Raw genomic sequence first — 56856 nt, 5'->3', positions numbered from 1 at the left:
CGACGTGATCCACCTGCCGGTGGACATCGTGGTGGCCGACGAGTTCGCCGCCGACGCCACTCCTGAGACCGTGCGTGCCGACCAGATCCCCGGCGGCAAAATGGGTTTGGACATCGGCCCGGGTTCGGTGGAGCGGTTCACCAACCTGTTGTCCAACGCCCAGACCGTGTTCTGGAACGGCCCGATGGGCGTGTTCGAGTTCGCGTCGTTCGCAGCGGGCACCAAGGGGGTGGCCGAGGCCATCATCGCCGCGACGGGCAAGGGCGCGTTCAGCGTCGTCGGCGGCGGCGATTCGGCGGCCGCGGTGCGTCAACTCGGGCTGCCCACCGACGGCTTTTCCCACATTTCCACCGGCGGCGGAGCATCATTGGAATACCTCGAAGGCAAAAAACTACCCGGAATCGACATCCTGGAGCAATAGAAGAAACAAATATAGGCTATCGATGTCGTCCAGACGATCTGGAGCCAAGGTCGTCGGATCGCGTAGCCAGCCAATGGCGTTCGATCCGCAAAACTCGCCGGTGTTCGATCACCAGCCAGACAATGCCCCCTGTGATCGCGAGCAGTCCGACGATTCCTGCTGTCGGTATCCATTCGTGGCGACCATACGCAGCGGCTGCTACACAGCTGATCAGCGAAATGGTACCCAGTACGATCGACACCACGCCAGGCCAGCTGTAGACGTCGATGAACTGTTCACCGGCGTACTGATTGGTAGTGCGGAAATGGTCGATCGGGTCACGGGTATTTCCCATTGCTCCGCCTCCTAGGTCTTCGATATCCCAAGAGTCGGCTGCCGACCATGCCGTCGTCATCCCCCTTCTGGGTGGCGAGCAGGGTGTCTGAACCGATAGCGCGGCTTGGGTCGCACCGGCACGTGCACGCGAAGCTCTACACACGTTGATTGAGACGAGCTACGTGCCTTCCGAATGCCACAACAACGTAGGCCCCACCGATGAGAGCTTTTCATGGACTCTAATGCGGTGACAGAACAGATCAGCCGCCCAGCCGCGGCCCTTTATACCTGCCGGCCACGTTTCCCACGTGGTCGTCCGCCTACGGTCATGCGGTCGGACAATTCAGCCGACAGCGCTCTGGCTGTCGACACCACCGTCGTCGAGGAACGTGGGCAGTGGGCTGTCGACATTATCGTGGTGTTCGCCGACGGTATCGTTCGCGAACGAGTCAATATTCACCGCACGCGGGAGCGAGCCGAGCGAGCGGCCAGCGTGATCAAGCGAGCGGCCGACCGTAGCCGCTGTACTCCAGTCCCGGGCCCTATTCGCTAAGAAACCGGCGCACCCAGCCGTACCAGGCTTCCATCCCCGCGCCGGTACGAGCACTCACCGGTAACACCTCGGCCGCCGGGTTGACCTCGCGGACAGGGGCGGTGTACGCGTCGATGTCGGTATCCAGGTACGGCAGGAGATCGATCTTGTTGAGCAGTACCACGTCCACCGACCGAAACATCACCGGATATTTCAGCGGTTTGTCCTCGCCCTCGGTCACCGAATACACCATCGCCTTGGCATGCTCGCCAACGTCGAACTCCGCTGGGCAGACCAGATTGCCGACGTTTTCGATAACCACGAGATCCAAGTCGGTGAGGTCGAGCCCCGCCAGGGCACGGTTCACCATTGGGGCGTCCAAGTGACATTCACCCCCGAAACCGTTGTTGGTATTCAACAGCGACACTTGAGCTCCGCGTCCACTGAGCTTGGCGGCGTCGAGGTCGGTGGCGATGTCACCTTCGATGACGCCGACCGCGATCTCGCCCGCGAGTTCGTCGAGCGTGGCTGCCAGCACTGTCGTTTTTCCGGATCCTGGTGAACTCATCAGGTTGAGAGCACTAACTCCGTTGCTTTCGAATGCCTTTCGGTTTATGTCGGCACGCGCATCGTTCTCGGCAAAGATCGACTCCAGCACGTCGATCCGTTGCGCACCTGTCTGATAGCCGCTGTGGTCGCCATGGTCATGCGAATGCCCATGGTCACCGTGGTCGTGGCTGTGCGCGGTACCGTCTTCGTGGCGGTGGAATCTACCCATCGTGTTGACCTTTCATGTCACGTCGAGCGAAGTGACCAGGAATTCGTTGCCGCGTACTACCTCGACGTCGGCGTTTGCGCAATGTGGGCAAAGTACCGACCAGCGTGACTCGATCTGTGAGTGTTGCTGGCAAGAGCGGCATTTCACCTCGGCGGGCACCAATTCAAGCTCCAGCTCAGCGCCGCCTAGATCTTCGTAGTCACGGACCAACGACCAGCAAAACTCCAGCGATTCAGGTACGACTTGACGAAGCGCGCCAACCTGAACACGCACAACGTCGATTCGTCGCCCGTGTGCGTGCGGTTTCACGACTCCGGCGATGGCTTGACACAATGACAGCTCATGCACACCTCTATGCTGCCCGCGCGGTCCGGATTGTGTGGCCGATTGAAAAACCCGGAATTGGCCGAGATTGTGCGTGAGATTGCGATTGTCCAAAAACGTGAAGTTCACCGTGACCACCCGAACTCCAGCTGACGTCAAGACCCTGAACCTCGAAGGCGTGGTCAGACACCAGTCGGCGGCGGTCACGTTCGGCTTCTGCCCACGCGCCGTCGACATCGAAGGTCATCACATCAAGCACGACGACCCATCGCGGCGTCGGCTACGGCGGTCGGCGTCAGCCCGAGGTGTGCGGCGACCTCGGCGCCCGGCCCGCTGGCGCCGAACCGCTGGATGCCGATGACCGTATCGCGCGGGCCCGCCAGCGCTCGCCAACCTGTGCTCACTCCGGCTTCGATCCACACGATCGGCGCATCCGGGAACGAGTAAGTTGCCTCGACCATGACGCTGTCGAGCTTCTCGCGCCACATCACCGATGCGACGGTGGCCTTCACGCCACGACCGGCAAGGATGTCGGCGGCATCGAGGGCGAGTGCGACCTCAGAACCGCTCGCCGCAAGGATGACATCGGGACGCGTGTCCGCGTACTTCACGGTACGGCTGCCGTACCGCCGGATGTCGTCCAGACCGGCGCCGCCGAGGATCGGTAAGTCCTGGCGGCTCAGGACCAGAGCTGTCGGGCCAGCCGTGTTCGCGGCGGCTAGCTGCCATGCCAACGTGGTCTCAGCCGCATCAGCCGGACGCAGCACGGTCAGGCCGGGGATCAGGCGCAGCGATTCGATCTGTTCGATGGGCTGATGGGTTGGTCCATCCTCGCCGACGTACACCGAATCATGGGTGAACACATAGATGACAGGCAGCTTCATCAGTGCCGAGAGTCGCAGCGCCGGTCGTAGATAGTCCGCAAACACCAGGAACGTGCTGCCGAAGGGGCGTAGGCCGCCATGCAGCGCGATACCGTTCATCACCGCGGCCATCGCATGTTCGCGGACACCGAAATGAATTGTCCGTCCGGCATAGTCGTCGGGACCCACGAAGCCGCCGGGGATGACGGTGTTCGTCGATCCGGCCAGATCGGCCGAACCGCCCACTAGCCCCGGGTACGTTGCCGAAAGTGCGTTCAATGCGGCGCCCGAGGCCTTACGGGTTGCTGTTTTGCCACCGGGCATCGCCTCGTCGGCCAGTGCTGTCAGGACGCCTATGTCTGCGGGTTCCGGCACAGCGTCGAGCGGGAAGTCCGCTGCCAGCGCAGGGTGGCTGGCCTGCCATCTTTCGTGTTCGGTGGACCAATCCGCGTATGCCACAGCACCGTTTGCGGCTGTGGCGGCGGCGATGGCACCGACAGCGAGGGGCACGTGGAATGGCACGTCCGGCCAGTCCAGCCGATTCCGCATGGTCGCAATCGTGTCGGCGCCCAGGGGGCTACCATGCGCCTTCGGTGTGCCCTCGATGCCGGGGGCACCGTAGCCGATCGTTGTCTTGACCCGGATGAAGGTAGGTCGGTCTTGGTCGCGCGCTGCGGTGAAGGCTTCATCGAGCGCACGCACGTCGTTACCGTCCTCGACAGCCAATACCTGCCACCCGCATGCCACGAAACGACCCTCGACGTCGTCAGCGCAGCTCTGCGTGGCCGGGCCGTCGATGGTGATGTCGTTGTCGTCGAAGATCACCGTCAGCTTGCTCAGTCTTAGCCTGCCGGCCAACGACACGGCCTCATGCGAGATACCTTCCATCAGGTCGCCGTCCCCGGCCAACACCCAGGTGCGGTGGTCGACGACCGTATGGTCGGCAGTGTTGCAGCGGGCAGCCAGCATTCGCTCGGCCAGCGCCATGCCCACCGCGTTGGCCAGTCCTTGGCCAAGCGGGCCGGTTGTGGTTTCGACGCCCGGTGTGTGGCCATACTCCGGATGCCCGGGAGTCTGTGACCCGAGCTGGCGAAACCGGCGCAGTTGGTCGATCGGTAGGTCGTATCCGAACACGTTCAACAACGCATACAGCAACATCGAGCCGTGACCCGCTGACAACACAAACCTGTCCCGGTCGGGCCAGAGAGGATTGGCCGGGTCGTGGCGGAGATGGCGTGCCCACAATGTCCACGCGATCGGAGCAGCGCCTAATGGCAGACCCGGATGCCCGCTGTTGGCGGCCTGCACACCGTCGGCGGCCAGAAAACGCAGCGTGTTGATCGCGAGCTGGTCGAGTTCTTCTGACTGCGAACGTGTTTCGTCTGGTGTGCTGGGTGCCGTGGTCACTGCATCACCAGCCGCTCGGTTGCGGCCGCACGCAGCGCCGCGGTGCGCTCCGCCATGGTTTCGGCTCCGGTGAACAATGCCGAGCCAGCACAGAACACCGTCGCTCCTGCCGCTGCGGCACCTGCGATGGTCGCTGCACCGATTCCGCCATCCACCTCGAGCTCGATATCCAGTCCGCGCCTGTCGATTTCGTCCCGCGCTTCGGCGATCTTCGTTTCCATGCTGGACAGATAACGTTGACCGCCGAAGCCCGGATTGACCGTCATCACCAACAAGAGATCGGTAACGTCGAGCACGTTGACGACCGCGTCCAGGGGAGTGGCCGGGTTCAGTGCGACGCCTGCGCGCGCGCCAAGGTTGCGGATCAGCGAAAGGGTGCGGTGCAGATGCCGGCAGGCCTCGGCGTGCACAATGACAATCTGGCAACCCGCTTCCACCCAACGTGGCAGCATCGGGTCGGGGTCCTCCACCATCAGGTGTGCCTCGAAGCCGATACCGACGCGCTTGCGGTTGGCGGCGATGACATCGGGGCCGAACGTGATGTTCGGGACGAAACGGCCATCCATGACGTCCCACTGGATCCGGTCGATTCCCGCCTCCTCGATTTCCTCGACGTCGCGGCCCAGATACGCAAAGTTTGCGGGTAGGACGGATGCGACGAGCTTGGGTTCTCCCATCACCATCGGCGGCATCGGCCACTCCTTTCCTGTTGGCGCCGATGGTAGGAATGCGAAGCGGGTCATTAATCCCCCAAAATGGGGGATAGGTGGGGTTAAACCCGGTGACCTCAGAAATTTCCGTGGACGGTTAAACAAATCGCAATTAGTGTGAGTGCATGACGGCGCCAGCATCAGCGGGCCCATTGCGGGTCGTACTTGTCGATGATCATGAGATCGTAATTGAGGGTCTCAAGGCAATGCTCGCGGCATTCAAAAATCGGGTACGTATTGTCGGTCAAGCGGTCGGCGTGGAATATGCCCTGACGGTAATTGATAGCTTGCAGCCCGATATTGTGTTGTGTGACGTGCGAATGCGCGGGGGAAGTGGACTCGATCTGTGCCGGGCGGTCCACGAACACCAGCCCGAGCGCAAGGTTGTCCTGCTGTCGGTGTACGACGACGAGCAGTACCTGTTCCAGGCGCTCCGGGCCGGGGCCTCGGGGTACCTGCTGAAGGGCGTCAGCAGTGACGAACTTGTGCAGCAGCTCGAGTACGTGCACAGCGGCTCGACGGCGATCGACGCGAGTCTCGCCGCCCGAGCGGCCGACACCGCGGCCCGCCTGCAACGTAAGGAGTTCTGGCCTGGCGCTAGCCACGGACTCACCCAACGTGAGAGTGAGATTCTCTCCCTCGTGGTGTCTGGGCTGTCCAACCGAGGCCTGGCCAGCAAACTCTTTATCGGCGACGAGACGGTTAAGAGTCACTTGCGTTCCATCTACCGCAAGCTGGACGTCAGCGACCGGACCGCTGCGGTGGCCGTCGCGCTGCGCGAGGGCATCTTCCAGTGATTGCGGCCGAGTACTGCGCTCAGGCTGACTGAAGCTCACTGCGCAATCGCACCGCGGCGGCATTGGCTGCGACGTGCATCGCGAGTGCGGCTTGCCCGTCGGTGACTCGTGCCTCCTCACCGCGCCATGCAGCCAGCGCGGGTGAGACCAGAGCCCGGCCGAAGGAGAAGGTCAGGGGCCAGGGGGTCTGCTGCGTTTGGAGCGCCTCGAGATTTGCGGTGGCCCGCTCCGGCGATTGACCGCCGGAGAGGAAGGCCACGCCGGCCAAACTGGCCGGCCAAGCCCGCAACACGCGCACGGTGGCGTCGGCCACCTGCTGCGGTGTCGCGTGCTCGGGATGATCTGCACCCTCGGTGATCATGTTGGGCTTGAGCACGATCCCACCCAGGTCGACATTGAGCACCCCGAGTTGTTGGCGCACCGCGGCATGCACGGACGCGGTGACATCGGCACAACGTTCGATGGGGTGGTCGCCTGCGGTGAGCACCTCAGGCTCCACGATGGGCACCAGGCCCGCTTCCTGACATGCAGCGGCATACCGTGCGAGCGCATTTGCATTGCTGGTGATGGCGCCCCAGCTGGGTCCGTTCTGGGTGATCGTGTACACCGCGCGCCACTTCGCGAAGGCGGCACCCATCTGGGCGTAGCGGGCCAACCGGTCGCTGAGCCCGTCGAGGCCCTCGGTGATGGTTTCGCCGGGCAGCCCCGGACATGGTTTGGCGCCGGTGTCGACCTTGATCCCGGGCAATATGTCGAGCTCGCGAACGGCCTGCGCGAAGGGGCGGCCGTCGGAGAACACCTGATTGAGCGTCTCGTCACAGAAGATGATCCCTGAAACGCCGTCGGACAGGCCGGGCGTGCTGACCAACAGTTCGCGGTAGTCGCGGCGGCTCGTTGCGCTCGGCGTGACGCCTGCATTCTCCAATCGGGACGACATGGTGGAAATACTCTCGTCGGCCGCCAGGATCCCCTTCCCGGGGCTGACCAGTTGGGCTGCGATCTGGGTGCAGGTGCTCATCGATACTCCTCGTCGTAGGAACCCCGTGAGGTTTGTGTCCGTAAGGCTATGAGCTGGCGGAACAGAATTACCTCACCCAGGAGGTGGATCCGACAGGGGATGGTGATACTTAAGTATTTGCTTCTGAATTAGCGTCGAATTACCGATGGACAGCTTTATGATCGGGTGGAAACATTCGCGTCATGACAGACAGATGGAACGCGGGAGTCATCCCCTACGCAGAGATGGGCTACTGGCAACCGGACTACGTCCCCAGGGACTCCGATGTGTTGTGCGCCTTCAGGATCACCCCTCAAGACGGGGTGCCGCCCGAGGAAGCCGGCGCGGCGGTGGCCGGTGAATCCAGTACCGCGACATGGACGGTGGTGTGGACCGACCGGCTCACGACCTTTGAGCACTATCAGGCCAAGTGTTACAGCGTCGAGGCTGTCCCCAACGCCCCCGGGCAGTGGATCGCCCTCATCGCCTACGACATCGACCTGTTCGAGGAGGCCTCGATCGCCAACCTCACCAGCTCGATCATCGGCAACGTGTTCGGGTTCAAGCCGCTCAAGGCTCTGCGCCTGGAGGATATGCGGATCCCCACGCACTACGTCAAGACGTTCCAGGGCCCCGCGCACGGGATCGTGATGGAACGCGAGTACCTGGGTAAGTTCGGCCGGCCGCTGCTTGGCGCGACCACCAAACCCAAGCTCGGCCTATCAGCGCGCAACTACGGTCGCGTCGTCTACGAGGCGCTGCGCGGGGGCCTTGACTTCACCAAGGACGACGAAAACATCAACTCGCAGCCGTTCATGCGGTGGCGGGACCGCTTCCTGTTCTGCATGGAAGCGGTCAACCGGGCACAGGCGGCGACGGGCGAGATCAAGGGGCACTACCTCAACATCACCGCAGGCACCATGGAGGAGATGTATGAGCGGGCCGATTTCGCGGCCGAACTCGGCTCGGTGGTGGTGATGATCGACCTGACGATTGGCTACACGGCCATCCAGTCGATGGCCAAATGGGCCCGCGACCACAGCGTGCTGCTGCATCTGCACCGCGCCGGCCACGGCACCTACACCCGGCAGAAGACCCACGGTGTGAGCTTCCGGGTGATCGCCAAATGGATGCGGCTGGCCGGTGTCGACCACATCCATGCGGGCACCGTCGTGGGCAAGCTTGAGGGTGACCCGAACACCACCGCAGGCTTCTACGACACCCTGCGCCTGGACAGCATCCCGGCCGACCCGGTCAAGGGTCTGTACTTCGACCAAAAGTGGGCATCGATGCCCGGTGTCATGCCGGTGGCCTCCGGCGGTATCCACGCCGGCCAGATGCACCAGCTGATCCACTACCTGGGTGAGGACGTGATCTTGCAGTTCGGTGGCGGCACCATCGGGCATCCGATGGGTATCGCCTCGGGCGCCGAGGCCAACCGTGTGGCGCTGGAAGCCATGATCAAGGCTCGAAACGAGGGCCGCGATTACTACAAGGAAGGGCCAGACATCCTCAAGAAGGCGGCGTCGCAGAACCGGGCGCTGGACACCGCGCTGGCCACCTGGGGCGACATCACTTTCAACTACGAGTCCACCGATACACCCGACGTCGTCGCGACACCGACGACGGTCTGACCCGAGGCGAGTTGACATATGCGAATCACCCAGGGCACCTTCTCTTACCTTCCCGACTTCACCGACGAGGAGATCACCGCTCAGATCGACTACGCACTGTCCAATGGCTGGCCCTTGTCGGTCGAGTTCACCGACGACCCGCATCCGCGCAACACCTACTGGGAGATGTGGGGGCTGCCAATGTTCGACCTCAAGGATCCGGCTGGGGTGCTGCTCGAGGTCAACGCGTGCCGGACGGCCAACCCGAACAGCTACATTCGGCTCAACGCCTACGATGCGGGCTTGGGCCGGCAGACGACCGCCCTGTCGTTCATCGTCAATCGGCCCGCCGAGGAACCCGGTTTCCGCCTCGACCGCGCCGAGAGGGCTAACCGCCAGATCGGCTACACCACCTATTCGTATGCGACCGAGCGTCCCGAAGGGGACAGGTACCAACCGGGGTGAATCGATGACGCTCCAATCCGCCGAGAACCCGCGCAGCCCGTTCGGGTACCGGCCGCGTCCGGCTCCCGGTCCTCAACGGGACGGGGAGTCGGACGTGCCGGAGCGGGAGACCCTGCCCGCCGATGCTGTGGTCGACCTTTCTGTCGCGCGCCGCGAGTCGGGCGTGGAGGAGGTACTGGCCAAACTCGACGGTGAGCTCGTCGGGCTGGTGCCGGTGAAGACACGCATTGCCGAAATCGCCGCGTTGCTGCTGGTGGACAGGGTGCGGGCACGTTTTGGTGTGAGTGCGCCGCAGCCCACCCTGCACATGTGTTTCACCGGGAACCCAGGCACCGGTAAGACCACCGTCGCGATACGGATGGCCGATCTCTTGCATCGGCTCGGCTACCTCCGCCGCGGGCACCTGGTCAGTGTCACCCGCGACGATCTGGTCGGTGAGTATGTCGGGCACACTGCCCCGAAGACCAAGGACGTCATCAAACGGGCGATGGGCGGTGTGCTGTTCATCGATGAGGCGTACTACCTCTACAAAGTGGAGAACGATCGCGATTACGGCTCGGAGGCAATCGAGATTCTGCTGCAGGTGATGGAGAACAACCGCGATGATCTGGTGGTGATCCTGGCCGGTTACGCCGACAAGATGGATCAGTTCTTCTCCGCAAACCCGGGCATGCAGAGCCGGATCGCCCACCACATCACCTTCCCCGACTACACCGTCGATGAATTGAAGGACATCGCAATGTTGATGACCGAGGGAATGGGCTACCGGTTCTCAGACGAGGCCCACGAGGTGTTGCACCGATACCTGAAGCTGCGGATCGATCAGCCGTGGTTCGCCAATGCGCGCAGTGTGCGCAATGCGTTGGAGCGGGCCCGGCTGCGCCATGCTCGCCGGCTACTCGGCGGCGACGACCAGATGGTGGACTTGGCGGCGCTGTCCACCATCGAACCGGCCGATTTGCTGTCCAGCCGGGTGTTTCGAGCGGCCGAGAATAACCGATGACCACCAATGCGCGGCTCCGAGCGTTGGTCGAGCTGGCCGACACCGGCTCGGTGCGCGGTGCCGCCGAACGTCTTGTGGTCACCGAATCATCGATCTCCTCGGCGTTGCGGGCGCTGAGCCACGACATCGGCATCAATCTCGTCGACCGGTACGGCCGCGGAGTACGGTTGACGCCCGCCGGACAACGTTACGTCGAATACGCGCGGCGGATTCTTGGCCTGCACGACGAGGCGATCCTTGCTGCGCGTGGCGAGGCCGATCCGGAAAATGGCTCGGTCCGACTCGCCGCGGTCACCTCGGCCGGTGAACTACTGATTCCGGTCGCCCTGGCATCGTTTCGCACGCAATACCCCGGCGTCGTTCTGCATCTCGAGGTGGCACCTCGCAGCGCCGTCTGGCCTATGCTCGCCCGGCACGAGGTCGACATGGTGGTGGCCGGCCGTCCTCCGGCTGAGTTGAGCAAGACGGTGCGGGTGCGTGCGGTCAGCCCAAACGAGCTCGTCGTGGTGGGGGCACCCGCGGTGGCCGAGCGGTTTGAACCAGCCACCGCGACGTGGCTTCTGCGCGAGCCGGGATCGGGTACGCGGTCGACTTTGACCACACTGCTCGACGACCTCGACGTCACGCCGCCTCAGCTGGTGTTGGGATCGCACGGCGCGGTGGTGGCCGCTGCGGTCGCCGGCCTGGGGGTGACGCTGGTGTCGCGGCAGGCCGTGCGACGCGAATTGGAGTTGGGCACTTTGGTCGAGCTGTCGGTGCCCGGCACTCCGGTGAATCGGCCGTGGCACGTGGTCAGCCAAGATGCACCGACGATGTCCACGGAGTTGCTGATCACCCACCTACTGTCTCAGCGGGCACTGGGCTGGCGAAAATTCAGCGCGGTTCGGCGCGACACCGCTATCGCCTGAGAGTCTCCGACGGTGTTTCACCCCAGCGTTTGCGGTATTCCACCGCGAAGCTGCCCAGGTGATGAAACCCCCAGCGCTCAGCGACAGAAGTCACGGTGACACCGTCGGTCGGCATTGCATCGGTGAGCTCCTCGTGCACCCGCTGCATTCGTCGCTCGCGCACGAACATCATCGGTGTCATCGCCAGTTCCTCCCGGAAGCCTTGCTGAATTGATCTGACGCTCATGTGGACCGCCTTGGCCAACGACCCCATCGTGATGCGTTCGGCGAGGTGGTCCTCGATGTAGTTCATCGCCTCCCGGACCACGGCGCGCCGCTGGTCGGGCTGGGGCGGCTGGACGAACTCCTCGTGGTAGCTCGATGGCTGCAGTTGCAGCAGGCTGCTCATGACCAGTTCTTCCAGGGCGCCGATGCCCTGCCCTCGCTGCACCAGCGAGCCCGGATGGAAGACCTCGCTATGGATCAGCCCCACAGCCGCGTGCCAACGCATGGCGGCCTCGGTCGCCAGGTCGAACTCGGGGTTGAACTCCAGCGGCCGCCGCAGGGTGCGGCCGAGCAGCCGGGTCAGGTGCGCGACCATGGCAGGCGCCTCGACGCGGATTATCAGGTGTGGTGAATCGTGCTCGAAAGCGACGCGCAGAGATCCCTGCGGGCTGGTCACCAGCGAGCGGATGGTGTTGGCCTCGAACACCTGCCCGCGGTGACGCACTAGTGCGGTTCCGTTGGTTGGCATGTGCACAGCAAAGTACGGACCGTGGTCCGGGATCTCCAATGTGCATGCCACGTGCAGGTCGAGGTAGAGCATGCTGACATTGCGAAGGCGTACTCCATGCATCGTCGCAGCAAATCCGTCGCCGGCATGGGTGTCAACGTCGAGGGTGAGCGGTGCGAGCGCCTTGCCGATCAGGCGCGACGCCTCAGCGACGTCCTCGGTGTAGAAGATCTCCTTGTCGGCCAGAGCCGGCGGGACGCCGCGAGATCTGACCTTGCGCCGTACCGGGTTGCTGGTGCGGCGAACATCGATATAGCCCAGACGGGTCAGTCGGGACATTTCCGGACCGCGATGTCGAGCCGAACCGATGATGAAGCGCTGGATAAAGTATTTGCGGTAAACACGCAAGTCTCCCGTCCTCTTGGCGCGCGCCACCGTGTTCAAGTCTGCGTAATTCTGACAGCCTCTGCGTGAAAGCGATAGGCAGGTGGGTCACATGCCGTTAGGTTTGTGATCGTCGGCACATCGCATCGTGGCGCTTGGGCTCGGAAAGCAGGAGGTCTTGTATGACGGCAAACGGTCAAGTGATCGCCATCTCGCCGGCTGACGCCCTGCGCCAGCGGCTGGACGATCCTGCGGTCGCGGCTTCGCTGAACGATCTACTCGACCATGCCGATCTGTTGGCAATCCTGGTAGAGGGACTCGACGGGATGGTTCGGCGCGGTGACGAGATCGGCGCGTCGGTTGTCGCCGCCGTCGATGAGCTCAGAGAATCCACGGCCCCCGGCGCGATCCCCGGTGTCGAGTCATTCAGGGCTGTCGACCTGCGAGGTCTTGCCAGCAGCCTGGCCGCTCTGTCTGGGGCGCTGGTGGATGCAACTCCGGCGCTGAACACGCTGTTGACCTCGCGCCTCACCGATCCGCAAGCCGCTGACGTGCTCGCTCAGCTCGGGCAGGCATTGGTCGAGGGCAAGGCGGCGGCCGCGGCCGATCCCGGGGGGCCGAAAGGCATCTTCGGTCTGTGGCGCGTGAGCAAGGACAAGGACATCGTTCGAGGCCTGGGCTTCATGATCCAGGTGGCGCGTGCTTTCGGCCGCCGGCTCGCCCAGGAATAGCGAAAACCAGCCCAAACAAAAGTCAGACAAAATCATCAGCCCGCACCAATCCGCAACCCAATTGCGGCCTCGCCCTGGGTCGCTGTCGAGAGGAGTTCAAATGGCGTCAGTTCTGTGGTTCCAAGGAGGTGCATGTAGTGGGAATACGATGTCCTTCCTCAATGCGGATGAACCCAATGTCGTCGATTTGATTGTTGATTTTGGTCTCGATTTATTGTGGCATCCGTCATTGGGATTGGAATTAGGTGACAATGCCCAGAAAGTATTCTGGGATTGCGCAAAAGGGGAACGCCCACTTGACATCTTTGTATTCGAGGGCACCGTCATCGAAGCGCCCAACGGAAGCGGCCGAATGGACATGTTCGCCGACCGCGCGATGAAGGACTGGGTCATCGACCTCGCGGGCGCGGCGCAGATCGTGGTCGCCATCGGGGACTGCGCGTGCTGGGGCGGCATACCGGCGATGGAACCGAACCCGTCGGGCTCGACCGGGCTGCAGTTCCACAAGCGCGACAAGGGCGGGTTTCTGGGGCCGGACTTCCGATCGAAGATGGGTCTGCCGGTCATAAACATTCCGGGCTGTCCCGCGCATCCGGACTGGATCACCCAGATCCTTGTCGCACTCGCGTCGGGGCGCGCCGGCGATATCGCGCTCGACGAACTGCATCGGCCGGAGACCTTCTTCAAAACCTTCACCCAAACCGGGTGCACGCGTGTGCAATTCTTCGAGTACAAGCAGTCGACCCTGTCGTTTGGTGAGGGCACCCGCACTGGCTGCCTGTTCTACGAGTTCGGCTGCCGCGGGCCCATGACGCATTCGCCGTGCAACCGCATCCTGTGGAACCGCCAGTCGTCGAAGACCAGGGCCGGGATGCCGTGCCTTGGCTGCACCGAGCCTGAGTTCCCGCACTTCGACCTCGCACCGGGAACGTTGTTCAAGACCCAGAAGGTCAGCGGGATGATTCCGAAGGAAGTTCCGGAAGGTTCCGATCACCTCACCTACATGGCCCATGCGGCGGCCGCGCGAATCGCTGCCCCGCAGTGGTCCAAAGAAGACATGTTCGTGGTCTAGACGGTGGCGAAACATCGCGCGGCCAAACCATCAGCCAAGGTTTATCGGAAGGACCAAACCAACATGACCGAGCTTGATCTGTTCGTCAGCCCATTGGGCCGGGTCGAGGGCGACCTCGACGTCCGCGTCACCGTTGAGGATGGAGTCGTCACCTCCGCCTGGACGGAGGCCGCGATGTTTCGCGGCTTCGAAATCATCTTGCAGGGTAAGGACCCGCAGGCCGGCCTGGTGGTCTGCCCGCGCATCTGTGGGATCTGCGGCGGCAGCCACCTTTACAAATCTGCCTACGCGCTCGACACCGCGTGGCGGACCCATCTGCCGCCGAATGCGACCCTGGTCCGCAATATCTGCCAGGCCTGCGAAACCTTGCAGTCGATACCGCGCTACTTCTATGCGTTGTTCGCAATCGACCTGACCAATAAGAACTACGCGAAGTCACCGCTGTACGCAGAATCGGTGCGCCGGTTCGCACCGTATGTGGGCACCAGCTACCAGCCGGGTGTGGTGTTGTCGGCCAAACCGGTCGAGGTGTATGCCATTTTCGGGGGGCAGTGGCCGCACTCCAGCTTCATGGTGCCTGGCGGCGTGATGTGTGCGCCGACGCTGGCCGATGTCACCCGGTCGATCGCGATCCTCGAGCACTGGAAGGACAACTGGCTGGAGAAGCAGTGGTTGGGCTGCTCGGTCGACCGATGGCTGGAGAACGAGACCTGGGAGGACGTGCTGGCCTGGGTCGACGAAAACGAAGCCCAGTACAACAGTGACTGCGGCTTTTTCATCCGGTTCTGCCTGGACGTCGGCCTGGACAAATATGGCCAGGGCGTCGGCAACTACCTCGCTACCGGCACCTATTTCGATCCGTCGCAGTATGAGAACCCGACGATCGACGGGCGAAACGATGCGCTGATCGGCCGGTCCGGCGTTTATGCGAACGGACAGTGGCACACCTTCGACCAGGCGCGCGTCACCGAAGATGTCACGCACGCTTTCTACGAGGGCGACCGTCCGCTGCATCCATTCGAGGGTGAGACCATTCCGATCGACCCCGAAGTCGGTCGTACACAAGGGAAATACAGTTGGGCCAAGTCACCTCGGTACGACATTCCCAGTCTCGGGCACATCCCGCTGGAAGCCGGACCGCTGGCGCGTCGGATTGCGGCCGGCGGCCCGAACCCGCTGCCGCACCAGGACAACGATCCGCTGTTCCTGGACATCTACAACAAGATCGGCCCCAGTGTGCTGGTGCGCCAGCTCGCCCGTATGCACGAAGCGCCCAAGTACTATAAGTGGACACGAGCCTGGCTTGATGCGATCGATCTCAAGGAGAGTTTCTACACCAAACCGGTCGAACACGCCGAAGGTAAGGGGTTCGGCGCCACCGAGGCCGCTCGTGGGGCTCTGGCAGACTGGATTGTCATCGAAGACAACAAGATCAAGAACTACCAAGTGATCACACCCACGGCGTGGAACATCGGCCCGCGCGATGCCGCACAATCGTTGGGGCCGATCGAGAAGGCTCTGGTCGGGTCGCCGATCGTCGATGTGGAGGATCCGGTCGAGCTTGGCCACGTTGCCCGCAGTTTCGACTCCTGCCTAGTCTGCACGGTGCACGCCTACGACGGGAAATCGGGTCGTGAGCTGTCTCGGTTCGTGATCAACGGAATGGTGTGATTCCGACGTCTACCGAATCCCATTCCTACCCTGCTGATTCCGGCGCTCAAGACAACGCTGTCGATATCGAAACGTCCGGCTGCGAGGTCCTGGTCGTCGGGTGCGGCAACCTGTTGCGTGGTGACGACGGGGTCGGACCGATCCTGGTCCGCCACCTGTGGGAACGCGGTGTCCCCGACGGTGCCCGTCTGGTCGATGGTGGGACGGCAGGCATGGACGTGGCGTTCCAGATGAAGGGAGCGAAGCGGGTCGTCATCGTCGACGCCGCAGCCACCGGTGCGGCGCCGGGGACCGTCTACAAGGTGCCCGGCGCCGAACTAGCCGAACTGCCACCCCTGCAAGGGCTGCACACCCACTCGTTTCGCTGGGACCACGCAATCGCCTTCGCGCGCTGGGCGCTCGGTGAAGCTTGCCCGGACGACATCACGGTGTTCCTCATCGAGGCCGGCGGAGTGGAGCTCGGTGCGGACCTGAGCGAACACGTTGCGGCCGGGATGGAGAAGGTGATCGGCATCGTCGAGGCCGAATACCTTTCCGTGCTACGCCCGGTGGGAGACACCAGGCTGCAAGTCGAGTTCACCGCCGACGGCTATGTGCGGCTGGATGCCAGGCTGGCGGCCAGCCGGTTTCCATCGGATGCCGTCGCCGCGGTGCGGCGGGATGCCGACCTGTGGCTGATCCCGCTGCGCGGCCCCCGCAGTGGGGGTCTACTGCTCAAGCAGCGCAACCCGGCAGGCGACCGCAGCACGCTGGTGCGTGAAGTGTTGGATGACGATGTCCCGGTCGGCATTCGTGATGCATTCTGGGATGATGACCAGGGAGCACTGCGCGTTCCGATGGGGCCAGAAACGTGACCGCGATGTGTGAGGAACGTCCGGTCCGTCCCAAGGCCGCACACCCGAAGACTGTTGTCCGAGCCGGTGATTCCAGTGATGATGCGCGCGATGTCGAGGCTGTCGTGGTGGAGGAGCATGGCCGATGGGCGGTCGAGCTTGTCGTGGTATTCACCGACGGCGTGGTGCGGACCCGAATCTGTACTTACGCCACCAAGGCCAGGGCCGAGCTGGCGGCCAGTTTGATCAAGCGTGTTGCCGAGCGGGATTTGCGAGGACCTCTCAATGGCTGAGGCGATGACAACATTCTCGACAACTACGCAGGCCGCCGGGGTGCCGGTTACCCGGCCGCAGGCGCTGGGTGCATTTCCGCTTCCGCTGGGCTACATGCTGATTCCCGCGGGTCAGGATTGCGATCAGGTACGCGCCGAGTTGCTGGCCGGGCGTACCCCGCAATCCTGGCCAGCCCGGCTGCGAGCCCACGAACTGGTACTGGCCGGAGAGCGTGATGCCGCACTTGCAGCGCTGGCCGCTGACGACCCCGACGACGTCGTGGCACGATACAACCGTTTCGTCCTTGATCCCGACAGCGTCGACCCGGATACCTTACGCACGGCGCTCGGCGAATTCGGGGTGCTGGTCGACCTGGTCCTGTACGTCGTCGGACGCGCCGACGCCGCACCGGACAGCGGCTCCCTTGGCGCCGAACTGACGGCGGTGGTGTTGTCCGCGCAGGCCAGCGCGGCTTTGGCCGACGGTGATCCGGCCACGGCAATCGTGCTTATGGACAAGGCGATCGAGGCCGCAGCCGTGGTCTCCGCGCCACTGCAGGGAGTAATGCTGTCGGCCTCGGGTTCGATCTGCCGCGAAACCGGCGATCCGAGTGCACAACAGCGTTTGGAACGGGCACTGCGCTGCCTGGACAAGGCCGACAGCCTGCGGATTGCCCGCGCTGAGGTGCACATGAGCCTGGCCGGCCTGCTGCACGAGCAGTCGCAGGACCGTCCGGAGCTACTGCCGCAGTTGATACCGCATTACCACTCGGCGCTGCAGTTGGTGCTACGCGATGAGGCACCGCTGCTGTGGGCCGCCGCGCACGCCAATCTCGCGACCGCCTACCTGACCATGCCGATGGTCGAAGCATCCGGGCAGCTTCGGCTCGGTGTGGCAGCCCAGTCGTTGCGCTCGGCGCTGACCGTGTACACCAAGGAGGAACATCCCGAACAGTGGGCGAGTGTGCAACTCAACCTTGCAAACTCGTTGGTGTACACCCCATCAAGACACCAGGCCGACAACCTGGTCGAGGCAGTGGAGCTGTACGAGGCGGTGCTGGAGGCACGCGACCGCGACTCCGATCCACTCGGGCGGGCCAGGGTACTGGCCAATCAGGGCAATGTGTTGGCTCATCTCGGTGTCTTCGACCAGGCCCGCGCCAAGCTCTACGACGCCCGGTTCCTGTTCGAAGAGGCCGGGGACCACGACTCGGTGCGCGCGGTGCGCGGCGTGCTCGACGAGATATCCCGACAACGCACGCTGATCCGTACCGAAGTCGAAAACGGGTAGTAGAGAGGAGCGGCGCATGACGACCACCACCACGGCGGCCGCACCGTCGACGAATGCCGCGCAGGTAGCCGCATCGGAACCGGATTTCGAGACCCTGGCCAAACGGGTGGACGACGCGATTAGCGCGTTGAACCAACTCGATGACGGGTCACGCGCCGTCGCTGAGGAGGTCAAGGCCGCGATCGAGGCGGTGCACCGGGCTGGCCTGATCACGATGGTTCGGCGGATGCGCGCGGATGACGCCGCGCGTCCGGTGCTGTTCGAACTGGCCGATGACCCGGTGGTGCATCTGCTGCTTTCGCTGCACGGCATCGTCCGGCCAGATCCGATGACCCACGCCAACCGGGTGCTGGTCGAGGTTCGGCCGCAATTGCAGAGCCATGGCGGCGATGTCACGCTGGTGCGGATCGAGGACGGCACCGCGTTCGTGCGACTCGAAGGTGCTTGCAACGGCTGCTCGATGTCGTCGGTGACCCTGCGGAACCTGGTGGAAAGCGCGCTCACAGAGAACGTTCCGTCGGTGACCGGCGTCGAGGTGTTGGCGAACGAGCCCTCGCCCACGTTGATCCCCTTGGAATCCTTGCGCATCGGGCCGGATCCAGCCAGTGAAGGCTGGGTGAGCGCGGGGCCCTCCGCCGATGTGCATGACGGAGATCTGGTGGTGCGGAGATTGACGGCCACCTCAGGCGAGCAAGCCGAGGTGATCGTCGTCAACGTGGGGCAGCGTTTGTCGGCCTACCGCAACGAGTGCGCCCACGAAGGTCTGCCGTTGGACAACGCCGTGCTCGACGTCGTCGGTGGCACGCTCACCTGCCCGTGGCACGGCTTTTGCTACGACGCAAGTTCGGGTGAATGCCTCACCGCCCCCGGCGCACAGCTGGAACAGCTGCCGCTGCGCGTTGACCGAGGCGAACTCTGGGTCAGAGTCGGGACATGACCCGCTACACCGTCCGTCACAACGTCGGCGGTCGGTCGGCCCTGGTGGATACGGCGCCAGCGACCGACCTCAGCGACGGGTGGTCACCGGAAGTCTGGTTGGGCGCCCCGGCACCCGGCGGCCTGGCGTTACCGCCAGCGCATCCGTCGATGTCGTGGATGTACTCGCCGAGAGGAGTGTTCCTCGGATCGGACCACTTGGTAGTCGCCGATTCCGGCAACCACCGGGTGCTGGTGTGGCATGGCTACCCTGGTCACGACGAGCAACCGGCTGACATCGTGCTGGGACAGCCTGACGGCCATACCGAGGGTAAGGCCGCCGGCGGGCGCGGGCCCGAACGCGGCATGAACCTACCCACCGGGGTGCTGGTGCACCAGGGCAGGTTGATTGTTGCGGATGCGTGGCACCATCGCATCCTGATCTGGAACTCGGTGCCAGAGCGCAGCGATGTGGCACCGGATCTGATTCTGGGACAGCCGGATGCTTCTTCGGTCGCTCCCAACCAGGGGAAGACATGCTCGGCGTCGACGATGTACTGGCCGTTCGGGATCGCGGTGATCGGTTCACGATTCTGGGTTGCCGACACTGGAAATCGGCGGGTGCTGGGTTGGAAGGGCGGCATCCCCGAACCCGGGCAGCCCGCCGATATCGTCGTCGGCCAGCCCGACGCGGCCCATCGCTCGGAGAACCGTGGTGGCGCAGTGGGTCCGGCGAGTTTCCGCTGGCCCCACGATCTTGCCGGCCGTGACGATCTGCTGTTGGTGGCCGACGCCGGAGATCACCGGATACTGGGCTGGTCACCGCTGCCCTCGACCGACCGACCAGCCGATATTCTGGTGGGACAACCCGATTTCTCGGCATCCGAGGAGTGGCCGTATGGTCCGCATACCGGGGACCGCTTCCGCTTCCCGTATGCGATTGGACTCGATAGGGTCGGCGGAGAAGGGACTGAGCGGCTGGCGGTCGCGGACACGGCCAACAACCGAATTCTGTTGTGGGACAACCTTCCGGCCGATGGGCGCGCCGCTGATCATGTACTGGCCCAGCCGGGTTTCGGGTCCAACGGCGAGAACCGCTGGACATCGGTTCAGCGGGACACCCTGTGCTGGCCATACGGGATTTCGCTGCGGGCAGACAGATTGGCGGTAGCGGACTCGGGAAACAACCGCGTCGTCATCTGGCGGCGAGCATGACGGACGCTACGGTGTTGACGCAGCCCACTGACGTCCGGCGACTCCGATTCACCGTCGCCGGGGTGGTGCAGGGTGTCGGGTTTCGCCCGTTCGTGCATCGAGTCGCCACAGAACTCGGGTTGACCGGTTTCGTCGGCAACGATTCATCCTCGGTGTTCGTCGAGGTGCAGGGGCCCGCCCGGGCGCTCGAGGAATTCGCGTGCCGACTGCGCACCGATGCGCCACCATTGGCCACGATCGCCGCGGTGGCCCGGGCCGAGATGCCACTCGAGGCACACACCTTGGCACCGTTCCGGATCGTGACCAGTCGCCCGGCGGATGGCGCACCGACCCCCATCCCTCCCGATATCGCGATTTGCGACAACTGTGTCGCCGAACTGTTCGACCACGCCGATCGGCGCTACCGTCATCCCTTCGTGACATGCACCGACTGCGGTCCCCGGTTCACCATCATCCGCGAACTCCCATATGACCGTCCCGCCACCACGATGGCCGACTTCCCGATGTGTGCGCGCTGCGCCGCTGAATACCACGACGTGACCGATCGCCGGTTTCACGCCCAACCCATCGCCTGCCCGGATTGTGGTCCGACACTGTGGTTTCGGATGCACACCGCGGCCACCAACGCCCGGATCGACGGCACTGATGCCGCCATTGCTGCGGCGCAGCGGGCACTTCGTGCCGGGATGGTTGTCGCGATCAAGGGCATCGGCGGCTACCACCTCGCCTGCGCTGCCGACAACGACACCGCCGTGGGCAAGCTGCGCCAACGCAAGGCAAGGGCAGGTAAGCCGTTCGCTGTGATGGTGCGTGACCTAGCCGTGGCGCGGCGCTATGGCCAGATCGATGACGACGAAGCGGCGGTGCTGTCGACGTCAGCGCGGCCGATCGTGCTGGTCCGTCGTTTCCACGAGGCGCCGGTTGCCGCAGGCGTCGCGCCGGGCAGCCCCTGGATCGGATTGCTGCTTCCGTACTCGCCGATCCATCACCTACTGCTGTCAGAGGTTCCCGGCGCGGTCGAGCATGCCCCGGATGCAGTGGTGCTGACCAGTGCGAACCTATCCGATCAACCCATCTGTTACACCGATGAGGATGCAGCCGAACGTCTCCCGGCGCTGAGCGATGCGGTGATCGATCACAACCGGCCGATCTATGTGCCGTGTGACGACTCCGTGGTCCGGGTCCTCGACGGCAGGGAACTGCCGATCCGGCGTTCGCGTGGCTACGCCCCGTTGCCGATCGATTTCGGCGACAGCGCGGCCGCCGGGCCGACGGTGCTGGCGGTCGGCGGTGAACTCAAGAACACTTTCTGTCTGACGGATGGGCGTCGTGCTTATTGCTCAGCGCACATCGGCGATATGGGCGGTTGGGAGACATTGCGCGCGTTCGAACATTCGGTAGCCCAGATCAGCCGGATGCGACGGCATCCGATCCGGCTGGCGGCCGACATGCACCCCGGGTATCTGACCCGTAGCTGGGCTGAGCGCAACGCAGGGGGCCGGCCACTGGACCTGGTGCAGCATCACCACGCACATGTTGTGTCGCTGCTGGCTGAGCACGGCAGACTGGGTGAGCCGATCATCGGAATTGCTTTCGACGGCACCGGGTTCGGCGTGGATGGTGCGGTCTGGGGCGGTGAGGTCCTCGCGCTGGGCACTGATAGTCACCGGTTCACCCGGGTCGGCCATCTACGCCCGGTGCCGTTGGCCGGTGGCGATGCCGCGGTGCGCAATCCGTGCCGGATGGCGCTGTCCTATCTGTGGGCCGCAGGAATCAAGTGGGCGGCCGATCTGGCCCCGGTGACCGCGTTGACCGACGCGGAGCTGCGGCTGCTGCGGTCGCAGCTCGTCAGCGGCACTGGTTGCGTGCCATGCACCAGTATGGGCCGCCTGTTCGACGCGGTCGCCTCACTGCTGGGGGTTCGGCACCGCATCGAGTACGAGGGTCAGGCCGCCATCGAGCTCGAAGTGATGGCGACGGACGGGGCGGCGTCGTCAACCCCGGACCTTCGATTGTCCGTCGGATTCGGACCGGACGCCGGGGTACTGATGGACCCCTCGCCGATGTTGCGCTCGATGGTGTCGGCGCTGCGTGACGGTGCGGAGCCCGCGGCGCTGGCCGCGGCCTTCCACCACGCGGTGGCAGGCGCCGTCACCGAGACGGTCGGCCGGGTTGCCGGACCCGTTCGTCTGGTGGGGCTGACCGGCGGCGTCTTCCAGAATGTGCTGCTGATGCAAGCATGCCGACAGCAGCTCGTCGAGCGGGGCTTCGAGGTACTCGTTCACCGCGCAGTTCCCGCGAACGATGGAGGTATCGCATTGGGACAAGCAGCAGTATCGGTGTTGACGGCGCAGGAGGGCTGACGCATGTGTTTGGGGATTCCGGGACGCATCACGCAAATCTGGGATGCGGCGAACGGCGCGCGGATGGCGCGGATCGCCTTTCCCGGTGAAGACAAGACTGCCTGCTTGGCGTATCTGCCAGAGCTGCAGATCGGCGACTACACGATCGTGCACGCCGGGTTTGCCTTGACCCGCATTGACGAAGAATCGGCGCGAATCACCCTGGCGACGATGACCGAATACGGCGTGTTCGGCGATCCGGCGGTGTCGTGATGTCTACCACCACCACCGACCACGGACTGGGCGCTGACCTCGCCGCAGATCTCGCTGCGACATCGCTGACGCTGGCCCGGCGATTTTCTGCCGGAGGCACCATGTGGTGTCTGGCACCGTCTTGGCAGCCGCATGCCCAACACATCGCGGTCGAGTTCGTGCACCCGGTCATCGTTGGCAAGCGGGCGCTGCCCGCGGTTGCGCTGACCGATCCCGACCTCGTCGATGTCGTGCGAGTGTCTGTGCGTTCCGGGGACATCGTGATCGCCGTCGCGGACGCCGACGACGCCGATGTGCGGTCGGTCATGCGCAGAGCGCCGGCGTGGGGCGCCACCACCATTTGGATAGGCAGCGGCACACGTCCCTTCGACGGCGCGGCCGACCATGTGCTCTGGCTCGACGATCCAGATCCGGGATTGCCAGCGACCGGGGGGTTCGTCCTGCTGTACCACCTACTGTGGGAACTGACCCACGTCTGTTTCGAACACCCCGGCCTGCTGAATGTCGACGAGTGCACCGACGAGGTGTGCATCACCTGCAGCGACGAGGGGCGCCTCGCCGAGGTACTCGCTCCGTCGGACGGCAGTTCGGCGATGGTGCGGACCGCCAAAGGCGCCGAGAGTGTGGAGACGGTCCTCATCGGTCCGGTGTCGACCGGTGACTTGCTGCTGGTGCATGCGGGTATGGCAATCAGCCGGGTCGGGCAGGAGGTTGACGGATGAACACAACGGAATCCGGTGCCGGGACGCCCCAGGAGGCTACCAATTTCCTCTACCCGTTCATCGACTCGCAGGAAACCGATTCGGGATCGTTGCTCACGGACCTCGCCGCATCGGCGCAGGCGAAAGCGGCCGAGAGCGCCGCGTTGCGCCGGTCCTCACTGGAAGCCAACGCTGCGCTGGTGGACAGTGCGGGTGCCGAGATGGCACGGCGGTTCACCGCCGGCGGTCGGCTGTTCACATTCGGAAATGGCGGTAGCTCAACAGATTCTGCGACGTTGGCGGCGTTGTTCGTGCGGCCGCCGCTGGGCCGGCCGCTGCCGGCCTGGTGCCTGACCGCCGATCAGGCCATCCTGACTGCGTTGGGTAACGATGTCGGGTTCGAGTTGGTGTTCGCACGCCAACTGATCGCTCGTGCCGGGGCGGGCGACATCGCGATCGCCATGTCTACCAGTGGCAATTCAGCGGACCTCACGCACGCACTGCGCGAAGCCAGGCGCCGAGGCCTTTACACCATCGGCTTTGCCGGATACGACGGCGGGGCCTTCGCCAGCAGTGCCGACGTCGACGCGTGTTTCGTCGTCAGGTCGCAGAGCGTACATCGCATCCAAGAGGCGCAGGCCCTGCTCGGCTACCAACTCTGGTCCACCGTGCATAAGAAGGGGAACGTCGGCTCATGAGTAAACCAGTCAGCGACTACCGCTCGACCGGCCCGAGTTGGGCCGAGGGCGAGGTCATTGAGCGCATCGAAACGTTCCGTCGCCGCAGACCGCGGCTCCGGGACGAAATCATCACGCTGGCACATGGTGCGGGAGGAAAGTCCTCGGCGGCGCTGGTGGATGCCGTCTTCGTCGAGGCATTCCGCAACCCAGTGTTGGAGTCTCTCGATGACGGCGCAGTGATCTCGCTGCCGGAGGGGCCGCGCATGGTACTTTCCACCGACTCGTTTGTGGTGCAGCCCTTGCGCTTTCCCGGCGGATCTATCGGCCACCTCGCGGTTCACGGCACGGTCAACGACCTCGCCATGGCCGGTGCGATCCCCTCCTGGATCACGGCGGCGTTCGTGCTCGAGGAGGGTTTCCCGGTATCCGAGTTGGAAGCCATCGTCGCGGACATGGCCACCGCGGCGGCCGCAGCGGGTGTGCAGATCGTCACCGGCGATACCAAGGTGGTGCCGAGGGGCGCGGCCGACGGGCTGTTCATCACTACGAGCGGTGCCGGGATTATCCCGGCGGAGCGCGAGTTTTCTGCCACCCGGGTCTGCCCGGGGGACAAGGTGCTGCTATCCGGGTCGATGGGTGACCACGGTATGGCGGTGATGTTGGCCAGGGGCGACTTGGCGATCGATGCCGACATCCACTCCGACACCGCATCGGTCAGCGAGCTGGTGGAAGTGATGCTCGCGGCAGCACCATCCACTCGCTGGCTGCGTGACCCGACCCGCGGCGGTGTTGGCACTGTGTGCAACGAGCTGGCCCAAGCAGCCAACGTCGGGGTGGTCCTTGATGAACAGCGTCTGGTGGTGCGGCCAGACGTGGGCGGTGCCTGCGAAATGCTCGGTATAGACCCGCTTTACGTCGCCAACGAAGGAAAATTCATTGCTGTGGTCGCGCCGGATGAGGCCGATGTCGCGCTGAGTGCGTTGCGGTCGCATCCCTTGGGTACCGACGCGGCCGAGATCGGTGAGATCACCGCCGAACCGACGGCCGCTGTGCTATTGCGCACGGTGTTCGGCGGTACCAGAGTCGTCGACATGCTGGTCGGTGACCCGTTGCCGAGGATTTGTTGACAAGGTCTGCAGCGAAGAAAGGAGCGTGGCGCCATGTGCCTCGGTATTCCTGGGCGGATCGTCGAGATCACCGACGCCGCAAACTATATGGCAAAGGTCGACGTCAGTGGCGTACGTCGGATCATCAGCGTGCGATTGCTGGAGAAAGACATGCCGGAGCCCGACGACTGGGTGCTGGTTCACGTTGGCTTCGCGATGGCAAAGGTCGATGAAACCGAGGCGCTGCTTACTCTCGCCGCTGTGCAGAAGCTCGGCGAAGCATACGACAGCGAGATCGAAGCCTTCGACACATCATCGATCGTCTGAAAAGGAGAGCACACATGCGATTCGTCGACGAGTTCCGTGACCCTGCGGCAGCCAGGAAACTCCTGGGAACCATAGAGTTCCTGGCCAAGGAGGGACACGATGGCGAGCCGTTCAAGTTCATGGAAGTCTGCGGTGGGCACACCCATACCATTTACCGACACGGTATCGAGCACCTGCTTCCTGAGAGTGTCGAACTGGTCCACGGCCCTGGTTGCCCGGTGTGTGTGATCCCGATGGGGCGGATCGACGATGCCATGTGGTTGGCCGCTCAGCCCGATGTGATCTTCACCTGCTTCGGTGACATGATGCGGGTGCCTGGCTCGCACGGCAGTCTGCTCGACGCAAAGGCGCGCGGAGCTGACGTCCGGTTCGTCTACTCTCCGCTGGACGCGCTCAAGATCGCTGTCGACAGCCCGGACAAACACGTGGTGTTCTTTGCCATCGGCTTCGAAACCACCGCTCCGTCCACAGCGGTAACCCTCTTGCGGGCCAGTGAACTCGGAATCACCAATTTCAGTGTGTTCTGCAATCACGTCACGATCGTTCCGCCGATCAAAGCCATTCTGGAGTCGCCCGACCTTCGGCTGTCCGGTTTCCTCGGACCTGGCCACGTTTCGACGGTGGTCGGCAACCGGCCGTACCGATTCGTTCCCGAGGTATACCGAAAGCCTCTGGTGGTAGCCGGATTCGAGCCCTTGGACATCATGTCAGCGGTGGCGATGCTGCTCCGGCAGATTCGCGAGGGGCGCTGCGAGGTGGAGAACCAGTACTCCCGTATCGTGCATCCAGAGGGCAATCCGGCCGCTCTGGCACTGCTGGGCAAGGTTTTCGCGCTACGGCCGCATTTCGAGTGGCGTGGACTCGGGTTCATCTCACAGAGTGCGCTCAAACTGCGTGACGAGTACGCAGAATTCGATTCGGAGCTTCGATTCGACATGCCCGGAGTGCGGGTCGCCGACCCCAAGGCATGTCAGTGCGGCGAGGTACTCAAAGGTGTGCTCAAGCCATGGGAGTGCAAGGTGTTCGGCACCGCCTGCACACCGGAGACACCGATCGGGACCTGCATGGTCTCGGCTGAAGGTGCTTGCGCCGCCTATTACAACTTCGGCCGGATGCACCGTGATGCGGCCCAGCTCGTAGGGCAGGCCGGGCAGGTGTGACGCAGATGGTGCAGCAGGTGAGCATCAGCGGACCGCAGATGTTCGCCCGGTATGCGTACGCGCCCAATCAGCTGGGCTATTGCGGACCGTCGGAGAGTACCGCCCTGCGCGAAGGTTCAGACAAAGCGGTCCGCGCAGTGGCGCAACGCTTCTCGGGGGCATGGCCGTATTTGCAGGTACTGTCCCGGATGACCGGAATCGCTGACCCGCTTGATCTACGTCTGGTCGAATCATATTGGTTGGGTGGAGGAGTCGCGGCATCGATCGACCCCGCTGAGTTCTATGCCGAATTGCTCGCCGTTATCGGACCGCAAGCCGGGCACTACTGGATGCACTTGACGCCGGAACTGGCCGAGGAGGCCGCTGGAAATCACTGCTTCCACGTTTTCGGTGTCTATCCTTGGTCGCGGTTGTTGGGTAAGGGGATGGACGAGCATCCGATCCACATCCTGGACAGCTGCCGCATCACGCCGGCCAAGGTGCTCAGCCGAGACGGTGATCAGGTTACTGTTCGCAGTCGGAACCTGGCGTGGGACGGCCAGGCCCTGAGTATGTCCGCTCCGGCCAACCGCATTGTCGATGTCTTCGTCGATGGGTATAGCGCGGTACCCCAGGTGGCTCCTGGCGACCGAATTGCGCTGCACTGGGGTGGCATATGCGGACGGGTGGGGACAGCGCAGGTGCGAGCCCTCGATGAGTCCACTGCGCGGCAGTTGTCGCTCACAAACCGCAGACTCGCCATGGAGATTCGGTGAGACCGCGAATTGTTCAGGCCGACGGCCAGATCGGCTTCTACTGGGTCACGCCGACGGGCACCCAGACCACCTTGCAGAGCCTTGTCGCCGAGGACGAGGAGCCCGACCGGCTCATCGCAACCCATCTCGAAGCTCTTGATGACGCGCTGATCATTGCCGCTGAACGATTCGGGGAGTATCTGGGCGGTGGAAAGACGCCTATCGAACCGACCGAACGTGAGAGCTTGCTCGACCTGCACCGTGCCCTGGACCGGTTGTGTTTCGACTACGCGACCGCACTTGAATCGGTCGCCATCACCGCGGATGTCCGCGCCGGCAAGATCATCGGCACGGCCGCCCTGTTTTCGATTCGGGCCCGGCAGCCGCTGGGTTTGCTTGGGCCGGCGCCGCTCGACGATGAACTCGACGATCCGACGCTCGGCGTCGTCAGCGGATTCGGCCAGATGCAACAGGTCGATGAGGACAGGCCGTGGAAGGGTGGACGCTGGGTCCTACGCGCCGAATCAGGACAGCGCTTCCCGTTGACGTTGTCGATGCTTCTGTTCGATAGCTCCGGGGTGAACAAGGACGCGGCCCGCACCGAACATCGTCAGGCGATCGAAGCGGTGGTCTCCTCGGCGTGCAGTGCCGAGGCTGATCCGTTTGCCGTCACATGTGCACTGGACTGGCTGCTATACGACTGGTTGATGGCGCACCGCGACGGGCCGGACAGCGCCGAGATCGTATTTCCGAAAGGCCATGACTCCGATGCGCGAATGATCGTTGCCGCCTCGGCCGCTTCGGTGGCTGCCAGGGCCACGTTCGATCCCGGCCTGGTCGGCCTGTCGCAGACACCGCACTGAATCTATCCCTCCTCGAATCACCTGGCGTATCCCCCATCTTGGGGTCAACCCTTCGTCGTCCGGCCGGTAGACAGTTCAGAACGAGGTAATCCCGCCGCCGGCGGTCCAGGTTGCATCACTTCGGCACAACGTCAGTGCATCGTCTGTCGCGCAGGAGGGCTGCAGGTATGGGAATGGGAATCTATGTGCCGATCCTGGTTCTCGGCGCGATTGCCGCCGCATTCGCGGTGGGCTCAGTGGGTATTGCGTTACTGATCGGTCCGCGCAGATTCAACCGGGCCAAACTGCAGGCGTACGAGTGTGGCATCGAACCGGCCCAACACGCGCTGGGGATGGGCCGATTTCCCATCAAGTTTTACGTGACCGCAATGCTGTTCATCGTCTTCGATATCGAGATCGTATTTCTGTACCCGTGGGCTGTGGCGTTTGACCAGCTGGGGATCTTTGCCCTGGTCGAGATGGCGTTGTTCATGGCAGTGGTCGTCGTGGCGTACGGCTATGTGTGGCGGCGGGGTGGGCTGGAATGGGATTAGAGGAGCAGCTGCCTGGCGGGATCATATTGTCGACCGTGGAAAAGATGGCTGGATACGTTCGGAAAAATTCGTTGTGGCCGGCAACGTTCGGCTTGGCGTGCTGCGCGATCGAGATGATGTCAACGGCCTCACCGCGATTCGATATTGCCAGGTTCGGCATGGAGCGGTTCTCGGCGACCCCTCGCCAGGCCGATCTGATGATCGTTGCGGGCCGTGTCAGCCAGAAAATGGCTCCGGTGTTGCGGCAGGTGTACGACCAGATGGCGGAACCGAAATGGGTTTTGGCAATGGGTGTTTGCGCATCTTCTGGTGGAATGTTCAACAACTACGCGATAGTCCAGGGCGTCGACCATCTAGTGCCGGTGGATATCTACCTGCCTGGATGTCCACCGCGTCCAGAAATGTTACTGCATGCAATTATCAAGCTGCACAGCAAGATTCAACAAATGCCATTGGGCGTGCACCGCGAAGAGGTGGTCGCCGCCGTTGAGCAGGCGTCACTGGCGTCCACGTCGAGCCCAAAGACTGACCGAGGTGCACGATGAGCAACCGAAGCGGAGTTGGCCGCGGAATGTTCGGCGTCGCCGGCAGCGGTGACACGTCGGGTTACGGCCGCTTGGTGCCCCCGGTGAACCGGCCGAGCAGCTCGCCACGTCCCTACGGTGGCTATTTCGACGACATCGTCGACCGGTTGGTCGAAATCCTGGGCGGCCGGGGATCGTTCGAGACCAGTGTCGAGCGCGTCATGGTGCACCGCGACCAACTTACTCTGTGCGTGCACCGATGGCAGCTGCCCCGGCTCGCAGTACACCTGCGCGATGACGAGGCATTGCGATTCGAACTGTGCGCCGGTGTGTCCGGCGTCCACTATCCGGACGAGGCCGGTAGTGAGCTTCGTGCCGTCTACCCATTGATGTCGATCACCCACAATCGGCGTATTCAGTTAGAAGTCTCTGCACCGCAGAACGACCCGCGCATTCCATCATTGTTCGCGCTCTATCCCACCACCGACTGGCACGAGCGGGAGACCTATGACTTTTTCGGGATCATCTTCGATGGACATCCGGCGCTGACCCGGATCGAGATGCCTGACGACTGGGTCGGCCATCCCCAACGCAAGGACTACCCGCTCGGCGGTGTTCCCGTCCAGTATCACGGTGCCCAGATCCTGCCCCCCGATCAGCGGAGGTCATACCACTGATGACCGAAATACCCGAAATGACGGTCACCGTGGCCGGGCAGGATTGGGACGAGATCGTGGCGGCAGTCCGCGACGCAGGCCCGAGCGCAGCCTCGGCCGAGCGAATCGTGGTCAATATGGGTCCACAGCACCCGTCCACTCACGGTGTGCTTCGGTTGATCCTGGAGATCGAAGGTGAGACGGTCACCGAGGCTCGCTGCGGCATTGGCTATCTGCACACCGGAATCGAGAAGAACCTCGAGTATCGCACCTGGGCACAGGGCGTCACGTTCGTCACCCGGATGGATTATCTGTCACCGTTCTTCAACGAAACTGCCTATTGCCTCGGTGTCGAGAAGCTACTCGGCATCAGCGACGATATCCCTGAACGCGCCAGCGTGATCCGGGTGATGCTGATGGAGCTCAACCGCATCTCATCGCATCTGGTGTCACTGGCCACCGGTGGGATGGAGTTGGGCGCGATGAGCGCGATGTTCTACGGCTTTCTCGCCCGGGAGGACATCCTCAAGGTATACGAGGCAATCACCGGTCTGCGGATGAATCACGCCTACATCCGGCCCGGGGGACTGGTCGCCGACCTGCCAGACAACGGTCTCGACCAGGTTCGCGAGCTGCTGAGGACGTTACCGGGTCAACTCAGAAAGCTGGAGGATCTGCTGCGGCGGAACTCGATCTGGAAATCGCGCAACCAAGGCGTCGGCCATCTGGACCTCACCGCCTGTATGGCGTTGGGGGTCACCGGACCGGTACTGCGCGCCACCGGCTTGCCCCATGATCTGCGCCGGTCACAACCCTACTGCGGCTACGAGACATACGAATTCAATGTGATCACCGGTGAGAACTCCGACTGCTACGACCGTTTCGTGATCCGCGTCGACGAAATGAAGGAATCGCTGAAGATCGTGCAACAGTGTGTAGATCGGTTGGAGGCCGGGCCGGTGATGATCTCGGACAGAAAGCTGGCCTGGCCGGCCGATCTCACGCTCGGTCCAGACGGATTAGGTAACTCACCCGAGCACATCGCCCGGATCATGGGGCGCTCGATGGAGGGGCTGATCCACCATTTCAAGCTCGTGACCGAGGGGATCCAGGTCCCGCCGGGCCAGGTGTACGTGGCGGTGGAATCGCCGCGGGGTGAGCTCGGCGTGCACATGGTGTCAGACGGCGGGACTCGTCCCTACCGGGTGCACTACCGAGATCCATCGTTCACGAATTTGCAAGCGGTAGCCGCGATGTGCGAGGGCGGTATGGTCGCCGACGTGATCGCCGCGGTGGCGTCGATCGACCCGGTGATGGGAGGTGTGGACCGATGAGTGAAGTGTTTCTGAAGTTAGTCCCGCGGCCGCAAGAGCCGGCCCATCCCATCGGCGGACCGAGACACTACCCCGGGGATGTAACGGCACGGTTGGCTGCTGACGCGGCCACGATCATCGCAAAGTATCCACAGCCGCGGTCCGCGCTGCTACCGCTGCTGCATCTGGTACAGAGCCACGACGGGTATCTGGCCGCGGCCGGTGTCGACTTCTGCGCCCGACAACTCGATCTCACCGATGCCGAGGTGGCCGCGGTCGCCACGTTCTACTCGATGTACCGGCGTTTTCCGACCGGTAAGTATTTGGTGGGCGTATGCACCAACACGTTGTGCGCGATCATGGGCGGCGACGCGATCATCGAAGCGCTGCAGGACCATCTGGGAATCAGTGTCGGGCAGACCACCAATGACGGCCAGGTGACGCTGGAACACGTCGAATGCAATGCCGCCTGCGATTACGCGCCGGTCGTAATGGTCAATTGGCACTTCTTCGACAACCAGACCCCTTGCCAGGCAAGGGAACTCGTCGACCAACTGTGTCGTGGCGATGTCGTCACGTCCAGCCGGGGTGGCCCGGTGTGTGACTTCAGCACTACTGCCCGGTGTCTCGCGGGTCTGCCGGAGCGCCAGCCCGAAAGGAGTGGTGGTGAACCGGGCGCGGCGACACTGGCCGGACTCAAGGTCGCGCGAGAGCTTGGCATGACCGCCAGATACCCGCACACACGACAGAACCGGAAGGGCCGATGACGCTCGCAAGCACGCCGCAAACATCTCTCACACCGGTGTTGAGTGGATTCTGGGACGAACCGCAGCCATGGTCGCTGGACACCTACCGTCGACACGACGGCTATCTTGCCATGGCTAAGGCGCTGGCCATGAATCCCGACGATGTCATTGCGTTGGTCAAGGATTCGGGCCTGCGTGGGCGCGGTGGCGCCGGCTTCTCGACGGGGACCAAGTGGTCGTTCATCCCACAGGGGCGCAATGGCCCAGGGGCCGACCATGACACACCGCATTACCTGGTGGTGAACGCCGATGAGTCTGAACCGGGTACCTGCAAAGATATCCCGCTGCTGATGACTACACCGCACTTTCTCATCGAGGGCATCATCATTGCCGCGTACGCGATCCGTGCGCATCACGCATTCATCTACCTGCGCGGCGAGGTGCTGCCGGCATTACGCCGGTTGCGGACCGCCGTCGAAGAGGCTTATGACGCTGGGCTTTTGGGTCATGATATCGACGGATCCGGATTCGATCTGGATGTGATCGTGCATGCCGGCGCGGGCGCCTACATCTGCGGTGAGGAGACGGCGCTGCTGGACTCCCTGGAAGGCCGCCGCGGCCAACCCCGGCTGCGTCCACCATTCCCCGCGCAGGCTGGCTTGTACGGCTGCCCCACGGTGGTCAACAATGTCGAGTCCATCGCGAGCGTCCCGCCGATCCTGCTCCATGGGGATGGATGGTTCGCCTCGATGGGATCGGAGGGGTCGCCGGGTTTCACGCTGTATTCGTTGTCCGGCCATGTAACCCGTCCCGGCCAGTACGAGGCACCGCTCGGTATCACCCTGCGCGAGCTGCTGAACTACGCCGGCGGGGTCCGCGCCGGTCACACCTTGAAGTTCTGGACCCCGGGCGGGTCATCGACACCATTGTTGACCGCTGAACATTTGGATGTGCCATTGGACTACGAAGGTATGGCCTCGGTCGGCTCCATGCTGGGTACCAAGGCGCTGCAGATTTTCGATGAAACCACGTGTGTGGTGCGAGCGGTGCGGCGCTGGACCCAGTTCTATGCCCACGAGTCATGCGGCAAGTGCACCCCTTGCCGTGAGGGCACATACTGGTTGTCACAGATCTATGAGCAGTTGGAGACGGGCTCTGGAACAACGACGGACCTCGCCAAGCTCCTCGACATCTCCGACACCATGATCGGAAAATCCTTTTGCGCCTTGGGAGATGGTGCGGCAATGCCGATCATTTCATCGATCAAGTACTTCCGCGCCGAGTACGAGGCCCATATCGGCCGTGGGTGTCCGTTTGATCCCCACGCCGCGACATTGATGGCGACCGAAGACGCAACCGTGTCGGGCAGTGGAAGGGGCGGTTGTGACGTCAGCTGAATCCACCAGGGGCAACTCCGCGCTGGAGATGGTGTCGCTGACCATCGACGACCACCAGATCGTCGTGCCTACAGGTACATTGGTAATCCGCGCCGCAGAGCTCATGGGAATCCAGATTCCTCGATTCTGCGATCATCCGCTACTGGATCCGGTAGGGGCATGCCGGCAATGCCTGGTCGAGGTCGAAGGACAACGCAAGCCACTGGCGTCGTGCACCACAGCGGTGACCGAGGACATGGTGGTGCGTACCCAATTCAGTTCCGCGACCGTCGATGATGCCCAGCGCGGGGTGATGGAACTGTTACTGATCAACCATCCGCTGGACTGCCCGGTGTGCGACAAGGGTGGGGAATGCCCCCTTCAAAATCAGGCCATGTCCAGCGGCGGTCCAGAGACTCGATTCGATGGTGCCAAGCGGACGTACCCGAAGCCGATCAACTTGTCCACACAGGTGTTGCTGGACCGGGAACGCTGTGTGCTGTGTGCCCGATGCACCCGGTTCTCCGAGCAGATCGCCGGAGACCCTTTCATCGAGATGCTCGAACGCGGTGCACAGCAGCAGGTGGGAACCGCGTCGGGTCAGCCGTTCGAGTCGTATTTCTCGGGTAACACCGTACAGATTTGCCCGGTCGGGGCGCTGACCGGCACCGCATACCGGTTCCGGGGTCGACCGTTCGACCTGGTGTCCAGCCCCAGCGTGTGCGAACACTGTGCGTCCGGATGCGTTCAGCGCACCGACCACCGGCACGGAAGAGTGCTGCGGCGACTGGCCGGTGACGACCCCGACGTCAATGAGGAATGGAACTGCGACAAGGGGCGGTGGGCGTTCAGCTATCCGACCGTCGGTGATCGGATCACCACACCGTTGCTGCGCGATACCGAGGGCGTTTTGCGTCCGGCCGCGTGGTCGGAGGCGATCGGGTTCGCTGCCGAGGGGTTGGCCGCCGCCAAGGGTCGAGCGGGAGTTCTGGTCGGGGGAAGGCTCACCGTCGAAGACGCTTATATGTACAGCAAATTTGCCAGAATCGTGCTGGGCACAAACGATATCGATTTCCGCGCACGTCCGCACTCGGCGGAGGAAGCCGAGTTCTTGGCAGCCCGCGTCGCGGGTACCCCGATGACGGTGACCTATGCGGACCTCGAGAGGGCGCCGACCGTCCTGTTGGTCGGCTTCGAGCCAGAAGAAGAAGCGCCGATCGTGTTCCTGCGGCTGCGCAAGGCCGTGCGAAAGAACGGCCTTGCCGTAATAGCTGTCGCACCTTTCGCCACAACAGGACTCACCAAATGCAATGGCCGGTTGGTCATGACAGCACCGGGCAACGAGGCCTCCGCACTTGAGGCGTTGTCCACAGAACTTCCTGACGGAACCATCATCTTGGCCGGTGAGCGGTTGGCGACCAGTACGGGTGCCTACTCGGCGGTGGCCCGACTTGCCGATAGCGTCGGGGCATCGGTGGCCTGGATCCCGCGGCGGGCCGGCGACCGGGGAGCTCTGGAGGCCGGTTGTCTGCCGAACTTGCTGCCGGGTGGCCGGCCGGTGTCGGACAGCCGAGCCCGCGAGCAGACCGCCAGTGCATGGCGTACCGACGGCCTGCCCACCACCCCGGGGCGGGATACTGGTGGGATCCTGATGGCGGCCGCGCAAAGGGAGATCACCGCCCTGCTGGTCGCGGGCGTAGAGCCCGGCGACCTACCGGACCCTGCGGGCGCGGTCGGCGCGTTGTCTGACGGTCCGTTCGTGGTGAGCTTGGAAATGCGCGAAAGCGCTGTCACCGAACGGGCTGACGTCGTTCTGCCCGTCTCCCCGGTGGTGGAGAAAACGGGCTCCTTCCGCAACTGGGAGGGCCGTGTCCGACAGTTCAGGGCCGCGACACCTAGCAACGCAAACTCGGATCTGCGTGTCCTCCATATTCTGGCGGAACGGATCGGGGTGGACCTTGCGTGCCCGACACCAGTTGCAGCCGCAGCCGAACTGTCCGCTCTCGGCAGTTGGTCGGGAAGGCGTCCCGCCACCCCCGATGTCGCTGCGAATCCACCCATCTCACCAGTGCCAGGCCAGGCACTCCTCGCAGGATGGCGGATGTTGTTGGACTCCGGCCGATTACAGGATGGTGAACCGCATCTGGCTGGTACTGCACGGACCACTGTGGTGCGGCTGTCGCCCCGCACCGCAGCTGAGATCGGTGCGAGCGACGGCGACCCGGTGACGGTGCGAACCGACCACGGATCGATCACCCTGCCGCTGGTTCGAACCGATATGCCGGACCGCGTGGTCTGGCTCCCGGTGAACTCATCGGGTTGCGCCGTACGCGCCCAACTCGGGGCGGGTTCTGGCGAGGTCGTCGATATCGAGCGGGGGGCCATATGATGACCCCGACCGACCTCAGCGTATTCGGGCTCGATCCGTGGTGGCTCATCCTTGCCAAAGCGCTGGCCATTTTCGTCTTCCTGCTTGTGACGGTGTTGGTCGCAATCCTGTTGGAACGCAAAGTATTGGGCCGGATGCAGATGCGCTTCGGCCCAAACCGGGTCGGGCCGAACGGGATGCTGCAGTCCTTGGTCGACGGGATCAAGCTTGCCCTCAAGGAAGGTCTGATCCCGTCCGGCGCAGATAAGCCGGTCTATCTATTGGCCCCGATCGTCGCGGTCATCCCGGCGTTCATGGCGTTCGCAGTCATCCCGATGGGTCCAGTGGTTTCGGTGTTCGGCCACAACACACCGTTGCAGCTGACCGACCTTCCGGTGGCGGTGCTCTATATCCTTGCCGTCACATCGATCGGCGTGTACGGAATCGTGTTGGCGGGCTGGTCATCGGGCTCCACCTACCCACTGCTGGGCGGGTTACGTTCAGCCGCACAGGTGGTGTCTTACGAAATCGCCATGGCGCTGTCTTTTGCGAGTGTGTTCCTGCTCGCCGGCACCATGTCTACCTCCGGTATCGTTGCCGCCCAGGACGGTACCTGGTATGCCGTGCTGTTATTACCTTCCTTCGTCGTGTATCTGATCGCGATGGTCGGTGAGACCAACCGGGCTCCTTTTGATCTGCCGGAGGCAGAGGGGGAGCTGGTCGGCGGATTCCACACCGAGTACTCATCGCTCAAGTTCGCAATGTTCATGCTTGCGGAGTACGTCAACATGACCACGGTTTCGGCACTGGCCGCCACGATGTTCCTCGGCGGCTGGCGTGCGCCGTGGCCGGTCAGCATCTGGGATGGTGCGGTCGGCGGTTGGTGGCCGCTGGTCTGGTTCGTCATCAAGGTGTGGACGTTCCTGTTCGTGTTCATCTGGCTGCGCGCCACGCTTCCGCGGATGCGTTACGACCAGTTCATGGCGATCGGCTGGAAACTACTCATCCCGGTGTCGCTGGCCTGGATAATGATGGTCGCCGTACTGAAATCCGTTGGCCGCAACGGTGTCATCCCGATGCTTATCTCGAGCACACTGTTATTGGTGTCGATCTGGCTGATGCTCCGTTTCCGGCGGGGCCAACAAGACCACCAGCAGGCGCTGGCACGAACCTCGGTGGTCGGCCATACCGGACTGTTTCCGGTCCCTCTTTTACCGAGGCCGAACGCAGCCGTCACGATGCCGCCCTACGTCGCCAACGGCACACCGATCCACAACGGTAAGCCGATTCGAAACGGCGCCGTTCTGACCAAGGGAGAAGACCGCCATGTCTAAGTTCACCAGTGCGGTCGCCGGATTCGGAGTGACATTCCTATCGTTGTTCAAAAGGCCGGTGACGGAAAGTTATCCGGAAGACCCCGAGCCGACCGCTCCGCGTTATCACGGTCGCCATCAATTGAACCGCTACGCCGACGGTCTGGAGAAATGCATTGGATGCGAACTATGCGCGTGGGCCTGCCCGGCGGATGCCATCTATGTGGAGGGCGCGGACAACACCGATGGCCGCCGGTTCTCACCGGGGGAACGTTTCGCGCAGGTGTACCAGATCAATTATTTGCGATGCATCGGTTGTGGATTGTGCATCGAAGCTTGCCCTACGCGTGCGCTCACCATGACGAATGAGTATGAAATGGCCGATGACAATCGATCCGACCTCATATACGGCAAGGACGACCTGTTGGCTCCACTTCTGGAGGGAATGCTGACTCCTCCCCATGCCATGGTCGCGGACGCAACGGACGAGGACTACTACCGCGGAAACATCACCGGCGCCGCGGCGGACCACCGGGAAGCGAGGTCGAGCTCATGAGTATCGAGGCATCGGCGGCAGTGTTGGCCGCAGCGCCAGTCGTGCGGACCTCGACCGGGGAGGCCGTCGTGTTCTGGATCGTCGGTGCTTTGGCGTTGACCGGAGCTCTCGGTGTGGTGTGCGCGCGGAAGGCGGTGTACTCGGCCATCTTCCTGGCAGCCACGATGATCAGTCTCGCCGTGTTGTACATCGCTGCGGGAGCGCCGTTCTTGGGTGTGGTTCAGGTAGTCGTCTACACCGGCGCCGTCATGATGCTGTTCCTGTTCGTCGTCATGCTGGTCGGTGTCGAATCGGCGGAGTCATTGGTTGAAACCATTCGGGGGCAACGGGTTGCGGTCATGACCGTGGGTGCGGGGTTCGGAGTCCTGTTGATCGCAGGTATCGGTCGAGCGTCAACCGCGGTTACCGCGGGACCGGCAACGGTCACGCCGACGGTCGGGAGCGACCATCTCGCCGGCCAGGAGAACGTTCAAGGCCTTGCCGCGCTCATCTTCGTCAGGTACCTGTGGACGTTCGAGCTCACCAGTGCACTGCTCATCACCGCGGCACTGGGGGCGATGGTGATGGCTCACCGGGAGCGCTTCTCCCGTCGCAAAACTCAACGTGAACTCGCTGCGGAGCGTTTCCGATCCGGTGGATATCCGACCCCGTTGCCGGCCCCCGGCGTCTACGCACAGCACAACGCGGTCGACATCCCGGCCCTGCTGCCCGACGGTAGGCCGGCTGAGCTGTCGGTCAGCAGGACTCTGCAACGTCGCGGCGTGGTGTTGCGACTGCTGGTCGCTGAACCTGAGAGATGCCGGAGCACATTCACCGAAGAGGGTGTGCGATGAACCCGGTCAACTACCTATATCTGTCAGCATTGCTGTTCACGATCGGTGCAGCCGGAGTTTTGTTGCGGCGCAATGTCCTTGTGATGTTCATGTGTGTGGAGTTGATGTTGAACGCCGCAAACCTGGCCTTCGTGGGGTTCTCCCGGATCAACGGCTACCTCGATGGTCAGGTGGTGGCCTTCTTCACCATGGTGGTCGCCGCCTGCGAGGTGGTGGTGGGCTTGGCGATCATCATGGCGGTGTTCCGTACCAGGCGTTCGACCAGCGTGGACGATGCGAATCTGCTGAAGCATTGAGGGGGCGGCGATGACGATGGTGTGGATGTTGATCATGTTGCCGCTGGCCGGGTCGGTGGTCCTGCTTCTGGGTGGCAAGAAGGCGAACAACTGGGGTGACTGGCTGGGGTGCACCGCCGCGTTGGCATCGTTTGCCGTTGCTACCGTGTTGTTTGCCGACCTTCTGCGGCGCGATGCCCATGATCGGGTGATCCACGAAACACTTTTCTCCTGGGTGCCGGTGGCACGACTGCAGGTCGACTTCGGGCTGCAACTGGACGCATTGTCCGTGTGTTTCGTGCTGCTGATCACCGGTGTGGGTTCGCTGATCCACATTTACTCCATCGGATATATGGCCGCGGATCCCGGCCGCAGATTGTTCTTTGCCTATCTCAACCTCTTCCTTGCCGCCATGCTTCTGCTGGTACTGGCCGACAACTATCTCGGGCTCTACTTCGGTTGGGAGGGCGTCGGTCTGGCGTCCTACCTGTTGATCGGGTTTTGGTCGCACAAGTCTTCGGCGGCTACTGCGGCCAAGAAGGCGTTCATCGTCAACCGGGTCGGCGATGTCGGTTTGGTGATCGCGATCATGGCCATGTTCGCCGCGGTCGGGTCCATCTCATATACGGGGGTTTTCGCCGCAGCTCCAGCCTTATCGGAGACCACCCTCACCGTCGTGGGGTTATTGCTGTTGTTGGCAGCCTGCGGCAAGAGCGCGCAAGTTCCGCTGCAGTCCTGGCTTGGCGATGCGATGGAGGGCCCCACCCCAGTGTCGGCGCTTATTCACGCGGCCACGATGGTGACAGCGGGTGTATACCTGATCGTTCGTTCCGGTCCGCTGTTCAACCTGGCTCCCGCGGCTCAACTGGCGGTGGCGATCGTGGGCGCAGTCACGCTGTTGTTCGGAGCGATCATCGGCTGCGCCAAGGACGACATCAAAAAGGCCTTGGCCGCGTCCACCATGAGTCAGATCGGCTACATGGTGCTGGCGGCTGGACTCGGACCGGCGGGTTACGCGGTGGCGATCATGCATCTACTGGCGCACGGCTTGTTCAAAGCCGGCCTTTTCCTCGGCGCCGGATCGGTAATGCACGCCATGAACGATGAGGTCAACATGCGGCACTACGGGGGGCTGCGCAAACTGCTGCCCGTCACGTTTGTCACTTTCGGGATCGGCTATCTGGCCATCATCGGTGTTCCACCTTTTGCCGGGTTCTTCTCCAAAGACGCCATCATCGAAACCGCCTTTGCCGCTGGCGGAGTACGCGGATGGCTGTTTGGCGGCGCGGCCCTGGTGGGTGCCGGGATCACCGCGTTCTACATGACAAGGGTGATGCTGCTCACGTTCTTCGGTCGGGCGCGCTGGCGCCCCGACACGCATCCACACGAATCACCGGCGGTCATGACGTGGCCGATGATCGTGTTGGCCTTCGGATCGGTCGTGGGTGGCGCGGCGCTCAGCCTCGGCGGGGCACTGAAGCATTGGCTAGAACCGGTCGTTGGCAGTCACCACGTCCACCATGCGGTGCCGGTCTGGGTGATGACGATCATCACGTTGTCGGTCGTGGCGACCGGCATCGTCATCGCCTACTTCGGATACGCCGCCCGACCGGTGAGCCCCATCGCTACCGGGTGGGTGTCCACGCCGACCGTTGCTGCCCGTAAGGATCTTTACGGCGACGCGGTCAACGAGGCCGTCTTCATGCGCCCGGGTCGCGCACTGAGCCGCTCGCTGGCGACCCTCGACATCCGAGGAATCGACGGTATGGTCACTGGATTGGCGCAAGCTATCGGCATTGCCTCGGCACGAATCCGCCTGCTGCAGAATGGGTTCGTCAGATCCTACGGACTTGGTGTACTCATCGGCGTGACGGTGATTGTCGCGGCCATGAGTTTGGCGAGGCTATGATGAGTCAGTTTCCGTGGTTGAGCGTGCTATGGGTGGTTCCGGTTGTCGGGGCCGGTTTCGTGATGACCCTGCCGCGTCACGCCCGTGATCTGGCGAAGTGGGTCGGGGTAGCGGTCTCGGTCGCCACGGTCGCCGTCGCAGCACTGGTCACCGCGCAGTTCCAGACCTCGGGCGATCGATATCAGTTTGTCGAAAGCCACTCCTGGATCCCCTCATTCGGCGTTGGTTACATCGTCGGGGTCGACGGCATCGCGCTGGTTCTCATCATTCTGACCGTCGTCGTGGTGCCTGTGGTGTTGTTGGCCGGCTGGCATGACGGTGCCAATGAGGGTCGGTCCACCCACGCATATGTGGCCCTGACCCTTCTGCTCGAGGGCATGGTACTGATCTCACTGATGGCGCTGGATGTGCTGCTGTTCTTCATGTTCTTCGAGGTCATGCTGGTACCGCTGTACTTCCTGATCGGTGTATTCGGTGGTGAGCGCCGCGGCAAGGCTGCCCTGAAATTTCTGCTGTACAACCTGTTCGGTGGTCTGATCATGCTTGCGGCGGTGATCGTGCTGTATGTGGCGACGCTGACCAACGGTCTCGGTAGTGAGACCGCGGGAACATTCGATCTTCGGACGATCGCCGCCGCGGTGGCCAACGGCGAGCTCTTGGTCAACCCCGCGGTGCTGAACATGATGTTCTTGGGGTTCATGCTCGCATTCGCGATCAAGGCACCGCTGTGGCCGTTTCACAGTTGGTTGCCCGACGCCGCGGTGGAGGCCACGCCGGCGACCGCGGTACTCATGATGGCGGTCGTCGATAAGGTCGGCACTTTCGGCATGCTGCGCTACTGTCTGCAGTTGTTTCCGCAACCCTCAACATATTTCCGTCCGGCCATCATCGCGCTGGCCGTTACAGCGATTATCTACGGCGCCATCGTGGCCATCGGCCAGACAGATGTGATGCGCCTGATCGCCTACACCTCGATATCGCACTTCGGGTTCATCGTGATGGGCATATTCGTGATGACGAGCGAAGGGCAGTCAGGTTCGACCTTGTACATGGTCAACCACGGCATCGCGACCGCTGCCCTGTTCCTCATCGCCGGGTTCTTGGTGTCACGGCGGGGAACCCGTGCGATCGCTGCGTATGGCGGTGTGCAGAAGGTCGCCCCGGCGTTGGCCGGCACCTTCCTGGTGGCGGGCATGGCCACGTTGGCACTGCCTGGTCTGGCACCGTTCATAAGCGAATTTCTGGTCTTGGTAGGAACATTCACCCGCTATCCGATCTTTGCGGTGTTGGCATCGGTGGCTTTGGTGCTCTCGGCCGTCTACATCCTGTGGCTCTATCAGCGGATGATGACCGGGCCTGTCACCGACGGTAATGAGAAGCTTCGCGACTTGGTGCCGCGCGAGATCGCCGTGGTCAGCCCACTTATCGCCCTACTCATCGTTCTTGGCTTTTATCCCAAACCGGCACTTGATCTCATCAACCCTGCGGTCGCCCACACGTTGACGAGCATCGGTCAGCAGGATCCACAGCCGACGGTGCCGACAGCAGCGGAAGGATCTGACCCATGACAATGTTGCTGAGCCTGCCCGCTCCGAGCATCGAATATAGCTGGCTCTCACCGATGTTGATGGTCTTCGGGGCGGCCGTCATCGGGGTTGCGGTCGAGGCATTCGCGCCGACCCGCCGCCGTTACCGTATCCAGCTGACCCTGTGCCTGGGCGCATTGCTGGCGGCTTTGGTTGCAGTCATGGCACTGGCGCTCACCGGCGCCCATGGGGCCGCGGTGGTCGGCGCGGTCGCCGTTGACGGGCCGACACTGTTTCTCCAGGGCCTCATCCTGCTGATCGGTGTGCTGGCCCTTCTGCTGATCGCTGAGCGCCGCAGCTCCGGTGGTTTGGATGCCTTCACTCCCCAGGCGTCGGCGGTTCCCGGCAGCGTCGCCCAGATCGAGGCGACCCAGGTTCGGGCCATGCAGACCGAGGTGTTTCCGCTGACGATGTTCGCACTCGGCGGCGTGCTGCTGTTCCCGGCGGCCAATGACCTGTTGACGATGTTCATCGCGCTGGAGGTGTTCTCATTTCCGTTGTACCTGTTGTGCGGGCTGGCGCGACACCGTCGGGTGTTGTCCCAGGAAGCATCCCTCAAGTACTTCCTGTTGGGTGCTTTCTCGTCGGCAATCTTCCTCTATGGCATGGCGATGCTGTACGGGCACGCCGGAACGTTGTCCTTGACCGGTATCGCTGAGGTGCTCGCCAGCGGCGCCGGTCACGGTGGGCTCGCAGTGGTGGGCATGGGCCTGTTGTCGGTCGGGGTGTTCTTCAAGGTTGGTGCTGTGCCGTTCCACTCCTGGATCCCCGACGTTTACCAGGGTGCGCCCACCGCGATCACCGCGTTCATGGCTGCCGCCACCAAGATCGCTGCCTTCGGCGCCATGTTGCGCATCTTCTACGTCGCATTACCCGGCCTGCAGGCCGGCTGGCGTCCGCTGACGTGGGCGGCGGCGATCGTGACCATGGTCGCGGGTTCGGTCATGGTCGTCGTCCAGACCGACATCAAGCGGATACTGGCTTACTCCGCGATCGCCCAGGCGGGGTTCATTCTCATCGGGGTTGCTGCAGCAAACGTGGCTGGGCTCTTTTCGACGTTGTTTTATCTGGTGGCGTACGGCTTGGCCACCTTGGGCGCGTTCGCTGTCGTGACGTTGGTCCGCGCTGCCGGTGGCGAGGAGGACACCGACATCGCCAGCTGGGCCGGCTTGGGTCGGCGCGCCCCGCTGCTCGGTGCGGCGTTCACGATCTTCCTGCTGGCGTTTGCCGGGGTTCCACTCACCAGCGGTTTCATCGCGAAATTCGCCGTGTTCAAGGCGGCAGGTGAAGGCGGCGCAATCCCGCTGGTCGTCGTCGGTGTCATCGCAAGTGCCGTCGCGGCATTCGTTTACGTGCGCGTGATTGTCGTCATGTATTCGGCAACGCCGTACCGTGATGGCCTGCCTCAGGTGGTGGTACCTGGTTCGATGACCCGCGTCGCGATTTTGGCAGGTGCCACCGCGACGGTGCTGTTCGGGGTGCTGCCGCAGTCCTTGCTGGCCTTGGCAGGCAATACCGGAGGTTTCCTGAACTGAGCCCCGGCAGGCGAACCGGCCGGGGCTCAGTCGGCGAAAAATGGCTATCGAAGGCCGAGTTCGGCCATGCGCCGGTCCCGTAAGCGCAGCACCATCGGTGTGAAGATCAGCTGCATCGCCAGATCCATTTTGCCGCCGGGACACACGATGGTGTTCGCGCGGGTCATGAACGAACCATGAAGCATCGAAAGCAGATACGGGAAGTCGATACCGTGCGGATCACGAAACCGAATGATCAGCATCGACTCGTCGGCCGTTGGGATGGCTCTGGCGATGAAGGGGTTGGATGTGTCGACGACAGGCACGCGCTGGAAGTTGACGTCGGTGTTCGAAAACTGGGGACAGATGTAGTTCAGATAGTCCGGCATCCGGCGAAGGATCGTGTCGGTAACGGCTTCTGAGCTATACCCACGCGTCAGCTTGTCCCGATGCAACTTCTGGATCCACTCCAGGTTGATCACCGGCACAACGCCTATGCGCAAGTCCGCGTAGGCCGCGACGTTGACTTCGTCGGTTGCAACAGCACCATGCAGGCCCTCGTAGAAGAGCATGTCGGTGTTGTCCGGTATGGCCTCCCACGGCGTGAACGTTCCCGGATCCTGCCCGTAGGGCTCGGCTTCCTTCTCGTCGTGCAGATACCGTCGAACCTTTCCGGTCCCTGTTTCACCGTAGGTCTGAAACAGATCCTGGAGTTCCTCGAACAGGTTTGCGTCGGGTCCGAAGTGGCTGAAGCTGTGGTCGCCCCGGGCGTAGGCGTCCGCGATGGCAGCCTTCATTTCTGCACGGTTGAAGCGGTGGAAGCTGTCACCCTCGACGAAAGCCACGCGCACCTGCTCACGGCGGAAGATCTGCTCGAAGGTGCGCATCACCGACGTGGTGCCGGCGCCAGACGACCCGGTAACCGAAATGATCGGATGCAGACGAGACACGGATCTCTCCTTCCTCAGCCAACCGTGGCGCGGAACAGTCCGCGACGGCCGTACAGCGGCAAATCCCCGGGGTTGTCATTGCTTTCCAGGTGGTAGCTTTCGATCCGTTCCACTTCCTCTTTCACGCCAAAGATCAACGGCACGCGCTGGTGGATGTGCTCTGGAACGACATCGCGTATGCGGCCACGCCCGGTGCTGGCCGCGCCGCCTGCCTGCTCGATCAGGAACGCCACCGGGCTGGCCTCGTACAGAAGTCTCAGACGACCGGGCTTGCTGGCGTCTTTTGTATCGCGCGGATAGAGGAAAACGCCTCCTCGCGTGAGTATTCGGTGTGTCTCGGCCACGAGGGAGGCGACCCAACGCATGTTGAAGTCCCGTCCCCGAGGTCCCGACCGGCCCGCCAGACACTCGTCGATATACCGCCGCACGGCCGGTTCCCAGAATCGCCGGTTGGAGGCGTTGATCGCGAACTCTTTCGCAGTGGGTGGAATAAGTATGGATTCACGAGTCAGGATGAACTCTCCGAGTCCGGGATCCAATGTGAAGGCGTGCACGCCGGTCCCCACCGTGAGCACAAGCACCGTTGACGGCCCATAGAGGGCGTACCCGGCACACACCTGCTCGGCCCCGGGCTGCAGAAAGTCCTCGGGACTGGGGTCGGCACCCGGATGGGCAGCCCGCAGGATCGAAAATATGCTGCCCACTGAGACATTGACATCGATGTTCGATGACCCATCCAACGGGTCGAATATCAGCAGGTACTTGCCGCGTGGGTACTCCCCGGGAAGCAGATAGGGATGGTCGAGCTCCTCGGACGCCATCCCGGCGACCTGGCCACCCCATTCGTTGGCCCGCAGGAAGTAATCGTTGGCCACCACGTCGAGCTTGTGCTGGACTTCGCCCTGGACATTCACCCCGCCGGCGGAACCGACGGCGCCAGCTAGCTCCCCGACCGCGACACGCTTGGAGATTGCCTTACACGCAAGCGCCACACTGAGTATCAGGCCGTTGAGGTCACCGCTCGCGCTCGGATGCTCGCGTCTCTCGTTGATCAGGAACTGCACAAGGGTCGTGTGAGAAGCAAGCATGAGCCGTTCCTTGCATCGAGTTGGTCACTTGGGGTCGCCGCACCCGGGCAACCGGGATCAATCTGATATTGCTGGCACGGTGCGTTACGGCCATCCCCCATGTGGGTGGGGTAGGCGGGGAATCTGAGCGGCAACATTTCCCGGTGCCGAACTCCGGCTTAGCATCACCGCCATGAAGGAGCCGAGGGTGCTGGCCGCCCGTGAACGAATGCGGGTTCTGGTCTACAGCGACAACGCAGCGACTCGCGGTCAGGTGCTCACCGGTTTGGGCTCACGTCCACACCCAGGACTCCCAGAGGTCGAGTATGTCGAGGCCGCAACGCATGCGGCGGCGATCGCGCTGGTGCATACAGGCAACATTGGGCTGGCCATACTCGACGGCGAGGCCACCCCCGCGGGCGGCATGGCCATCGCGAAACAGGTGCGGAACGAAGTCGACGAATGTCCGCCGATCATCGTTCTCATCGGACGATCAGAGGACGGATGGTTAGCGCGCTGGGCGCAGGCCGATGCGGTGGTGGTGCACCCGCTGGACGCGATCCGGCTCGCTGAAGCTCTGGCCGCGTTGGTACTGAGCGCGTGAGCCCGTTCGTGGCTCGAAACGTCTGACGTGTCCGTTTGGCTGAAGTAAACAGCGCGATGTCGATGATGAATGCTCGATAGACAGTTGTGCATCACGCTGGCAACATTCCTGTCGGACTGCTGCTACGGCACCGTAACGATTGAACAGAGACGAAATACGTTATCCCCTGGAGGTTGCGGTGTCAGATGTCAAGAGCGTTGCGGGGGCCGACCTTGTCATCGACGCACACCGAGCTACCCGGCCGAGCATCCATCCTCGCCGCACCGCACCGAACCCTCGCAGGCGTCGGGCACCATCGCATGTGCAGCGCGCCGACTGCCTGGTTTTCGATGGAATCGTTGAGACGGCCTGGGTTTCGGGTCCAAGCCACGGGTCTCCAGTGGTGCTACTGACCCGGCTGCCGAGTCCGTTGGACGCCGTATGCCAACGCCTGCGCATCGCGGATCTACGCACTGTTGTCATCGACATTGACGATCGGATGACCGTTGACACAGTGGTAGGGATACTCGATGCGATCGGCGTGAAATGTGCCGTGCTGGCCGGAGACCGGGGCGGTGGTGAGTTGGCGTGGAGGCTGGCCGCGGCCCGTCCGGATCGCTTCACCGGGTTGGTGGTGATCGATGTCGGTCACCCCGAAGTAGCTGGCCGACCGTGCTTCGCCCACGGCGTGCCTTGTCCGCCAATCAACGTCAATACCACAGCCATAGTGAGTAATTCAGATGCGCTGGACGCGGTACACGCCAGCGGACGTTACATTTGCGGCGATTTCCGGTTAGTACGGTCGTCGCGGCATGCACCACACTTCATAGCTCAGGTTGCCTCCGAGATCGTGCTGCGATCCGCCGTCTGGTAATCATCGATGTGCCCCAACGCTGCGCTGGCGCATCGAACGGAAACAGACCTCCTCCAACAAAGAAAGGCACGGACGTGACGATCCGGGTAGGCGTTAACGGTTTCGGCCGCATCGGGCGCAACTTCTACCGTGCCCTGGCGGCGCAGCAGGCCGAGGGCAAGAGCACCGATATCGAGGTCGTCGCGGTCAACGACCTCACCGACAATGCCACCTTGGCCCATCTGCTGAAGTTCGACTCGATTCTGGGTCGGCTCCCCGAGGACGTCTCTCTCGAGGGCGAGGACACGATCGTCATCGGCAACACCAAGATCAAGGCGCTGGAGGTCAAGGAGGGCCCGGCCGCGCTGCCGTGGGGTGACTTGGGCGTGGACGTGGTGGTCGAGTCCACCGGTATCTTCACCGACGCCGCAAAGGCCAAGGGCCACCTGGAGGCCGGCGCCAAGAAGGTCATCATCTCCGCACCCGCCAAGGGCGAGGACCTGACGGTCGTGCTCGGCGTGAACGAGGACAAGTACGACGGCAGCCAGAACATCATCTCCAATGCGTCGTGCACCACGAACTGCCTCGGCCCGCTGGCCAAGGTCCTCAACGACGAGTTCGGCATCGTCAAGGGCCTGATGACGACCATCCACGCCTACACCCAGGACCAGAATCTGCAGGACGGCCCGCACAGCGACCTGCGCCGCGCCCGCGCTGCCGCGGTGAACATCGTGCCGACCTCCACTGGTGCGGCCAAGGCCATCGGGCTGGTGCTGCCGGAGTTGCAGGGCAAGCTCGACGGTTATGCGCTGCGGGTGCCGATTCCCACCGGTTCGGTTACCGATTTGACCGCGGAGCTGAGCAGGTCGGCCACCGTGGAGGCGATCAACGCGGCGTTCAAGGCCGCCGCCGACGGTCCGCTCAAGGGGATTCTCAAGTACTACGACGTCCCGATCGTGTCGGCCGACATTGTCACCGATCCGCACAGCTCGCTGTTCGACTCCGGGCTGACGAAGGTGATCGACAACCAGGCCAAGGTGGTGTCCTGGTACGACAACGAGTGGGGCTACGCCAACCGGTGCGTGGATCTGGTTGCGCTGGTCGGCAAGTCCCTCTAGCAGACGCGGCAGCTGTGGCGATCAAATCACTCGACGACCTTCTCGCCGAGGGTGTTTCGGGCAGAGGCGTGTTGGTGCGCTCGGATCTCAACGTCCCGCTGGACGACGGCGACATCACCGACCCCGGGCGGATCACCGCGTCGGTGCCGACGCTGCGCGCACTGGCCGACGCCGGTGCGAAGGTCATCGTCACCGCGCACCTGGGCAGGCCCAAGGGCGCCCCGGACCCCAAGTTGTCGCTGGCGCCGGTGGCCGCGGCGCTGGGGGAGCAGCTGGGCAGACACGTGCAGTTGGCCGGTGATGTCGTGGGTACTGACGCGCTGGCCCGGGCCGAGGGCCTGACCGACGGCGACGTGCTGCTGCTGGAGAACATCCGCTTCGATCCGCGCGAGACCAGCAAGGACGACGACGAGCGGCTGGCACTTGCCAGACAGCTGGCCGAACTCGTCAGCGCCCCTGACGGTTCGCCGGGCAGCTTCGTGTCCGACGGCTTCGGGGTGGTGCACCGCAAGCAGGCCTCGGTGTACGACGTGGCCACGCTGCTGCCGCATTATGCGGGCCGATTGGTGGAAGCCGAGGTCAAGGTCCTCGAGCAGCTGACCAGTTCGACCGAGAGGCCCTACGCCGTGGTGCTCGGCGGATCAAAGGTGTCCGACAAGCTCGCGGTCATCGAGAACCTGGCGACCAAAGCCGACAGCATCATCATCGGCGGCGGGATGTGCTTCACATTCCTTGCGTCCCAAGGGCTTCCGGTGGGCAATTCACTTCTCGAAGAGAGCATGATCGAGACCTGCCGCAAGCTGCTGGACACCTACGCCGACGTGATCCACCTGCCGGTGGACATCGTGGTGGCCGACGAGTTCGTCGCCGATGCCACTCCTGAGACCGTGCGTGCCGACCAGATCCCCGGCGGCAAAATGGGTTTGGACATCGGCCCGGGTTCGGTGGAGCGGTTCACCAACCTGTTGTCCAACGCCCAGACCGTGTTCTGGAACGGCCCGATGGGCGTGTTCGAGTTCGCGTCGTTCGCCGCGGGGACCAAGGGGGTGGCCGAGGCCATCATCGCCGCGACGGGCAAGGGCGCGTTCAGCGTCGTCGGCGGCGGCGATTCGGCGGCCGCGGTGCGTCAACTCGGCCTGCCGGCCGACGGCTTTTCCCACATTTCCACCGGAGGCGGGGCGTCGTTGGAATACCTTGAGGGCAAGAAACTGCCCGGCATTACTGTTTTAGAAGAGTGAGCCGTTTTAGAAGAGTGAGCCGTTCTGGAAGAGTGAGAGGTACCACAGTCGTGAGCCGCAAGCCGCTGATCGCCGGCAACTGGAAGATGAACCTCAACCACTTCGAGGCGATCGCGTTGGTGCAGAAGATCGCGTTCGCGCTGCCGGCGAAGTACTTCGACAAGGTCGACGTCGCGGTGCTGCCGCCGTTCACCGACCTGCGCAGCGTGCAGACGTTGGTCGACGGGGACAAGCTGCTGCTGACGTACGGTGCCCAGGATCTGTCACAGCATGATTCCGGCGCTTACACCGGCGAGATCAGCGGCGCCTTCCTGGCCAAGCTGGGGTGCACGTTCGTCGTTGTCGGGCACTCGGAGCGCCGGACCTATCACCACGAGGACGACGCCGTTGTTGCCGCGAAGGCCGCCGCCGCGTTCCGGCACGGGCTGGTGCCCATCATCTGCATCGGCGAGCAGCTTGAGGTGCGCGAGGCGGGCAACCACGTCGAACACAACGTGGAGATGCTGCGCGGTTCGCTGGCCGGCCTGTCGACCGAGCAGATCGGGCAGGCGGTAATCGCCTACGAGCCGGTGTGGGCCATCGGCACGGGACGCGTCGCCAGCGCAGCCGATGCGCAGGAGGTCTGTAATGCCATCCGCACGGAGCTGGCAGCACTGGCATCCGCTGACCTGGCCGCCGGGGTGCGGGTGCTCTACGGCGGTTCGGTGAACGCCAAGAACGTCGGCGAGATCGTCGCGCAAGATGACGTGGACGGGGCGCTGGTCGGCGGGGCGTCGTTGGACGGTGAGCAGTTCGCCACGCTGTCGGCCATCGCGGCCGGCGGGCCGTTGCCGTAGCGGCCAACTCCGGCCTGTACGCTGGCTGCCATGGAATTGGGCCTGCAGATACTCCTGGTTGTGACCAGCTTGCTGGTTATCCTCCTGGTCCTGCTGCATCGCGCCAAGGGCGGCGGGCTGTCGAGCTTGTTCGGCGGCGGTGTGCAGTCGAGCTTGTCCGGCTCGACGGTCGTCGAGAAGAACCTGGACCGTCTGACGCTGTTCATCACCGGTATCTGGCTGGTGGCGATCATCGGCGTCGGCCTGCAGATCAAGTACGGCTAGCGGGGAGCGACCACCGACGGCGTCACGATCGGCGCCATACCGGGATTCTGGGGAGCCTCCGGCGCCACCGGTAGCTGGCCGATGACCGCCCCTGGCGGCATTCGCGGTGGCACGCCTGGTTGTTCGACCCCTTGGGCCTCAGCAGGCGGCGCGTAGCAGTTCGGCGAACCGTCGGCCTGCGTGTCGTCCGGATCCGAGGTGGGCACCCCGCCCGAGTCGACGCAGCAGAGGTCAGCACTTCTGACGGTCTGCTTCATGCAGTTGTCGTAGGCCTCGATGTCCCATTCGCCGTCGTCGGGTGCGGCGGCGGCGATCGCATTCGCCGACAGTGCGACCGCAGCGGCGAACACCGCGGCCGATGCGAAGCGGGTCAAAGCGGATCCGGTGTTGGTGATGGTTGTGGCCATGATGGCCTCCTACAGAGGTGTCGAGATGGAAATATCGTCCGCGCATCCGCGCGCCGTTTTCCGGGAATGGCCAAACTTCTTCGGTGGTCGTTGAGTGGGCAAGAAACGTGGCGGCACGGATACTGGAACGCATGGTCGACGATCTCGAGCCGATCGGCTCGGTACAGCGCACCCAGGTCGGCCGCGAGGCGACCGAGCCGATGCGCGAAGACATCCGGTTGCTCGGCGGGATTCTCGGCGACACCATCCGTGAACACAACGGTGAGGAGATCTTCGACCTGGTCGAACGCGCCCGCGTGGAATCTTTCCGGGTTCGGCGCTCCGAGATTGACCGTGCCGAGCTGGCCGGGATGTTCGACGGCATCGCCGTGCGGAAGTCGATCGCCATCATCCGCGCATTCACGCAGTTCGCGCTGCTGGCCAACGTCGCCGAGGACATCCACCGGGAGCGCCGGCGCGCAGTGCATGTGGCCGCCGGCGAGCCGCCGCAACCCAGCAGCCTGGCCGCCACATATGCGAAACTCGATTCCGCCCAGCTGGATTCGGACCGGGTCGCCGAGGCGCTCACTGGTGCGCTGGTGTCGCCGGTGATTACCGCGCACCCCACCGAGACGCGCCGACGCACCATCTTCTCCACCCAGCATCGGATCACCGAGCTGATGCGTCAGCGGCTGCACGGCTTCGGCGATATCGAAGACGAACTGCGCAGACACATCCTGACGATGTGGCAGACCGCCTTGGTCCGGTTGTCGCGGTTGCAGATCCAGGATGAGATCGAGACCGGGCTACGGTACTACCGGTCGGCGTTCTTCGAGGTCATCCCGCAGGTAAACGCCGAAGTGCGCGCGGCACTTCAAGAACGTTGGTCCGACACCGGATTGCTCGACGAGCCGATGTTGCGGCCGGGGTCCTGGATCGGCGGCGACCGCGACGGCAACCCGAACGTCACCGGTGAGGTGGTGCGGATCGCGACGGGTGAAGCCGCGTTCACTGCACTGGATCACTACTTCAGTGAGCTCGCCGCGCTGGAAGAAGAGTTGTCGATGTCCGCCCGGCTCGTGACGACCAGCGAGGCGCTGACTGCGCTGGCCGACACGTGCGCCGATCCCGTCCGCGACGACGAACCGTATCGTCGCGCGGTACGCGTCATCCGCGGCCGGCTTACCGCCACGGCCGGGGAGATCCTCGACCACCAGCCCGAACGCGAACTCGACCTCGGCTTGCCGCGCTATGAGACGTCGCACGACCTGCTCGCCGACCTCGATGTCGTGGACGCGTCACTGCGGGCCGACGGCAGCGCGCTACTTGCCGACGATCGGCTGGCCGCGCTGCGAGAAGCAGTGCGGGTATTCGGCTTTCACCTGTGCGCGCTGGACATGCGGCAAAACTCCGACGTCCACGAAGAGGTGATCACCGAGCTGCTGGAGTGGGCCGGTGTGCACCCCGACTACGGCGGCCTGCCCGAACAGGAGCGCGTCGAGTTGTTGGCCGCGGAGTTGGCCAACAGGCGGCCGCTTGTGAAACCGGACGCCGAACTGTCCGAGCTGGCCCGCAAAGAACTCGACATCATGGTGGCCGCGGCGCGGGCCGTGCGAGTGTTCGGCCCGCGGGCAGTGCCCAACTACATCATCTCGATGTGCGAGTCGGTCTCCGACCTGCTCGAAGCGGCATTGCTACTCAAAGAAGCTGGCCTGCTCGATGTTTCGACAGAGCACGCATATGCGCCGGTCGGCATCGTGCCATTGTTCGAGACGATCGAGGACCTGCAACGCGGCGCCTCGGTACTGGAAGCGGCGCTGCAGGTGCCGCTGTACCGGGCCGTCGTCGCGGCGCGCAGTGACCACCAGGAAGTGATGCTGGGTTATTCAGACTCCAACAAGGACGGCGGATACCTGGCGGCCAACTGGGCGCTGTACCGGGCCGAACTCGATCTGGTCGAGTCGGCTCGCAATACCGGGATCCGGTTGCGGCTCTTCCACGGCCGCGGCGGCACCGTCGGTCGCGGCGGCGGCCCCAGCTACGAGGCGATCCTCGCCCAGCCGCCGGGCGCGGTGAACGGGTCGTTGCGGCTCACCGAACAGGGTGAGGTGATCGCGGCCAAATACGCCGAACCGCAGATCGCGCGCCGCAACCTGGAGACGCTGCTGGCCGCGACGCTGGAGGCCACGCTGCTCGACGTCGAAGGCCTCGGCGATGACGCGGAGCCGGCGTATCGGGTGCTCGACGACCTGGCGACCAGCGCGCGTCGCGCCTACTCCGAATTAGTACATGACACACCGGGTTTCGTCGACTACTTCATGTTGTCCACACCGGTCAGCGAGATCGGTGCACTCAACATCGGCAGCAGGCCGACGTCGCGCAAACCCACAACGTCGATCGCCGATCTGCGCGCGATCCCGTGGGTGCTGGCGTGGAGCCAGTCGCGGGTGATGCTGCCGGGCTGGTACGGCACTGGTACAGCGTTCGAAGATTACGTCGCCGGTGACGACGGGCAGCTGCAGACGTTGCAGGAGCTGTATCGGCGCTGGCCGTTCTTCCGCACCGTGCTGTCTAACATGGCGCAGGTGCTCGCCAAATCCGATATGGGGCTGGCGGCGCGCTACTCCGAGCTGGTCGAGGACGAGGCGCTGCGCAGCAGGGTGTTCGACAAGATCCTCGACGAGTACCACCGCACCATCCGGATGCACAAGCTGATCACCGGCCAGGAGGATCTGCTGGCCGACAACCCCGCGCTGGCACGTTCGGTGTTCAACAGGTTTCCGTACCTGGAACCGCTGAACCATCTGCAGGTGGAGCTGCTACGCCGGTACCGATCGGGTGACACCGACGAACTTGTGCAGCGCGGCATCCTGCTCACCATGAGCGGGCTGGCCAGCGCACTGCGCAACAGCGGCTAGTCTTCGCCGCACTGACGGCGCCAGGTCGCAGGTGGCATACCAGTCTCACGCTTGAACGCCCTGGAGAATGCGGCTTCGGAGTCGTATCCCACTCGTTTCGCCAGCTGAATCATCGATCTGTTGCCCTGGCGCAGTTCGTGTGTGGCGATCTGCATCCGCCATTGGGTCAGGTATTGCATCGGCGGGATGCCGATCAGCCGGTTGAAGCGGTCAGCCAGAGCGGAGCGGGACAGTGCCACCTCCCGGCTCAATGTCTCTGCGGTCCAGGGATCACCGGGCCTGGCGTGGAGCAGGTTCAGTGCATGCGAGACGTACGGGTCTCTGAGCCCCGCCAGCCAGCCGGTCTGTTCTGCCGGCAACCCTTCGGCGTACCGGCGCACGGCTTCCACGAACAGCAGCTCAGAAATCTTCGCCAGCACGGTCTCGGCACCCATGCGACCCGTGGCGATCTCATCTGCTGCGTAACTGAAAGTGCTACGGATCCACTGGGCCGCTCCACCTTGTCCAAGGTGCAGGCGAAGTGCTGAGGGCAGTGCTGCGACAACGGGATTCCGACCGAGGTTGTCACCGCCAAGGAATCCGCAGACGATCCGAGTCCTGGCGCCGCCGCCGCCGAGCCGGATGGCCGACAGCCCGCCACCGACGGAAGGCTTGACGATGTCATCGCTTGCCACCGGGCGCAGACGCAGGTCGCCGCCGAGTAGGTGTAAGTCGTTGCGCGGGAACATCACCAGTTCGCCGGTGTTCAGTTCGAACGGGGGACCGGCCGGCATCTGCACGCGCAGCCGACCTTCGACGACGAAGTGGTAAGGAATGATCTCGGCTGTCTTGCCGAGAAATGGAGCGCAGGTCTCCGGCCGCACCCGGGTGCTCAAGCACCATGGATCGGAGAACTCCGCGTGCAGAAACACGCCGCCGCGCAACGGGGTGGTTCGCAGCACATCCGACAATGGATCCATTCCATCACCCCGGTGTTTCGATCAAGACCGCCGGTGACCGAGCCATTGCAAGCGTGGTCAGCATGTCTCAAAGTCTTGTTCACGAGCCGCCATGCTGCGGATGATTTGATCAATTCGAGGTGATCCGAATGGACGAACACAAACTGAACACCTTTCTCGGGCAGGTCCTCCATGACCTTGGTGGTGCTTTCGGTATCGCCTTGGTACGCATGGGCCGTCAGCTCGGACTGTACGAAGCGTTGCGAACCCACGGCCCGTTGAACTCTGCCGCGCTGGCGCAGGAAGCCGGCCTGGCGGAACGGTATGTCCGGGAATGGCTGTCCTATCACGCGGCATCGAACTACGTCAGTTACGACCCGACGACGCAGCAGTTCGCGTTGACTGCCGAGCAGGCGGCGGTCTTTGCCGACGAGGACAGCCCCAGCTACCTCGTCGACGCCTTCGATGCAGCCGCCGCCTACCTGGGGAATCAGGACAAAGTGCAGGCCGCGTTCAGAACCGGCGGCGGAGTTGGCTGGGCTCACCAGACGAACTGCCTGTTCTGCGCGGTGGCCCGCTTTTTCCGTCCGGGATACCTGGTCCACCTGATCGACAATTGGCTTCCCGCGCTGGACGGCGTGCTGGAGAAGCTCAGCGACGGCGCGAAGGTGGCCGACGTCGGTTGCGGCCACGGCTACACGACAGTCCTGATGGCCAAGGCTTTTCCGGATTCGGAGTTCGTTGGATTCGATTTCCATCCGGAATCCATTTGCGAAGCCCGAAAACACGCCAAAGCACATGGCCTAACCGACAACATCCGGTTCGAGGTTGGCGCCGCCGCGGAGTATCCGGGCACCGACTACGACCTCGTGACATTCTTCGACTGCCTACACGACATGGGCGATCCCACCGGCGCGGCCGCCCATGTGCGCGGCTCGCTGAAGCCCGACGGATGCTGGATGATCGTCGAACCATTTGCCTACGACACGCTAGAGGAAAACCTCAACCCGGTCGGGCGGTTGTATTACGCCGCATCCACGATGGTGTGTGTCCCGGCATCGCTGGACCAGGAAGTCGGGGCTGCGCTTGGAGCGCAGGCCGGCGAACGTCGATTGCGTGAAGTCGTGACGGGCGGTGGTTTCCGAACTCTTCGCCGGGCCATCGAAACCCCCTTCAACCTTGTGCTCGAGGCGACCTGCTAAAGCCCGGCGCTGCGCCGGACCTTGTTCACCGCGTCGCGCACCACCTGTTCGGTGGCCGCCAACGGTGAGAGCATCGATTCCCCGACACCGACGAGGCGTTCGACGCGGCCGACGATCCCCTCCATCCGGTCGACCACCGCGTTGAGCCGCGGTGCGAGTTCGTTGATGCTGTTGATCGTCCCGTTGAACCGTTCCAGCGTGGCATCGAGGTTCTCGGTGGAGCTGTTGAGATCCTCGAGTGTCTCGCTGAGCCCCTCCAGGATGGTATCGACCTGCTCGACGGTGACATCAGCGTTGAGCGCCGCCTGCGCCAGCTTCCTGATTCGCTCGGGCCCGGTGCGCACCTGCTTACCGCTTTTGTCTGCCATGGCCACAATTATGACCATTCGACGGAACCGCCGTGCCGAACCGGGCGTCTAATCAGTGTGACGACGTGCGAAGGCGCCCTGCGTCCCGCCAATGCCGGACCGACCCGCGACGCGCCGCTCTCGTACCTGATGCGACTCGGTCAGCGACCGACTACACCGCGGGTTACCGTGACGGTGAAACCGATTGTCCTGCAACCGGCTACGACTGACGATGTGTC

Annotated in this window: 57 protein-coding genes (1 of these 57 only partly in view); 44 read left to right on the top strand and 13 right to left on the bottom strand. The window is 63.5% G+C overall.

From position 1 onward, the window contains the following. Window positions 1–421: the 3' portion of a phosphoglycerate kinase gene (locus tag ABQE44_RS24420; RefSeq protein ID WP_448432390.1), read on the top strand. Its footprint begins 815 nt before the window's first position; only the last 421 of its 1236 coding nucleotides appear in the window; the start codon falls outside the window, past its left edge; the stop codon is at window positions 419–421. A gap of 16 nt (window positions 422–437) precedes the next feature. Here the strand turns inward: ABQE44_RS24420 and usfY are convergent, their stop codons facing one another. From usfY to rpe, 5 genes are all read right to left on the bottom strand, one after another. Beyond that, window positions 438–815 carry a protein UsfY gene (usfY, locus tag ABQE44_RS24415; RefSeq protein ID WP_131815161.1) on the bottom strand — a complete coding sequence of 126 codons (378 nt, stop codon included), beginning with the start codon at window positions 813–815 and terminating at the stop codon, window positions 438–440. 463 nt (window positions 816–1278) lie between these two features. Then, window positions 1279–2046, bottom strand: coding sequence for a hydrogenase nickel incorporation protein HypB (gene hypB / locus ABQE44_RS24410; protein ID WP_064927824.1), 768 nt, complete (start codon window positions 2044–2046; stop codon window positions 1279–1281). Window positions 2047–2058: 12 nt separating this feature from the next. Continuing rightward, window positions 2059–2394 (bottom strand): hydrogenase maturation nickel metallochaperone HypA, encoded by a 336-nt coding sequence (locus ABQE44_RS24405; RefSeq protein WP_082933117.1) that lies wholly within the window; start codon window positions 2392–2394, stop codon window positions 2059–2061. Between the two features lie 227 nt (window positions 2395–2621). Further along, a complete protein-coding gene (gene tkt / locus ABQE44_RS24400) occupies window positions 2622–4640 on the bottom strand; it encodes a transketolase (protein WP_448432388.1) in 2019 nt (672 codons plus the stop codon). Further along, window positions 4637–5332 carry a ribulose-phosphate 3-epimerase gene (gene rpe / locus ABQE44_RS24395; protein WP_084223643.1) on the bottom strand — a complete coding sequence of 232 codons (696 nt, stop codon included), beginning with the start codon at window positions 5330–5332 and terminating at the stop codon, window positions 4637–4639. Before rpe ends, tkt begins: the two co-directional genes overlap by 4 nt. Before the next feature lie 143 nt (window positions 5333–5475). Between rpe and ABQE44_RS24390 the strand changes: the two genes are divergently transcribed. Beyond that, window positions 5476–6147 carry a response regulator gene (locus ABQE44_RS24390; protein ID WP_064927826.1) on the top strand — a complete coding sequence of 224 codons (672 nt, stop codon included), beginning with the start codon at window positions 5476–5478 and terminating at the stop codon, window positions 6145–6147. A gap of 19 nt (window positions 6148–6166) precedes the next feature. On the opposite strand, the gene ABQE44_RS24385 is transcribed toward ABQE44_RS24390, so the two are convergent. Further along, window positions 6167–7165, bottom strand: a complete 999-nt coding sequence (locus tag ABQE44_RS24385; RefSeq protein WP_069407306.1) for a class I fructose-bisphosphate aldolase — start codon at window positions 7163–7165, stop codon at window positions 6167–6169. A 182-nt stretch (window positions 7166–7347) separates the two neighbouring features. Between ABQE44_RS24385 and ABQE44_RS24380 the strand changes: the two genes are divergently transcribed. Genes ABQE44_RS24380 through ABQE44_RS24365 form a run of 4 tightly spaced genes read left to right on the top strand, consistent with a single transcriptional unit; the run spans window position 7348 to window position 11133 of the window. Then, complete coding sequence (locus ABQE44_RS24380) at window positions 7348–8778, top strand: form I ribulose bisphosphate carboxylase large subunit (protein ID WP_448421894.1); 1431 nt, start codon at window positions 7348–7350, stop codon at window positions 8776–8778. Between the two features lie 18 nt (window positions 8779–8796). Next, window positions 8797–9222 carry a ribulose bisphosphate carboxylase small subunit gene (locus ABQE44_RS24375; RefSeq protein WP_064927829.1) on the top strand — a complete coding sequence of 142 codons (426 nt, stop codon included), beginning with the start codon at window positions 8797–8799 and terminating at the stop codon, window positions 9220–9222. Between the two features lie 4 nt (window positions 9223–9226). Next, on the top strand, window positions 9227–10225 hold the full coding sequence (gene cbbX, locus ABQE44_RS24370; RefSeq protein ID WP_069407304.1) for a CbbX protein: 999 nt from the start codon (window positions 9227–9229) through the stop codon (window positions 10223–10225). Next, window positions 10222–11133 (top strand): LysR family transcriptional regulator, encoded by a 912-nt coding sequence (locus ABQE44_RS24365; protein ID WP_448432386.1) that lies wholly within the window; start codon window positions 10222–10224, stop codon window positions 11131–11133. Before cbbX ends, ABQE44_RS24365 begins: the two co-directional genes overlap by 4 nt. On the opposite strand, the gene ABQE44_RS24360 is transcribed toward ABQE44_RS24365, so the two are convergent. Continuing rightward, complete coding sequence (locus tag ABQE44_RS24360) at window positions 11123–12280, bottom strand: AraC family transcriptional regulator (protein ID WP_448432384.1); 1158 nt, start codon at window positions 12278–12280, stop codon at window positions 11123–11125. The two genes, ABQE44_RS24365 and ABQE44_RS24360, sit on opposite strands and share 11 nt — an antisense overlap. Window positions 12281–12411: 131 nt before the next feature. On the opposite strand from ABQE44_RS24360, the gene ABQE44_RS24355 reads away from it, so the two are divergent. The 31 genes from ABQE44_RS24355 (at window position 12412) to nuoN (ending at window position 43938) form a co-directional block, all read left to right on the top strand. Further along, a complete protein-coding gene (locus tag ABQE44_RS24355) occupies window positions 12412–12960 on the top strand; it encodes a DUF1641 domain-containing protein (RefSeq protein ID WP_069407301.1) in 549 nt (182 codons plus the stop codon). 100 nt (window positions 12961–13060) lie between these two features. Continuing rightward, a complete protein-coding gene (locus ABQE44_RS24350; protein WP_448421887.1) occupies window positions 13061–14032 on the top strand; it encodes an NADH-quinone oxidoreductase subunit B family protein in 972 nt (323 codons plus the stop codon). Between the two features lie 63 nt (window positions 14033–14095). Further along, window positions 14096–15703, top strand: a complete 1608-nt coding sequence (locus ABQE44_RS24345; RefSeq protein WP_064927068.1) for a nickel-dependent hydrogenase large subunit — start codon at window positions 14096–14098, stop codon at window positions 15701–15703. Next, the gene (locus ABQE44_RS24340; protein WP_448421884.1) at window positions 15700–16557 is read left to right on the top strand and encodes a hydrogenase maturation protease; all 858 of its coding nucleotides are present in this window, start codon (window positions 15700–15702) and stop codon (window positions 16555–16557) included. The genes ABQE44_RS24345 and ABQE44_RS24340 overlap by 4 nt, the downstream gene beginning before the upstream one ends. A 5-nt stretch (window positions 16558–16562) precedes the next feature. Continuing rightward, a complete protein-coding gene (locus ABQE44_RS24335; RefSeq protein WP_448432382.1) occupies window positions 16563–16829 on the top strand; it encodes a hypothetical protein in 267 nt (88 codons plus the stop codon). Window positions 16830–16833: 4 nt separating this feature from the next. After that, complete coding sequence (locus ABQE44_RS24330; RefSeq protein WP_448432380.1) at window positions 16834–18099, top strand: hypothetical protein; 1266 nt, start codon at window positions 16834–16836, stop codon at window positions 18097–18099. 16 nt (window positions 18100–18115) lie between these two features. Further along, window positions 18116–19036 carry a NifU family protein gene (locus tag ABQE44_RS24325; protein WP_069406941.1) on the top strand — a complete coding sequence of 307 codons (921 nt, stop codon included), beginning with the start codon at window positions 18116–18118 and terminating at the stop codon, window positions 19034–19036. Then, entirely contained in the window at window positions 19033–20229 is a 1197-nt protein-coding gene (locus ABQE44_RS24320) for an NHL repeat-containing protein (RefSeq protein WP_448421878.1), read from the top strand. The genes ABQE44_RS24325 and ABQE44_RS24320 overlap by 4 nt, the downstream gene beginning before the upstream one ends. Continuing rightward, complete coding sequence (gene hypF / locus ABQE44_RS24315) at window positions 20226–22592, top strand: carbamoyltransferase HypF (protein ID WP_448432378.1); 2367 nt, start codon at window positions 20226–20228, stop codon at window positions 22590–22592. Before ABQE44_RS24320 ends, hypF begins: the two co-directional genes overlap by 4 nt. 3 nt (window positions 22593–22595) lie before the next feature. Further along, window positions 22596–22844, top strand: coding sequence for a HypC/HybG/HupF family hydrogenase formation chaperone (locus ABQE44_RS24310; RefSeq protein ID WP_448432376.1), 249 nt, complete (start codon window positions 22596–22598; stop codon window positions 22842–22844). Next, complete coding sequence (locus tag ABQE44_RS24305) at window positions 22844–23566, top strand: hydrogenase assembly protein HupF (protein ID WP_069406937.1); 723 nt, start codon at window positions 22844–22846, stop codon at window positions 23564–23566. The genes ABQE44_RS24310 and ABQE44_RS24305 overlap by 1 nt, the downstream gene beginning before the upstream one ends. Beyond that, window positions 23563–24243, top strand: coding sequence for a D-sedoheptulose-7-phosphate isomerase (locus ABQE44_RS24300; protein ID WP_448432374.1), 681 nt, complete (start codon window positions 23563–23565; stop codon window positions 24241–24243). Before ABQE44_RS24305 ends, ABQE44_RS24300 begins: the two co-directional genes overlap by 4 nt. Next, the gene (gene hypE, locus ABQE44_RS24295; RefSeq protein WP_069406935.1) at window positions 24240–25352 is read left to right on the top strand and encodes a hydrogenase expression/formation protein HypE; all 1113 of its coding nucleotides are present in this window, start codon (window positions 24240–24242) and stop codon (window positions 25350–25352) included. The genes ABQE44_RS24300 and hypE overlap by 4 nt, the downstream gene beginning before the upstream one ends. Before the next feature lie 33 nt (window positions 25353–25385). Continuing rightward, on the top strand, window positions 25386–25658 hold the full coding sequence (locus ABQE44_RS24290; RefSeq protein ID WP_448432372.1) for a HypC/HybG/HupF family hydrogenase formation chaperone: 273 nt from the start codon (window positions 25386–25388) through the stop codon (window positions 25656–25658). A gap of 14 nt (window positions 25659–25672) precedes the next feature. Beyond that, a complete protein-coding gene (gene hypD, locus ABQE44_RS24285; RefSeq protein ID WP_064929221.1) occupies window positions 25673–26818 on the top strand; it encodes a hydrogenase formation protein HypD in 1146 nt (381 codons plus the stop codon). A 5-nt stretch (window positions 26819–26823) separates the two neighbouring features. Beyond that, window positions 26824–27573, top strand: coding sequence for a DUF6390 family protein (locus ABQE44_RS24280; RefSeq protein ID WP_064929227.1), 750 nt, complete (start codon window positions 26824–26826; stop codon window positions 27571–27573). Next, window positions 27570–28415, top strand: a complete 846-nt coding sequence (locus ABQE44_RS24275; RefSeq protein ID WP_448421873.1) for a hypothetical protein — start codon at window positions 27570–27572, stop codon at window positions 28413–28415. The genes ABQE44_RS24280 and ABQE44_RS24275 overlap by 4 nt, the downstream gene beginning before the upstream one ends. 173 nt (window positions 28416–28588) lie before the next feature. Beyond that, window positions 28589–28948: an NADH-quinone oxidoreductase subunit A gene (locus ABQE44_RS24270; RefSeq protein WP_448432417.1), complete on the top strand. Its 360-nt coding sequence runs from the start codon at window positions 28589–28591 to the stop codon at window positions 28946–28948. Next, window positions 28939–29493, top strand: coding sequence for a NuoB/complex I 20 kDa subunit family protein (locus ABQE44_RS24265; protein WP_448421871.1), 555 nt, complete (start codon window positions 28939–28941; stop codon window positions 29491–29493). The genes ABQE44_RS24270 and ABQE44_RS24265 overlap by 10 nt, the downstream gene beginning before the upstream one ends. Continuing rightward, the gene (locus tag ABQE44_RS24260; RefSeq protein ID WP_069407688.1) at window positions 29490–30149 is read left to right on the top strand and encodes an NADH-quinone oxidoreductase subunit C; all 660 of its coding nucleotides are present in this window, start codon (window positions 29490–29492) and stop codon (window positions 30147–30149) included. The genes ABQE44_RS24265 and ABQE44_RS24260 overlap by 4 nt, the downstream gene beginning before the upstream one ends. Then, complete coding sequence (nuoD, locus tag ABQE44_RS24255) at window positions 30149–31462, top strand: NADH dehydrogenase (quinone) subunit D (protein ID WP_069407687.1); 1314 nt, start codon at window positions 30149–30151, stop codon at window positions 31460–31462. The genes ABQE44_RS24260 and nuoD overlap by 1 nt, the downstream gene beginning before the upstream one ends. After that, window positions 31459–32208: an NADH-quinone oxidoreductase subunit NuoE gene (gene nuoE, locus ABQE44_RS24250; protein WP_069407686.1), complete on the top strand. Its 750-nt coding sequence runs from the start codon at window positions 31459–31461 to the stop codon at window positions 32206–32208. The genes nuoD and nuoE overlap by 4 nt, the downstream gene beginning before the upstream one ends. Beyond that, window positions 32205–33584, top strand: a complete 1380-nt coding sequence (nuoF, locus tag ABQE44_RS24245) for an NADH-quinone oxidoreductase subunit NuoF (RefSeq protein ID WP_448432370.1) — start codon at window positions 32205–32207, stop codon at window positions 33582–33584. The genes nuoE and nuoF overlap by 4 nt, the downstream gene beginning before the upstream one ends. Beyond that, on the top strand, window positions 33571–35952 hold the full coding sequence (locus tag ABQE44_RS24240) for an NADH-quinone oxidoreductase subunit G (protein WP_448432368.1): 2382 nt from the start codon (window positions 33571–33573) through the stop codon (window positions 35950–35952). The genes nuoF and ABQE44_RS24240 overlap by 14 nt, the downstream gene beginning before the upstream one ends. Next, a complete protein-coding gene (nuoH, locus tag ABQE44_RS24235) occupies window positions 35952–37265 on the top strand; it encodes an NADH-quinone oxidoreductase subunit NuoH (RefSeq protein WP_082933229.1) in 1314 nt (437 codons plus the stop codon). The genes ABQE44_RS24240 and nuoH overlap by 1 nt, the downstream gene beginning before the upstream one ends. Next, window positions 37258–37800, top strand: a complete 543-nt coding sequence (gene nuoI, locus ABQE44_RS24230) for an NADH-quinone oxidoreductase subunit NuoI (RefSeq protein WP_064928410.1) — start codon at window positions 37258–37260, stop codon at window positions 37798–37800. The genes nuoH and nuoI overlap by 8 nt, the downstream gene beginning before the upstream one ends. Next, window positions 37797–38633, top strand: a complete 837-nt coding sequence (locus ABQE44_RS24225; protein WP_448432366.1) for an NADH-quinone oxidoreductase subunit J — start codon at window positions 37797–37799, stop codon at window positions 38631–38633. Before nuoI ends, ABQE44_RS24225 begins: the two co-directional genes overlap by 4 nt. Next, complete coding sequence (gene nuoK / locus ABQE44_RS24220; RefSeq protein ID WP_064927453.1) at window positions 38630–38929, top strand: NADH-quinone oxidoreductase subunit NuoK; 300 nt, start codon at window positions 38630–38632, stop codon at window positions 38927–38929. The genes ABQE44_RS24225 and nuoK overlap by 4 nt, the downstream gene beginning before the upstream one ends. Before the next feature lie 10 nt (window positions 38930–38939). Continuing rightward, entirely contained in the window at window positions 38940–40817 is a 1878-nt protein-coding gene (nuoL, locus tag ABQE44_RS24215; protein ID WP_069407693.1) for an NADH-quinone oxidoreductase subunit L, read from the top strand. Continuing rightward, window positions 40814–42385: an NADH-quinone oxidoreductase subunit M gene (locus tag ABQE44_RS24210; protein WP_448421859.1), complete on the top strand. Its 1572-nt coding sequence runs from the start codon at window positions 40814–40816 to the stop codon at window positions 42383–42385. The genes nuoL and ABQE44_RS24210 overlap by 4 nt, the downstream gene beginning before the upstream one ends. Continuing rightward, a complete protein-coding gene (gene nuoN / locus ABQE44_RS24205; protein WP_082933146.1) occupies window positions 42382–43938 on the top strand; it encodes an NADH-quinone oxidoreductase subunit NuoN in 1557 nt (518 codons plus the stop codon). Before ABQE44_RS24210 ends, nuoN begins: the two co-directional genes overlap by 4 nt. Before the next feature lie 44 nt (window positions 43939–43982). Here nuoN and ABQE44_RS24200 read toward each other — a convergent pair whose 3' ends face one another. Both ABQE44_RS24200 and ABQE44_RS24195 read right to left on the bottom strand, forming a co-directional pair. Continuing rightward, on the bottom strand, window positions 43983–44867 hold the full coding sequence (locus ABQE44_RS24200; protein WP_069407690.1) for a phosphoribulokinase: 885 nt from the start codon (window positions 44865–44867) through the stop codon (window positions 43983–43985). 14 nt (window positions 44868–44881) lie between these two features. After that, the gene (locus ABQE44_RS24195; protein ID WP_064928016.1) at window positions 44882–45955 is read right to left on the bottom strand and encodes a class 1 fructose-bisphosphatase; all 1074 of its coding nucleotides are present in this window, start codon (window positions 45953–45955) and stop codon (window positions 44882–44884) included. Window positions 45956–46127: 172 nt separating this feature from the next. Here ABQE44_RS24195 and ABQE44_RS24190 point away from each other — a divergent pair, with 172 nt between their 5' ends. Further along, the gene (locus ABQE44_RS24190) at window positions 46128–46538 is read left to right on the top strand and encodes a hypothetical protein (protein WP_064928015.1); all 411 of its coding nucleotides are present in this window, start codon (window positions 46128–46130) and stop codon (window positions 46536–46538) included. 445 nt (window positions 46539–46983) lie between these two features. Here ABQE44_RS24190 and ABQE44_RS24185 read toward each other — a convergent pair whose 3' ends face one another. Further along, window positions 46984–47202 (bottom strand): hypothetical protein, encoded by a 219-nt coding sequence (locus ABQE44_RS24185; RefSeq protein WP_064928014.1) that lies wholly within the window; start codon window positions 47200–47202, stop codon window positions 46984–46986. Window positions 47203–47465: 263 nt separating this feature from the next. Between ABQE44_RS24185 and gap the strand changes: the two genes are divergently transcribed. Genes gap through secG form a run of 4 tightly spaced genes read left to right on the top strand, consistent with a single transcriptional unit; the run spans window position 47466 to window position 50826 of the window. Next, a complete protein-coding gene (gap, locus tag ABQE44_RS24180; protein WP_448432363.1) occupies window positions 47466–48488 on the top strand; it encodes a type I glyceraldehyde-3-phosphate dehydrogenase in 1023 nt (340 codons plus the stop codon). 14 nt (window positions 48489–48502) lie between these two features. Next, complete coding sequence (locus ABQE44_RS24175) at window positions 48503–49726, top strand: phosphoglycerate kinase (protein ID WP_448432361.1); 1224 nt, start codon at window positions 48503–48505, stop codon at window positions 49724–49726. A gap of 50 nt (window positions 49727–49776) precedes the next feature. Further along, window positions 49777–50562, top strand: coding sequence for a triose-phosphate isomerase (gene tpiA, locus ABQE44_RS24170; protein WP_448391338.1), 786 nt, complete (start codon window positions 49777–49779; stop codon window positions 50560–50562). Between the two features lie 30 nt (window positions 50563–50592). Beyond that, window positions 50593–50826 carry a preprotein translocase subunit SecG gene (gene secG / locus ABQE44_RS24165; protein WP_448391339.1) on the top strand — a complete coding sequence of 78 codons (234 nt, stop codon included), beginning with the start codon at window positions 50593–50595 and terminating at the stop codon, window positions 50824–50826. Here the strand turns inward: secG and ABQE44_RS24160 are convergent. Continuing rightward, the gene (locus ABQE44_RS24160; RefSeq protein WP_448391340.1) at window positions 50823–51233 is read right to left on the bottom strand and encodes a hypothetical protein; all 411 of its coding nucleotides are present in this window, start codon (window positions 51231–51233) and stop codon (window positions 50823–50825) included. The genes secG and ABQE44_RS24160 overlap by 4 nt on opposite strands. Window positions 51234–51364: 131 nt before the next feature. On the opposite strand from ABQE44_RS24160, the gene ppc reads away from it, so the two are divergent. Continuing rightward, on the top strand, window positions 51365–54130 hold the full coding sequence (gene ppc / locus ABQE44_RS24155; RefSeq protein WP_448432359.1) for a phosphoenolpyruvate carboxylase: 2766 nt from the start codon (window positions 51365–51367) through the stop codon (window positions 54128–54130). On the opposite strand, the gene ABQE44_RS24150 is transcribed toward ppc, so the two are convergent. Continuing rightward, a complete protein-coding gene (locus ABQE44_RS24150; protein ID WP_448432357.1) occupies window positions 54127–55089 on the bottom strand; it encodes an AraC family transcriptional regulator in 963 nt (320 codons plus the stop codon). The genes ppc and ABQE44_RS24150 overlap by 4 nt on opposite strands. Before the next feature lie 128 nt (window positions 55090–55217). On the opposite strand from ABQE44_RS24150, the gene ABQE44_RS24145 reads away from it, so the two are divergent. Next, a complete protein-coding gene (locus ABQE44_RS24145) occupies window positions 55218–56270 on the top strand; it encodes a class I SAM-dependent methyltransferase (protein WP_448432355.1) in 1053 nt (350 codons plus the stop codon). Here ABQE44_RS24145 and ABQE44_RS24140 read toward each other — a convergent pair. After that, window positions 56267–56638 carry an ATPase gene (locus ABQE44_RS24140; RefSeq protein ID WP_448432353.1) on the bottom strand — a complete coding sequence of 124 codons (372 nt, stop codon included), beginning with the start codon at window positions 56636–56638 and terminating at the stop codon, window positions 56267–56269. The genes ABQE44_RS24145 and ABQE44_RS24140 overlap by 4 nt on opposite strands. Window positions 56639–56856 lie beyond the last annotated feature (218 nt).

This window comes from Mycolicibacterium sp. XJ2546 (assembly GCF_053483195.1).
This window is presented reverse-complemented; position numbering and strand designations above follow the sequence as displayed.

Bases quoted from the DNA above. Each gene is read 5' to 3' on its own strand.
- ABQE44_RS24335 (WP_448432382.1), top strand. From the start codon at position 16,563: ATGTGTGAGGAACGTCCGGTCCGTCCCAAGGCCGCACACCCGAAGACT.
- hypB (WP_064927824.1), bottom strand. From the start codon at position 2,046: ATGGGTAGATTCCACCGCCACGAAGACGGTACCGCGCACAGCCACGAC.
- ABQE44_RS24390 (WP_064927826.1), top strand. From the start codon at position 5,476: ATGACGGCGCCAGCATCAGCGGGCCCATTGCGGGTCGTACTTGTCGAT.
- ABQE44_RS24290 (WP_448432372.1), top strand. From the start codon at position 25,386: ATGTGCCTCGGTATTCCTGGGCGGATCGTCGAGATCACCGACGCCGCA.
- ppc (WP_448432359.1), top strand. From the start codon at position 51,365: ATGGTCGACGATCTCGAGCCGATCGGCTCGGTACAGCGCACCCAGGTC.
- ABQE44_RS24160 (WP_448391340.1), bottom strand. From the start codon at position 51,233: ATGGCCACAACCATCACCAACACCGGATCCGCTTTGACCCGCTTCGCA.
- ABQE44_RS24145 (WP_448432355.1), top strand. From the start codon at position 55,218: ATGGACGAACACAAACTGAACACCTTTCTCGGGCAGGTCCTCCATGAC.
- ABQE44_RS24195 (WP_064928016.1), bottom strand. From the start codon at position 45,955: ATGCTTGCTTCTCACACGACCCTTGTGCAGTTCCTGATCAACGAGAGA.
- hypF (WP_448432378.1), top strand. From the start codon at position 20,226: ATGACGGACGCTACGGTGTTGACGCAGCCCACTGACGTCCGGCGACTC.
- nuoD (WP_069407687.1), top strand. From the start codon at position 30,149: ATGACCGAAATACCCGAAATGACGGTCACCGTGGCCGGGCAGGATTGG.
- ABQE44_RS24345 (WP_064927068.1), top strand. From the start codon at position 14,096: ATGACCGAGCTTGATCTGTTCGTCAGCCCATTGGGCCGGGTCGAGGGC.
- ABQE44_RS24270 (WP_448432417.1), top strand. From the start codon at position 28,589: ATGGGAATCTATGTGCCGATCCTGGTTCTCGGCGCGATTGCCGCCGCA.
- ABQE44_RS24365 (WP_448432386.1), top strand. From the start codon at position 10,222: ATGACCACCAATGCGCGGCTCCGAGCGTTGGTCGAGCTGGCCGACACC.
- ABQE44_RS24150 (WP_448432357.1), bottom strand. From the start codon at position 55,089: ATGGATCCATTGTCGGATGTGCTGCGAACCACCCCGTTGCGCGGCGGC.
- ABQE44_RS24325 (WP_069406941.1), top strand. From the start codon at position 18,116: ATGACGACCACCACCACGGCGGCCGCACCGTCGACGAATGCCGCGCAG.
- ABQE44_RS24225 (WP_448432366.1), top strand. From the start codon at position 37,797: ATGAGTATCGAGGCATCGGCGGCAGTGTTGGCCGCAGCGCCAGTCGTG.
- nuoL (WP_069407693.1), top strand. From the start codon at position 38,940: ATGACGATGGTGTGGATGTTGATCATGTTGCCGCTGGCCGGGTCGGTG.
- ABQE44_RS24190 (WP_064928015.1), top strand. From the start codon at position 46,128: ATGAAGGAGCCGAGGGTGCTGGCCGCCCGTGAACGAATGCGGGTTCTG.
- hypE (WP_069406935.1), top strand. From the start codon at position 24,240: ATGAGTAAACCAGTCAGCGACTACCGCTCGACCGGCCCGAGTTGGGCC.
- ABQE44_RS24260 (WP_069407688.1), top strand. From the start codon at position 29,490: ATGAGCAACCGAAGCGGAGTTGGCCGCGGAATGTTCGGCGTCGCCGGC.
- ABQE44_RS24310 (WP_448432376.1), top strand. From the start codon at position 22,596: ATGTGTTTGGGGATTCCGGGACGCATCACGCAAATCTGGGATGCGGCG.
- hypD (WP_064929221.1), top strand. From the start codon at position 25,673: ATGCGATTCGTCGACGAGTTCCGTGACCCTGCGGCAGCCAGGAAACTC.
- nuoH (WP_082933229.1), top strand. From the start codon at position 35,952: ATGACCCCGACCGACCTCAGCGTATTCGGGCTCGATCCGTGGTGGCTC.
- ABQE44_RS24280 (WP_064929227.1), top strand. From the start codon at position 26,824: ATGGTGCAGCAGGTGAGCATCAGCGGACCGCAGATGTTCGCCCGGTAT.
- ABQE44_RS24210 (WP_448421859.1), top strand. From the start codon at position 40,814: ATGATGAGTCAGTTTCCGTGGTTGAGCGTGCTATGGGTGGTTCCGGTT.
- ABQE44_RS24330 (WP_448432380.1), top strand. From the start codon at position 16,834: ATGACAACATTCTCGACAACTACGCAGGCCGCCGGGGTGCCGGTTACC.
- ABQE44_RS24305 (WP_069406937.1), top strand. From the start codon at position 22,844: ATGTCTACCACCACCACCGACCACGGACTGGGCGCTGACCTCGCCGCA.
- ABQE44_RS24385 (WP_069407306.1), bottom strand. From the start codon at position 7,165: ATGAGCACCTGCACCCAGATCGCAGCCCAACTGGTCAGCCCCGGGAAG.
- secG (WP_448391339.1), top strand. From the start codon at position 50,593: ATGGAATTGGGCCTGCAGATACTCCTGGTTGTGACCAGCTTGCTGGTT.
- nuoE (WP_069407686.1), top strand. From the start codon at position 31,459: ATGAGTGAAGTGTTTCTGAAGTTAGTCCCGCGGCCGCAAGAGCCGGCC.
- rpe (WP_084223643.1), bottom strand. From the start codon at position 5,332: ATGCCGCCGATGGTGATGGGAGAACCCAAGCTCGTCGCATCCGTCCTA.
- ABQE44_RS24380 (WP_448421894.1), top strand. From the start codon at position 7,348: ATGACAGACAGATGGAACGCGGGAGTCATCCCCTACGCAGAGATGGGC.
- nuoI (WP_064928410.1), top strand. From the start codon at position 37,258: ATGTCTAAGTTCACCAGTGCGGTCGCCGGATTCGGAGTGACATTCCTA.
- ABQE44_RS24350 (WP_448421887.1), top strand. From the start codon at position 13,061: ATGGCGTCAGTTCTGTGGTTCCAAGGAGGTGCATGTAGTGGGAATACG.
- ABQE44_RS24140 (WP_448432353.1), bottom strand. From the start codon at position 56,638: ATGGCAGACAAAAGCGGTAAGCAGGTGCGCACCGGGCCCGAGCGAATC.
- ABQE44_RS24375 (WP_064927829.1), top strand. From the start codon at position 8,797: ATGCGAATCACCCAGGGCACCTTCTCTTACCTTCCCGACTTCACCGAC.
- usfY (WP_131815161.1), bottom strand. From the start codon at position 815: ATGACGACGGCATGGTCGGCAGCCGACTCTTGGGATATCGAAGACCTA.
- nuoK (WP_064927453.1), top strand. From the start codon at position 38,630: ATGAACCCGGTCAACTACCTATATCTGTCAGCATTGCTGTTCACGATC.
- ABQE44_RS24300 (WP_448432374.1), top strand. From the start codon at position 23,563: ATGAACACAACGGAATCCGGTGCCGGGACGCCCCAGGAGGCTACCAAT.
- ABQE44_RS24355 (WP_069407301.1), top strand. From the start codon at position 12,412: ATGACGGCAAACGGTCAAGTGATCGCCATCTCGCCGGCTGACGCCCTG.
- nuoN (WP_082933146.1), top strand. From the start codon at position 42,382: ATGACAATGTTGCTGAGCCTGCCCGCTCCGAGCATCGAATATAGCTGG.
- nuoF (WP_448432370.1), top strand. From the start codon at position 32,205: ATGACGCTCGCAAGCACGCCGCAAACATCTCTCACACCGGTGTTGAGT.
- ABQE44_RS24265 (WP_448421871.1), top strand. From the start codon at position 28,939: ATGGGATTAGAGGAGCAGCTGCCTGGCGGGATCATATTGTCGACCGTG.
- ABQE44_RS24320 (WP_448421878.1), top strand. From the start codon at position 19,033: ATGACCCGCTACACCGTCCGTCACAACGTCGGCGGTCGGTCGGCCCTG.
- cbbX (WP_069407304.1), top strand. From the start codon at position 9,227: ATGACGCTCCAATCCGCCGAGAACCCGCGCAGCCCGTTCGGGTACCGG.